Genomic DNA, 51567 nt, shown 5'->3' on the forward strand with positions numbered 1-51567 from the left:
GCTGCACCCTCGGCATCGCCGCCCATGTGCACTACGGCGTGACCATGGGCGACGGCTCGGTACTGGCGCCCGACGCCTTCCTCATGAAGGGCGAGGAAGTCCCCCCGAACGCCCAGTGGGGCGGCAATCCCGCGGTGGACATGCCGGAGATCGGCAGCCGGCCCGGCATCGGCCGGACCACGTCAGCAGCCAACGCCGCCACGGCGACCGTGAGTTGAGGAAGGCCATTCGATGGGAACGCGCGTGGAATCGGACCGGGAGTTCTGGAGCCGGACACTGACCGCAGGCGGTGCCACCGCCGTGCCCCGGTGGGCTCCGCAACCGGTCCACGATTCGGCCGAGCACGAGATACCCGTGCCGGACGACACGACCGGGGCGGTGCGGGCACTGGCCGGGCAACGGGGCATGCCGGTCGGCGTGCTGATGCTGGCCGCACACCTCAAGGTGCTGGCCGTGCTCTCCGGCGAACCCGAGGTGGTCACGGGGTACGCCACCGGCGCGGGCGGCGAGCCGCTGCCGTGCCGGGCGTCCGTCCCCGCCGGGTCCTGGCCGGCCCTGCTCACGGCCGCGCACGACGCCCAGGCGGAAGTGCTGGCCCACCGCGATTTCCCGGTGGCGGAGCTACGGCGCGAACTCGGCCTGACGGAGCCGCCGTACGAGGTCGTGTGCGGGCCGACGGAAGCCCACGAGGCCCACGCCGACGACGGTGTCCTGCACGTGCGCTGGTCCGACCGGGACGGACGCCTGACCCTGCACCTGCGGTACCGCACGGACGTACTCGACGCCCGGGCCGCCGCCCGTATCGGCGGCTACCACCTGACCGCGCTGCGGCTGATGACCGCGGAGCCCGACGCCGACCACACCCACCAGAGCCTGCTGTCCGCCGAGGAGGAACGCGAGCAGCTGGACGGCCTGGCCGGGCCCGACCGCCCGCTGCCGGACGCGCGGGCACACGAACTGTTCGAGCAGCGCGCCCGGACGCATCCGGAGGCGGTGGCCGCCGTACACGGCGAGCAGCAGTGGACGTACGGCGAACTCGACCGGCGGGCCAACCGGCTGGCGCGCGCCCTGCTGGCCAGGGGCCTCGGCCGGGAGGACGTCGTCGCGGTCGTCACCGAGCGCAACCTCGACTGGCTGGCGGCCGTGCTGGCGGTGTTCAAGGCGGGCGGCGCGTATCTGCCGATCGAACCGCACTTCCCGGCCGGCCGGATCGCCGCGACGCTGTCCCGGGCGGAATGCCGGCTGGTCCTGACCGAATCCGGCAGCACCCACACCCTCGACGAGGCCCTGGCCACCCTGCGGGGCGTCGAGAAGCTCCTGACGGAGACGGCGTACGCCGAATCGCACGCCGACGACGGACCCGGCATCCAAGTCGACCCCGACCAACTCGCCTACATCTACTTCACGTCCGGCTCCACCGGCGAGCCCAAGGGCGCGATGTGCGAGCACGCGGGCATGCTCAACCACCTCCACGCCAAGATCGACGACCTGGCGATCGGCGAGGGATCGGTGGTCGCGCAGACCGCCCCGCAGTGCTTCGACATCTCCCTGTGGCAGCTGCTGGCCCCGCTGCTGGCGGGCGGGCGGACCCTGCTCGTCGAGCAGGACGTGATCACCGACGTGGAGCGGTTCGTCGGCACCCTGGAACGCGGCCGGGTCGCCGTGGCGCAGCTCGTGCCGTCGTATCTGGAGGTCGTCGTCTCCTATCTGGAGCGGCACCCGCGCATGCTCCCGGACCTGCGTTGTGTGTCGGTGACCGGCGAGGCGCTCAAACGGGAGCTGGTCCAGCGCTGGTTCGCGGTCCAGCCGGGCATCGAACTGCTCAACGCCTACGGTCTGACGGAGACGTCGGACGACACCAACCACGAGGTCCTCCGGGAGGTGCCCGAACGGGTGCTGCTGGGGCGGCCCGTCGGCAACGTGCGCGTCCATGTCGTCGACGAGAACCTGTCGTTGGTACCGCTGGGCGCCCCCGGACTGATCGCGTTCTCCGGAGTCTGTGTGGGCCGTGGGTACGTCAACGATCCCGAACGCACCCGGGAGGCGTACCGGACGGACCCGTACCGGCCCGGCGAACGGCTCTACCTGGGCGGGGACTGGGGCCGCTGGCACCCCGGCGGCAAACTGGAGTTCCTCGGCCGCCGGGACAACCAGGTCAAGATCCGCGGCTTCCGGATCGAGATCGGCGAGATCGAGAACTCCCTGCTGCGCGTGGACGGGGTACGGGACGGCGCGGTGGTCGTCGCCGAACGGACCGGTGGCGGAAAGCAGTTGATCGCCTTCTACTCCGGCCAGGAGCAGGAACCGGAAGTGCTGCGCAAGGCACTCGGCGCGGCGCTGCCCGGCTACATGGTGCCGTCGGCCTTCCACTGGCAGGACAGCCTGCCGCTGACCGCCAACGGCAAGATCGACCGAAAGGCCCTGACCGCACGGGCCGAGCAGTCGCCACCGGACACGGAGACCGCGGACGCCGCCGCCCCGCTCAGCCCGACCGAGCGGCGGCTGGCCGCGGCCTGGGCCGAACTGCTGGGGGTGCCCGAGCGGCGGATCGGCCGCACGGACCACTTCTTCGACGCCGGCGGCACCTCCCTCACCGCGGTCAAACTCAGCCTCGCCCTCGACCGCGCGGTGTCCCTGAAGGACATCACCCGGCACCCGGTCCTGGCCGACCTGGCCGCCCTCCTCGACGGCACGGCCCGGCAGCGCCCGGAACTGCTGCTGCCGCTGTCGGGCGGGAGCCGCGCCCCGGAGTGCGCCCTGGTCTGCTTCCCGTACGCGGGCGGCAACGCCGTCAACTACCAGCCGATGGCGAGCGCGCTGGCGGGCAGCGGCCTGCCGGTCCTCGCCGTGGACCTGCCCGGCCACAACCTGGCCGCACCCCCCGAGCCGTTCGTGTCCATCGAGCAGGTGGCCGAGCGGGCCGTCGCCGAGATCACGGCCCGCGGCCTGACCCGGGTCGTGCTGTGGGGCCACTCCTCGGGCACCGCGGCGGCCGTCGAGACCGCCCTGAGGCTCCAGCAGCGCGGTGTGCGCGTGGCCCGGGTCTTCCTCGGCGCGCAACTGCTCGGCACCGCCGGCGACCGGTTCGCCGCCATCGTCGAACTGACCGGCAGCAGCGACGCCGAGATCGCCGAGCGGCTGACCGCGGACGGCGGCTACGCGGAACTCGTCGAACTCAACCCGCCGCACGCCGAACACATCGCCGCCGCCTACCGGTACGACTGCGTCGCCGCGCACCGCTACTTCCACCAGGTCCTGGAATCCCCGCCGCCGGTGAAACTGACCGCGCCGGTCTCGGTGGTCGTCGCAGCCGACGACCCGCACACCGCCGGCCACGCCCAGCGTCACCGGGACTGGCTGCTCCTGGCCGACCACGTCGACCTCCACGAACTCGCCGACGGGGGCCACCACTTCCTGCGCACCCGTCCGGCCGAGACGGCACAGGCCGTCCTGAACGCCGTCCTTCCCCTCGCCTCCTCCTGACCCCCGTCACACTCCAGGCGGTCGACCGAAAGGAACCCGAGATGCCGTTCTCCTCCCTGGCATCACCACTCGACGTGGAGCTGCGGCCGGACAAACCGGCACTGCTGTGCGTCGATCCCCCCGACGACGCCCCCAAGTGGACGGCCGAGCACCGCGACGCGCTGCGCGCCCAGGTCACCGAGCACGGGGCGCTGGTCGTCCGCGGTCTCGGACTGCGCGATGCGGGCCGGGCCGGTGCCGTCTTCGGCCGGCTGGCCGGTGACCTCATGACGGAGCGGGAGGCCTTCGCGCCCCGTGAGGCCCACGGCCGGGGGCTCTACTCCTCCACGCCCTGGCCCGACAACCAGCCGATGTGCATGCACCACGAGCTGAGCTACCAGCAGCAGGTGCCCGGCCTGCTGCTGTTCGCCTGTCTCACCGCGCCCGAGCAGGGCGGGGCGACGGCGGTGGCCGACGCCGAAGAGGTGCTGCGGGCACTGCCCACCGGACTCACCGAACGGTTCGAGCGCGAGGGCTGGATCCTGACCCGCAGCTACAACGACGAGATCGGGGCGAGCCTCGCGGAGTCGTTCGGCACCGCCGACCGCGCCGAGATCGAGCACTACTGCCGCATGAACGGCATCAGTTGCACCTGGCAGGCCGACGGCACCTTGCGCACCGAGCAGCGCCGCGCCGCCGTCGTCCGGCACCCGCTCACCGGCCGGCGCTGCTGGTTCAACCAGATCGCCTTCCTCAACGAGTGGACGCTGGACCCGGAGGTACGCGAGTACCTCCTCGACGTCTACGGCCCCGAGGGGCTCCCGTTCAACACCCGCCACGGCGACGGCACCCCGATCGACGAGGACGTCGTCCGGATCGTCAACAGCACCTACGAGGCGCACACCAGGCGCGAACCCTGGCAGGCCGGTGACCTGCTGCTCGTGGACAACATCGGCAGCGCGCACAGCAGGGAGGCGTTCACCGGAGAGCGCCAGGTGCTGGTCGGCCTGGGCGAGCCCCTGCGGCCCGCCGACGACTGCCCGGCCCTGGAGGCGAGCGAGCGATGACCGACACCCTGTCGAACGCCACCCGGTCCGCCGTGCCCGACGGGCCGGCCGTACCCACCTTCGCGGTGATCACCGGCGAACAGGTCAAGCAGGCACTGAGCGGACGTGAGAAACCGCTCGTGGAGCTGGTCGAGACCGTCTACCGGCTGCACGACGCGGGCGACTCGGTCAACCCGCCGTCGTACTTCCTGCGCTTCGCCGACCGCCCCACCTCGCGGATCATCGCGCTGCCGGCCTCCCTCGGCGGCCAGGTCCACGTGGACGGCCTGAAGTGGATCTCCAGCTTCCCGGAGAACGTGAGCACCGGGCTGCCGCGGGCCTCCGCGGTGCTCATCCTCAACGACCACGACACGGGCTACCCGTTCGCCTGCCTGGAGAGCTCGATCATCAGCGCCACCAGGACGGCCGCCTCCGCGGCGCTGGCCGCCGACTGGCTCAGCCGCAACCGGACCCGCCCCACCCGGGTCGGGTTCTTCGGCACGGGCCTGATCGCCCGTTACATCCACACCTTCCTGGCCGGCACGGGCTGGGACTTCGACGAGATCGGCGTGCACGACGTGTCCGCCGACAGCGCGGCCGGCTTCCGCGGCTACCTGCGGGAGACCGGCACGGCCGCGCACATCACCGTCCACGACACCGCCGAAGACCTGGTCCGCGCCAGCGACCTGGTGGTCTTCGCCACCATCGCAGGCCGGCCGCACGTCACCGACCAGGCCCTGTTCAGCCACAACCCGCTGGTCCTGCACGTCTCCCTGCGCGACCTCGCCCCGGAGATCCTGCTGGGCGCGGCCAACTTCGTCGACGACGTCGAGCACTGTCTCAAGGCCGACACGTCGCCCCACCTGGCCGAACAGCTCAGCGGCAACCGGGACTTCCTGAACGGAACCCTCGGCGACGTCATGGCCGGAAGGGCCGCGCCGCCGGCCGACCGACCGGTGATCTTCTCGCCCTTCGGACTCGGCGTCCTCGACCTCGCCGTCGGCAAGCACGTCTACGACGAGGTGTCCCGAGCGGGGAACCTGCGTCTCATCGATGACTTCTTCCACGAACTGCGTCGGTACGGCTGAGGCCGTGGTCCTCGGCCCGGCACCAGGAGGCCCGCCGTGCCTGTCATATCCGCTCCCCACGCCTTCAACGAGGGCGACCTCTTCGTCGATCTCGCGTCGATCTGCGGATACCCGCTCTACCTGAAGTGCGAGGCGTTCAACTTCGCCGGCTCCATCAAGCTGAAGGCCGCGAACGAGATGGTGGAGAGCGCCGAGCGGGACGGGATCCTGACTGCGGATTCCGTCCTCGTGGAGTCCTCCTCCGGAAACCTCGGCGTCGCGCTCAGCATGATCGCCGCAAGCAAGGGCTACCGGTTTCTGTGTGTGACGGACTCCCGGTGCAACCTGTCGACCAGGCTCCTCATGGAGGCGCTCGGCAGCGAGGTGCACATCGTGGCCGACCAGGACGCCAACGGCGGATTCCTGGGCAAGCGGATCGACTACGTCCGCTCGCTGTGCGCCTCCGACGACCGATACGTCTGGCTCAGCCAGTACACCAACGCCGGCAACTGGCTGGCCCACTACCGTACGACGGCCCCCGAGATCGCCCGCCGGTTCCCGCAACTGGACGTGCTGTTCGTCGGGGCCGGCACCACCGGAACCCTGATGGGCTGCGCGCGCTACTTCCGCGAGTGGCCCAGACCGGTGCGGATCGTCGCCGTGGACGCGGCCGGCTCGGTGGCGTTCGGCGGCGAGCCGGGCCGCCGGATGATCCCGGGCCTCGGCATGAGCATGCGGCCGCCGCTGCTCGACGAGTCCCTCGTCGACGAGGTGATCAAGGTCGAGGAGCCGGACACCATCCGGATGTGCCATCGCATGGCCAGACACGGCTTCCTGTTCGGCGGCTCCACCGGAACCGTGGTCAGCGGCGCGACGGACTGGCTGTCCCGGCACGACACCGATGACCTCACCGCGGTGGCGGTCGCCCCCGACCTCGGGGAGCGGTACCTCGACACCATCTACCAGACCAACTGGCTCCAGGACCTGTACGGCGATCAGGTGCTCGACACCGACGTCGCCGACGGCACCGTAGAGACGAAAACCCCGACCCGGGAACCCAAGTCCGCGTCACGCGCGCCGGCCCGTCGCCGCCGCACCTGACCGCCGGCACCCAGCAGGACAGTCCCCCGGACGCCACCCCACCGGCGGTGTCCGGGGGACCGCTGGTCCCGCCGGAAGGTGTTCACGTCAGGGCGGCAGGCCTTCGAACTCCTCGAGGGTCAGGGCCGGGCGAGGACGCAGAACTCGTGGCCCTCCGGGTCGGCCAGGCATACCCATGAGACGTCGCCCTGACCGAGGTCGAGGTCGGTGGCGCCGAGGGACCGCAGCCGGGTCACCTCCGCCTCCTGACCGTCACCGGGGTACGGCACCAGGTCGAGATGGACGCGGTCCGGCACGGTCTTCGCGCCGGGCTTGCGGAGGAACTCGAGATACGGGCCGGTCCCCTTGGCGGAGCGCAACACCGCGTGACCGTCGGAAACCTCGCGCAGGGTCCAGTCCGTCGCCTCGGCCCAGAACCGGGCCATGGCCCGTGGGTCCGCGCAGTCGACCACCACCGCGGCGATCGGCCCGGTGTCCCGGTAGACCTCCCGGGGCTCCAGGACGCAGAACTCGTTGCCCTCGGGGTCGGCGAGGACCGTCCACGGCACGTCGCCCTGGCCCACGTCGGCGGGCGTCGCGCCGAGGGTTTGGAGGCGCGCGACCAACTCCGCCTGATGGGCGGCAGAGGTGGTGGCAAGGTCGAGGTGGATACGGTTCTTGGTCGTCGTCTTTGGTTCCGGGACGGTGACGACGTCGATGCCGACGGTGATCGGGTCCAGCCAGTCGAATCCGGCGGGTTGAACGGCGGTCACACCGGATCCCGCACCGGAAAGACCCCAGCCGAGCGCCTCCGCCCAGAACCGGCCGACAGCCGAGTCGTCAAGAGCCTTCATGTTCACCTGAACAAGGCGCAGCGTCATGCCGACGATCATAAGTGCGCTGCAACGACGTCCACGGATACCTCTGCCAACCGCCGTTGCCGCGCACCGCGTTCGTGAACGCCGCCAGGACCCCGGCGCGGAAGGTTCGCCGGGCTTCGTCCGTACGGCCTTCCAGGACGTTCCGTCCGGACGTCCGACCCAGGGGCCACGGCGCCGGCACCCCGTCTATGCCGGGAACACCCGAAGGACGGCGTCGAAGTGGTCGACTGCCTCGGCGTGGCCGAAGAGTCCGGCCAGGCCGCCGGTGTGCCAGAAAACGGTCGTCCGGCCAGGGGTGATGGTGCCGTCCCTGACCGCGGCCACGAGTCCGGCCATGGCCCGCCCCGTGTAGACGGGATCGAGTGCGATGCCTTCGGTGCGGGCCACGAGTTGCAGCGCCGCGGCGGTGGACTCGGTGAGCCGGCCGTAGCCGGAACCGACCTGGTCCGACCGGATGCGGAGCCGGTCCCGCACCGCGGTACCGGTGAGTTCGCCGGCCATGGCGGCGACCGCCGCGCCCGGGTCGTCCATCGCGCCGGTGTCGACGCCCAGTACACGGTCGGCGCCCAGCGCGGCGACCAGGCCGGCCATGGTGCCTCCCGAGCCCAGCGCGACGACGGCCAGGTCCAGCGAGGGAACCTGGGAAAGCAGCTCTTTGCCGGCCTGCACAAAGCCCCGGGCACCCACGGCGCTGGACCCACCGAACGGGATCAGCTCCGGGCGCGCCCCTCTGCGACGCAGTACCTCGACGACTTCCTCCGCGGCTGCGACAAGCTGTCGCAGGTCGGCGTCGCCTGCCCAGTGGACCTGAGCCCCGAAGAGGGCGTCCAGGGTCAGGTTTCCCGACCGTGACCCGCCAGGCGTGCCCGGAAAGACCAGCACCACATCGAGGCCGAGCTTCGCTCCGGCCGCGGCGGTCAGCCTTGCGTGATTCGACTGTGGAGCCCCCACCGTGACCAGGGTGTCCGCGCCGGCGGCCAGGGCCGCGCCGACCGTGTGCTCGAGTTTGCGGACCTTGTTTCCGCCTGCCCCCAAACCGATCAGATCGTCTCGCTTGATCCACAGATCCGTCTCCCGCAGGCCGAGGGCGGCGGCCAGACGCGGAGCCCTCTCCAACGGCGTCGGCCAACTTGCGAGGGACGTGGGCGGGGCAGGGGTCACGCGAGTTCCTCCAAGGGGAGACTTCCACCGATCACTCATCGTCAGTCGTATTGCACCTCCTGGAGCTGTCCATGTCCTGCCCGGCCCCCCGGTAGGCGGCGCGCCGCCCTCCTGTGCGGTCCGTGTGAGATGCGAGGGCATTCGAGTACGCGCACCATGGCCGTGACACCGCATGGCGGATGAAGGCGTCGGCCGTGCCCGGGTGTTCCAGCCCTGCGCGAGCGCCGGTGCGAACGCGGGCCCGCACTCCCGGTGCCGCGTGACGCGGCTGTGCGAGACATCGTCCGTTCCCGCAGAAGGGGCACCTCCGTGGCCGTCCACCATCAGCTGATCCGGCGTCCCCCGCACGCGGTGTGGGCGGTGCTGGCCGATCCGACTCGTTACGAGGAGTGGGTGGTGGGCCCCAGCGGCTCCGTGCCACTCGACCGGACCTGGCCCGCTGTCGGATCCAGGCTCCGCTACACCGTGCGGCTGGGGCCGTGGTCGGCCGACGGGGTGACGACGGTTCGCCACCAGGAACCGGGAAGTGAACTGGAACTGGAAGCCTCGTTCAAGCCGCTGGGCACCGCGAGGATCTTCCTCCAGCTCAGGCCATGGGGCGAGGAGGAAACCCTCGTCATCTGTGACGAGCACCCCCTGCGCGGCCTGGGAGGCACCCTCCACAACACCGCGAGTGAAGCGCTGCTCGTGCTGCGGCACCGGGGCATGCTGAAACGCCTGGCCAAGCTCGTGGAACAGGATCCCGCCGAGAAGGATCATGCCGGGGCCCGCCATGCCTGACGCGGTGGTGATCGGCGCCGGTCCCAATGGGCTGGTGGCGGCCAATGTGCTCGCGGACGCCGGGTGGAGCGTGGAGGTCCTGGAGGCACAGCAGGAGCCCGGAGGTGCCGTACGCAGCGATCGCGGTGTCCATCCCGACTACGTCTCCGATCTCTTCAGCGCCTTCTACCCGCTGGCCGCCGTGTCCCCGGTCCTCGCCCGCCTGGATCTCGCCGCGGAGGGACTGCGATGGAGTCACGCCCCACGCGTGCTGGCCCACCCGCTGCGGGACGGGAGATGTGCCGTGCTGGAGCGCAGGGTGCAGGAGACCGCAGCGGGGCTGGACGCGTTCGCGCCGGGCGACGGCGATGCCTGGCGGGACCTGTACGACGCCTGGAGGCGTGTCGGGCAGGACCTGGTGCAGGCCCTGTTCACGCCGTTCCCTCCGGTCCGCTCCGGGCTCCGGCTGGCGGCGAGGCTGCGGACCGCGGACGGACTGCGGCTGGCCCGGAACCTGGCGCTGCCGGTACGCCGCCTGGGCGACGAGGAGTTCCGGGGCGAGGCGGGACGGCTCCTGCTGGCCGGGAACGCCTTGCACGCCGACCTGGCCCCCGAGGCGGTGGGCAGCGGCGGATTCGGCTGGCTGATGTCGATGCTCGGACAGAGCCACGGCTTCCCGGTGCCCGTCGGCGGGGCGGGGGCCCTGACCGCGGCGCTCGTGAGCCGCCTGCGGCACCGCGGCGGCGTGCTGCGGTGCGGGGAGCGCGCCGTGTCCGTCGTCGTACGGGGCGGCAGGGCGGTGGGCGTCCGGACGGCCGGCGGCGAGACCGTCGGCGCGCGCCGCGCGGTGCTCGCGGACACGTCGGCGCCGGCCCTGTACCGGGACTTGGTGGGGGAGGAGCACCTTCCCTCCCGCCTCCTGCGGGACCTGGAACGCTTCCAGTGGGACTTCGCGACCTTCAAGGTCGACTGGGCCCTGACCGGCCCGGTGCCGTGGACCGCCCCGCAGGCCTCCGGCGCCGGAACGGTCCACGTGGCCGACGGGATGGACAGCCTGACCCGGTTCGCCTCGCAGATCGCCATGGGACAGGTCCCCGACGAGCCGTTCGCCCTGGTCGGGCAGATGACCACGGCGGATCCCAGCCGCTCACCCGCCGGCACGGAGTCGGCGTGGGCCTACACCCATGTCCCGCAGCACATCGCCTCCGACGCCGGCCCCGACCGCATCACCGGCCGCTGGGACACCCGCGAACAGGAAGCCATGGCGGACCGTGTCGAGGCCCAGGTGGAGCGGTTCGCGCCCGGCTTCCGCACCCGGATCCTCGCCCGCCGGATCCTGGCCCCCACCACCCTCCAGGCCATGGACGAGAACCTCCACAACGGCGCCATCAACAACGGCACCACCGCCCTGCACCAACAGGCCGTCTTCCGTCCCGTCCCCGGCACCGGCCGGCCCGAGACCCCGGTCAGGGGCCTCTACCTCGCCTCCGCGGCCGCCCACCCCGGCGGCGGAGTCCACGGAGCCCCCGGAGCGAACGCCGCCCGGGCGGCGCTACGGCCCTACGGACTGCACACCCTCCTGCACCGCGCCCAACGGATCTGAACCCACCGGGGAGCGGAGCCCCGGGGCGGGTCGAGCCGAGGGGGATCGCCCGGCACAGGCCGCGTCAGCGCCCGTTCTCCTCGGCCTCCTCGTCGTACTCCTCCTCCGGTTCCTCCTCGTCGTACTCCTCTTCCTCTTCTCCCTCTTCTCCCTCTTCTCCCTCTTCTTCTCCTTCTTCTCCCTCGGGGGTCTCCTCGTCTTCTTCGTCGTACTCCTCCTGGTCCTGGCCCTCGGCCTCCCCTTCCGCTTCCTCCTCTTCCAGTGCCTCCTCGTGGCTGCGGACCACCTCGCCGTCGCGGATCTCTCCGCGCCAGCCCTCGACCTCCTCGTCGGCGAAGGTGACGTAGCGCTGGAAGTTCTTGAAGTCCAGCCGCAATCGGCGGCCTTGGGCGCGCCACAGGTTGCCGGTCTTCTCGAAGAAGCCCGAGGGGTAGTACTCGACGACGAGCACGATGCGCGTCAGGTCGGGCGTGATTTCGTGGAAGCTGACACAGCCGTGGGTGGTGCCTTTCGCGCCCTCGGAGCTCCACACGATGCGTTCGTCCGGCACCTGCTCCTCGACCGATGCCTTCCAGCCGCGGGTCGACGGACCGACCTTCACCTTCCAGGTGCTGGCGACCTCGTCGTTCTTGGACACACTGCGTACGCCCTTGGTGAAGCCGCTGAACTCGTCATACTGGCTCCAGTAGTTGTACGCCGTGCGGATCGGGACACCCACGTCGAGCACTTCGATGATGTTCATGACCTTGGTGCTGCCGGCCTTGCCGCCGCCCCCTCCGCCGAAGATGCTCTTGACCTTGCCCACCACGTTGTCCTTGAGCCCCTTGGCCTTCTGACCCACGAATGCCTTCAGCGGGGAGTCGCCCTTGAGCATTCGACCGCCGACACCGGCGAGCATTCCCCCGCCCCCGCCCTCGGCCGAGTCGAGGAGATGGTCGGTGACATCGCCCAACTTGTCCCCTGCCTTGTCGGCGAGATGTTCCACCTGAGCACCGAGGTAGTCGACGACCTGTTCGCGGAGCAGGTCCAGACCCGAACTCTCTCCGTGGTTGTTGTCACGCTCTTTGTCGGCCATGACCTACCTCCGCCGCGCGGTGGTCTTCTTGGCTGCGGTCTTCTTCGCCGGTGCCGTCTTCCTGGCCGGGGCTTTCTTCTCGGCCGCCTTCTTCGGCGCGGTCTTCTTGGCAGTGGGCCTCTTCGCAGGAGCCTTCTTGGCAGGAGGCGGAGACTTCTTCGCGGCCTTCTTCGCCGGTGCCGCCTTCTTGGCCGGGGGCCGGTGCGACGCGGTCTTCTTCGCCGGCGCCGCCTTCCTCTCAGGAGCGGCCTTCTTGGCGGCCGCCTTACGGGGAGCGGGTTCGTCGGCGCGCTTCCTCGCCGCGGTTCCCGTCCGCCGACGGCGACGCTGTGGCGGTTCCTCCTCTTCCTCCTCTTCCTCCTCCTCAGGTTCCTCCTCGGGTTCTTCCTCCTCCTCGGCTTCCTCCTCCCCGGGTTCCTCCTCCTCGGGTTCTTCCTCCAGTTCGTCCTCCGGCTCTTCCCCCTCCGGCTCTTCCTCCTCCGGTTCCTCCTCCTCTCCCTCTTCCGCTTCTTCCTCGTCCTCGTAACGCCCCTCGCCCTCTTCCGGCTCCTCCTCGTCCTCCTCGTACTCGTCCTCGTCCTCGTCCTCTTCCTCTTCGTCCTCGTCCTTCTCCTGGCCGATGCGTTGCGTGCGCTCGCGGAGCGAGTCGGCGAGGTCGGTGAGGCGCCGATCGGCAGCGGCCGCCAGGGCCTTGCGGCCGGCGCCCAGCAGTTCGCCGCGCACCTGCTCGTTCAGCTCGGAGACCGCTGGAACCTCACCGATCTTGCGGAGTCCGGTCGTCAGCAGCTGTTGAGGGTCGAGCCCAAAGCGGCGGCCGGCAAGGTAAGTTGCCATGGTGAAGGCAAGGCGGGCCTTCTTCGTGCGTCCGAGCACATAGCCCGCTGCGACGGCGGCGGCGAGGCCGACCTTGGTCGTGTCGTTCATGAGCCGGTTCCCTTCACAAAGGGCAGGTGGAAACGCCCGCGTCCGGACCAACGCCCCGGTCCCGAACCCGCGATGGAGAAAGCGGATCGCACGCGCACCGTGCCTCACTGCCCGCTGTGCCGCAGACACACCATGCGACCGGCGGGCAGATCCCCGCGAAGTCATCCACGCTAGGGCGATATGTGTCCCTATATGATGAAATTATAGGGTTCGTGGATGGAATATGGCGCACGCTCCGACCACCGGAGAGATCATGGCCGCACCAGAACCCCGGAGGCGATCCAGCGGTCGGAGCCGCGGCTCCGACGGGGACAGCACGAGTGGTTCCCGCCGCTCCGGCAAGGGCGCCGCTTGGGCCATACGTTCCGCCGTCGGACAGCTCCAGGAGTTGCTCGGCCGTGCTCCCGAGTCCGTCTCGGCACTGAAGCCGACCGAGACCGGTTGGGAAGCCGACGTCGAGGTACTCGAATTGGAGCGTGTCCCCGAAACCACCAGCGTGATGGCCACCTATCGAGTGACGCTCGACGAGGAAGGCGATCTGGTGGGATACGAACGCAAGCGCCGCTATACGCGCGGCCAGATCGACCGGCGGGGCTGAGAAAGCACAGCCGGTGAAGGGAGGCACCATGACAGTGGTGCCGCAAAGTGGAGGCGGTGTCGCTCGCGGTGGCGGTGGCGGGACCGGCAGCCTCTACGACGTCCTGGAACTCATTCTTGACCGCGGACTTGTCATCGACGTGTTCGTCCGCGTGTCGCTGGTGGGGATCGAAATTCTGAAGATCGACGCTCGCATCGTCGTGGCCAGCGTCGACACCTATCTGCGTTTCGCCGAGGCGTGCAACCGTCTCGACCTCGAATCCGGGAGGAAGGCGCCCGCCCAGCTGACGGACATCGTCGGAGACACGGTCGAGAGCGGAGCCAAAGGCAAATCCAAGGGCGCTCTCTCCGGCGCGGCGGAAGCGGTCACCGATTCCCTCAAGGGGATCACCGGCCGTGACGACGCCGAGGAGGCCGAAGAAGAGGAGCCCGAGGAAGAGGACGAGGGCAAGGAAAGGCAACCCGTGGAGAGGCGACGGCGGCCGGTTCGGCGTACCTCCCGACGCGAGCGCGAATAAGGCTCGCCGCGCGAGAAGGAATGAGCCATGGCCGTATACATCTACTCCATTACGGGCAAGCAGCACCCGCTCCGCCTCGACGGTCTCAACGGCGTCGGTGAACCCCCGGCGGCCTTGCGGACAGTGACGGCCGGGCCGCTGTGCGCCGTGGTCAGCGACGCGCCGGAGGATCTGCGCGCCAAGCGCCGCGACGTCCTGGCGCACCAGGAAGTCCAGGAGCGCCTCATGGCGGACGGCACGGTGCTCCCCATGCGGTTCGGCCTCGTCGCCGAGAACGACGAGGCGGTCCTGGCGGCCCTGGAACAGAATGCCGCGGACTACACGGACCGGCTCCAGGCACTGGAGGGGTGCAGCGAGTACCACCTCAAGGCGTCTCAGGACGAGGACGCGCTGCTGCGGCAGATCCTGCGGGAGTCGGACGTGGCACGAGAGCTCAACGACGAGATCCGCGGCGGCTCCGCCGCCCCCGACGCCTCGCTGCGACTGGGGGAGCTGGTCACCCAGGAGGTACAGGCACGGCAGGAGGCGCTGGCGACGGGCGTGGTCGAAGCTCTGCGCCCCTTCGCCCGCACGCTCGAATCGTCCCAGCCGACGGGTTCGGACTTCCTCAACGTGTCGTTCCTGGTGACCGGGGACCGCGAAGAGGCTTTCCTGACCACGGAGTTGAGTGTCGCCCATCAGATGGGCGACGACTTCGACTTCCGGCTCAACGGCCCCCTGCCCCCTTACAGCTTCGTCTGAAGGAGTTCCCATGGGCCTGTTCACCCAGCTCGTCACCCTCCCCCTGGCCCCCGTGCGCGGTGTCGTATGGGTCGTGGAGCGGGTCCGGGAGGAAGCCGAGAACCAGTACTACGACCCCGCACCGGTGCACCGCGAACTCGCCGAGCTCGAACGTCTCCTCGTCGCGGGAGACATCGACGAGGAGACGTTCGACCGGCGCGAGGACGAACTGCTCGACCGGCTGGAGGAGATCCGCGCCCATCGGCAGGGCTGACACTCCTGATCCGGCACGAGGGAATTCGAGGCCGCAACCGTGACTGAACCCCTGGCCAACAGGCTTGGTTCCTACCCGTCCCGAGCGGCGCAGCCCTACGGGCAGGGCTCCTCCGCCAATCTCGCCGACATCCTCGAACGGGTACTCGACAAGGGCATCGTCATCGCGGGCGACATTCAGATCAACCTTCTCGACATCGAGCTGTTGACCATAAAACTGCGCCTCCTGGTCGCCTCCGTCGACAAGGCGAAGGAGATGGGCATCGACTGGTGGGAGCACGACCCCGCGCTCTCCTCCCGGGCCAGGGGCGATCGGTCACTGGCCGAGGAGAACCGCCGGTTGCGGGCCGAGATCGATGCTCTGCGCCAGGGCAACGCCCTGCCCCTGGAGGAGGAAGCGCCCCGGCGCACCGGCGGCCGTCGCCGCGGAAGTGCTCGCGATGAGTGACCTGCTGACGTACGCGTACGCGGTGGTGCGCGACATCGAGGGACTGCGGGAGGCGGCCCCGCCGCTCCGGGGCGTCGCCGGCGCCCCGGTCGGCCTCGTCACCGGAGCCGGCGACGAACAGCTGGCGCTGGTGGTGAGCCGGGTGCCCGCACAGGACTTCCAGGAACACGCCCTCAAGCAGCATCTCGAGGACCTGGAATGGCTGGAGGCGGTGGCCCGCGCCCACCACGGCGTCATCGAGGCCCTGGCCGAGCGCACCACCGTCCTCCCCTTCCGCCTGGCGACCGTCTACCTCGACGACCAGCGCGCCCGGGAGGTACTGGAAGCAGGGCGGACCGTGTTCGCCGATCGCCTGGCCCGGCTCTCCGAACATGTCGAATGGGGGGTCAAGATCTATGCCGAGCCGTCCGCGGTCCCCGCGGCCCCGGCCCTTCCCGCGGAGGACCTGACCCCCGGGCGCGCCTATCTGCGGAACCGCCGGCAGCAGCAGAGTGTGCGCGACACCGTGTACCAGTCGGCGCAGAAGGCCGCCGAGCGGGTGGAGACGGCGGGCCGCAAGCACGCCTCCGACCGGGTCCGGCACCGCGTACAACAGGGATTTCTCGCCGAGGCGGCCGGCAGCGCCGACGTCGTCGGCGAGAACGTCGTCAATGACGCGTACCTGGTGCCCCTGAACCGTTGCGACGACTTCCTGGCCGACGTGACGCACGCCGCCGACGGGCTGGACGGGGTACGGGTCGAGGCCACCGGCCCCTGGGCTCCGTACTCCTTCGCCATGCCACCCGGTGAACCCGGCGGTACCGCGGAGGGAGCACCCCCGTGATCACGCCCGACCGGCAACCCGAGACGGAGCGCCTGCCCCAGCGGCAGGTCGCTCTCATCGACCTGCTCGACCGACTGCTGACCGGTGGCGTCGTCCTCACCGGTGACGTCGTGCTGTCCATCGCCGACATCGACCTGGTGCGGGTCTCTCTCCGTGCCCTGATCGTTTCCATCAGCGAGCAGAACCCCTCGCCGTGGCCGAGCACGGGCCCGCTGCAGGGTGGCGGCCATGACGGCTGAGGGTGAGAGCCGGCCGCCGTCCCGCGCCGACGAGGTCGCGGAGGCCGCCGCCCGCGCCTTCCGGCTGCTGCCCGCCGCCCCGCGCGACCTGGACCTTCCGGGCGGCGAGGGCTCCCGTTCCCCGGCCCGGCGGATCAGCTCCGACCGCGACACCGTCGAACGGGACCTCCTCAAGCTCGTCCTCACCCTCGTGGAACTGCTGCGTCAGCTGATGGAACGACAGGCCCTGCACCGCGTCGACCGAGGAGACCTCACCGAGGACCAGGAAGAACGCCTGGGCGCCACCCTCCTGCTCCTGCACGACCGCATGAGCGACCTGTGCGCCGAGCACGGACTGACCATGGAGGACCTCAACCTCGACCTCGGGCCCCTGGGCACGCTGCTTCCGCCCTCCGACTGAATCCCGGTGACCGCCGAGGGCCGAGCACGCGCCGGCGCCCGAGCCGGCCGAAGCCGGGTCGGGCGCTGCACAGCGGGTCAGAGGGGTAATCCCCGGCTACTCGCACCGTAGGCCGTGCCGGGCGGTCACCAGTAGTGGCGTCGACCCGCGACGGCGTGTCCCATGCCTCCGAGGAGCCACAGGATGGCTCCGATGACCAGCAGGATGATCCCGATGGTCCACAGGATGGATATCCCGGTGACGAAGCCGACGACGAGCAGGATGATACCCAGGATGATCATGGTCTCTCCATGGGGGAAAGGGTGCCGAGGCCCCGGCGAACGGCCAGCGACCGCAGGGGGTGGGCACAGGGGCGGGTGGTCTTCTCCTTACTCCGCGCGGTGCGGTCTGTGGCCGGCGACCTGCAGGCGGACCTCGGTGGGCAGGTGAGAGGACCCGGTGGACCGACGGGCGGTTCGGAGCGGGCCCTCCCACAGGGCGCCGAGGACGGCGCCGGGTGCCGCCTGAGAGGAGAGAGTGAGGCCGACGCGGGTGCGGGGATGCGCAGGACGGCCAGTGATGCGTACGGCCGTGTGTTCAACGCCCGGCAGGGCACCGGCTTCGGCGGCGATCGCGTCGCTGAGCGCGCGGTCGCGCACCTCGACGCCCTCCTGCGGGGGCGTGCCGCCGATGGGCAGTGTGCCGGGGCGGGGCCGGCGCAGTTGGGCGAGCAGCCACCACAGGGCGAGCAGGACGACGAGGACGAGGGCGGCGATGACCGCGGGCCACCACCACCAGCCCTGGCTGCTCCAGCGGGCCCGGTCGGCGGAGCCGAGCAGGACGTCGGCCGGGGTGGTCAGGGGCCAGCCGGCGGGCGGCACCAGATGGTGACTCCGGTAGATGTCGAGCCCGGCGAAGAGGATCAGCAGACCGCCGCCGAGCAGGACCAGCCCGGCGAGGGCCAGCAGACTGCGGTTGACTACAGGTTGCGGCGTCATGGTGCGGGCTCCGGTGCTGATGGTTTCTCGGTCAGTCGGTGCGCCGTCGTACCCGTACGACGACGCGGGGAGGACGGGCGAGGGCGAGCTGGTCGCGCTCGTCACCGAGGACGGCGGTGAGGTCGTCCTTCACCTTCCGGGGGTCGCGGAAACGGACGTCCGCGCTGGCTTTGACGCGGTGGCGGCGCACCCGGACGCGAGCCTTACCGACCCCGGGTACCCGCATGGCGGCGTCACGTATCAGATCGGCGGCACCGTCCCGGTCCAGGGCGGCCCGCAGCCCGGCCGCGGGGGAGCGCAGGGGCAGCCAGCGGCGTAGGCCGGGAGTGAGGGCCAGCACGAGCAGCCAGACGCCGAGGGCGGCCGCCACGGCGGCCCCCGTGAGCATCCACACGTCGTTCAGCGGGCGGGTCGCCAGTTCGTCGGCCAGGTGCCGGCGCCAGGCTGCCGCAGGGCGTCCCGCCCGTACGGCGACGACGTCGAGCAGTGCCGCGCCCGCCGCCACGAGAACCACCGAGGCGACCAGCGCGGCCGGAAGGCGGCGCGCGGACCATGGCCGATGGGTTCGGTGCCCTCTGCCGGGCTCACCGGCCGTCAGATTCGGTGGCGGCGCGTCGTGTCCGGGGAGACCGGGCTCCGCCGGTCGCTCCCGCGGCTCCTCGGTCTCCTTCGCCGGCGGCACCGCGGCGGGGCGCGCGGACGGCGCGGAGCCGCGGACGGGCGGGTCCGGGTCGGGTGTCATTCCGGTCCTCCTTGCCTACGCGGCGAGGCTTCTTGCGTGACGAGGCCGGCCGCACCGGCCGAGGGGCGGCTCACCGGACCCGTCCCCGGTCGGCGCCGGCGGCGGTCACCAGCCGCCGGACGGTGAGCGTGACCTCTCCTACCTCCAGACCGGTCAGTTGGGCCACCCGTTCGGCGACGTCCTGCCGTATCCGCTCGCACATCCCGGGGATGTCGGCGGGGTAGGGCAGGTCCATGGTCAGGTGCACCCGTACCGACCCGGTACGGGTGGCCGCGGAGGCGGCGGGCGCCGCCGGTGCGTCCCGGTCGGGCGGTACGGCGGCGCGCCGGGACTGGGCCGTGCGGGCGGCCTGCGCGGCGATCCGGGCGACCACCTTGTCCGGTATGACGGTGGCGCCCCGCTCGGCCGGGGGCGGCAGGCCGGCGGCCCGCGCCGGGGGGCCGGACCCTTCGCCGGGGGGCGGGGCACCGGGCCGGGTGTTCACCGCTGCCTCCGCGCACGGAGGTCGAGATCACCCTGCACGGCGAGGCCGACGATCAGCCCCGCCGCCCCCAGCACGAGAACGAGCAGGAAAGCCCAGAAGCCGCCGAAGTAACCGGCGAAACCCAGGGCCATACCGGCCGCGAGGCCCGTCGTCGCTGCGTTCATCATGTACTCACCCGTCTCGCGAACGTCCCTGTCGCCGTGATCGCCCGCGCAGGCCCGCGGACACGGCGCTGGTCACGGCTGCGGTCACCGCACGCGGCCCTCGTCCGGTTCGGTCCGCCCCTCCTCGTCCTCGTCGTCGGGGAGGTTGACGTCGTCGACGACGATGTTCACCTCGACGACCTCCAGCCCCGTCATCCGCTCCACGGCGCTGATCACGTTGGCGCGTACGCCGCCGGCGACGTCGACGATGGAGACGCCGTACTCGACGACGACGTCCAGGTCCACCGCGGCCTGCCGCTCGCCGACCTCGACCTTCACTCCCCGCGTGACGCCTCCGCCTCCGCCTCCGCCGGGGACGCGTTCCCGCATGGCGCCGAAGGCACGGGCCATCCCCGCTCCCAGGCTGTGGATGCCGGGTACCTCGCGGGCGGCCATGCCCGCGATCTTGGCCACTACGCCGTCCGCGATGGTGGTCTTCCCCCGTGTCTCGGCCGGAGTCCCGGCCCCGGTACGGCCCTTCAGCGCGCTCACGCCCGCATCGGCCCGGCCGCCCCCGCTGACGCTGGTGATGTTGTCCGTCATGGCGGTCGCCTCGATCGGTCAGTGGGAGACACCTGCGTGGTGCCGTCAAGAGGTTGGACACACGTGACGGCGTCCTTCTCACGCTCAACACATGTGATGTGCATCACATGGACATGTGTGGGTACTCGCACGTTCCAAGCCCTGTGCGGGAGTTGTCATGATCGAACGCACCGCTTCGCCACGGCTGGAATGCGACCTGCCGGACGGACTGCTGGCCGTACGGGCGGCCGAGGGAGACGAGGACTCCTTCGCCGTTCTTGTCCGACGGCACAGCCGGTCCCTGCTGACCCTGGCCCGCTGCATGCTCGGCAACCCCCAGGACGCCGAGGACGCGGTCCAGGACGCCTTCGTCAGCGCCTGGCGACGACTGCCGGAATACCGCCAGAGCGCGGAGTTCCGTACCTGGATGTACCGGATCACGGTCAACCGTTGCCTGACCATGCGCCGGCGCCGACTGCCGCCCCTCCCGCTGAACACCGTCCTCGAACCCGCGGCGGGCGACCCGTGGAGCCAGCCCGACCGGTCCGCCGAGCGGGACGCGACCGCCGCCGCCCTGACCCGCGCGCTCGCCGAACTGGACGCCGGGCAGCGGATCTGCTGGATCCTGCGGGAGGTGCAGGGCCTGCCCTACAAGGAGATAGCCCTCGAGACGCGGACCAGCGAGCCGACGGTGCGCGGCAGACTGTTCCGGGCACGCCGATCCCTGCAGGAGGCGATGGGCCCATGGCGCTAGACGACCCGCACCCGCAGCCGTCCGCACCGCCGGGAGCCGACGGGCCCCGCACCGGATCGGCCACCGCGGACGTGCCACCGTTCCCGGGGGACGAGACGCTGCCCTGCGGCCGCCTCCTCAGCCGGGTCTGGGAACAGGCCCAGGACGAGGCAGCGGCCCGGGACCCGCACACCGTCTCCTGTCCGCACTGCCGCGAGGCCGTCGAGGGGCTGGCCACGGTGAACGAGGCCACCCGGGCGCTGCGCGCCGTGGACCCTCCCGGCCTGTCCGCACTCGCCGACCGCGTCATGAACGCCGTCAGGGCGGAGGCCAGGCTGGGACGGCTGCTGCCCCTGGCCGACCCGGACCGCGACCTGCGGATCACCGAGAGTGCCGCGGCGAAGGTACTGCGGCAGGCCGCGGACACGGTCCCCGGTGCGAGGGCGGCGACCTGCCGGCTCACGTCCGCGGGCGAGGGCACCGACGTCCGGGTGACCATGACTCTCGTCGCCGGCCTCGACCGTCCGCTGCCCGAGCGCGTACACGAGGTGCGACGGTCGGTCCTTCACTCGGCCGGTCAGGATCTGGGGCTCGCGGTGACGGCCGTCGACATCGCCGTGGTCGACGTGGCCGAGCGGTGGCCGCCGTCCCTCGGCGCCGGCCTCCGGACCGGTGGTGGTGCGCGATGACCACCACCGGCCCGACCACGATCGTCGGCGTCGTGGCCGAGGCAGCCCTCGCGGTTCCCGGCGTCATCGGCCTGCAACCCCGACTCGCCCAACGCCTCGCGGCAGCCGCCGCGCCCACCCGGACGTCCACCGCGTCCCACCGCACGCCTCCCGAGGCGGGCGTCCGCGCCGAGCGGGCGCCGGACGACCCGGGATGGCACATCGAGGTGCGCTGCGCCCTCGCCGAGCGCGAGCGGCCCCTGGACGTCGCCCGCAACGTACACGACCGGGTGCGGACCGCCGTCGTCTCCCACCTCGCCACCCCGGAGCCGGTCACCGTCACGGTCACGGTGACCCGCATCGTCGCCCAGTGCGACGCGGCATGAGCGCCCTGCGGCGCGACCGGCGGGTGCGGACACCGTCGCCACCCGCCACCTCGTCGGCGAGGCCATGGGCATCGTCATGGGCGGCCACCACCTCACCGAGGAAGAAGCGTTCAACGTGCCGCGCCGCTACGCGCAGGCGAACAACACCAAGCTCCGCGTGGTCGCCCGCCGGGTCTGCGAAGAAGGCAGCCCGTCCTGACCCGAGAGGGGCCGCGCGGACCTGCATGCGGTCAGGGGGCGACGCCCCGGACGCCGCTGACAGTGGATTGGCTTATCGTCAGTTGCTCGGACTGGTCCGTCCGCCGCTGTCAGCGAGTCCTCGACCGAGTTCGCTGGTGTGGCTCCGGCGCCGGACATCGGCCCGGATGCCAGGGGAAGGCACGCTCGAACCGGTCGGCCGGTTCGAGGAAGAATTACATGAGTCGCGCCGGGCGGTCGCCGGTCGACAGGGGAACGAAGGTGACGAAGAGTGGAGCCTGCCGACAGCGACGGCGAAGGGCAGCCGAGTACCCGTCTCATAGCCACCGCCGTCTCGTTGGGAGGCGGCGATGCCTGTATCGCCGAAGCCCGGCACCACGCGGCAGAGTTCCTCGGCCGGGCACGGGCCGACCATGACGTGGCAGTCTCCGAGCGGGCCGTCGATCTCACGCGCCTGGTGGTCAGCGAACTGGTCACCAACGCCCGCAAATACGCGCCCGGGCCGCTGCACATGGAGCTGAGCATCGCGGACGGCGTGGTGGAGGTGACCGTTCGGGACAGCGCCCAGGTGCAGCCCGCGGCCCGGTCGGTCGATCCGGGGAGGGTGGGCCAGCACGGGCTGGAGATCGTCATGGCCGTCGTGCAGGCGTTCCAGGTCCGGCTTGAACCGACGGGCAAGAGCGTCATCGCCCGTATCGCCTTGGCCGACGGCCCGGTTGGCCCCCGCTGAGCTCCGCGGGCTCACCCGGTCAGGAGACCGCTGCGGAGCTTGGTCAGGATGCGGCTCAGCAGGCGGGAGACGTGCATCTGGGAGACGTGCAGTTCGCGGCCGATCTCGGCCTGGGTCATCTCCTGGCCGAAGCGCATCTCGATGATGGCCCGTTCGCGGTCGTCGAGCTGCTGGAGCAGGGGTCCGAGCGTGTGCAGGTTCTCGAACAGCTCCAGTGCCGGGTCGGTGTCTCCCAGCGTGTCCGCGTAGGTCGGCGTGCTGTCGGTGTCGTCGTCGCAGCCCGGGGTGTCGATGGAGCCGGCGACGTAGCCGTTGGCGGCGACGAGGCCCTCGATGATCTCGTCGTCGGTCAGGTCCAGGTGGGTGGCGAGTTCCTTCACGGTGGGGGTGCGGCCCAGCTCGGCCGCGAGCGCGTCTTTGCCCTTGGCGAGGCTGACGCGGAGTTCCTGCAGGCGTCGTGGGACGTGGACGGCCCAGGTGGTGTCGCGGAAGAAGCGTTTGATCTCGCCGACGATGTAGGGGATCGCGAACGAGGTGAACTCGACCTCGCGGGAGAGGTCGAAGCGGTCGATGGCCTTGATCAGGCCGATCGTGCCGACCTGGACGACGTCTTCCAGGTCGCCGCCGCCCCGGTTGCGGAACCGGCGGGCCGCGAACCTCACCAGGGACAGGTTCATCTCGATCAGGGTGTTGCGGGCGTACTGGTACTCGGGGGTGCCTTCCTCCAGGGTCTGGAGGCGATCGAGGAACAGCCGGGACAACTCGCGTGCGTCCTTGGGGGTTACCTTTCCGCCGTCCTCGATCCAGGGCAGGTCGTCCGCGGCGGCAGGTGTTTCCGTGATGGTGGCGGCGGTCTCGCGGGCATGCACGGAGAGGGTCACTGTGTCGCCTTCGGTGGAGAACGGGGTGAGCTTCTTCTGCCCCCGTCGGCCGGATGCATGTCCCGGCGGCGTGGTCGGGCTGGATCCGCGCGAACTCGGGCTTCCCGTGGACGAGTTCCGGCCGGATCCACCGTGGCCGGACGGTCCCCGCCCCGTCAACCTCCTGGCACCGGACCTCAGATCCCCGGACTCCGGCTCCGTGCGGTCGCCTGCCATGATTCCTACTCGACAGTAGCTTGATGTTTCCGGTGAGAGGCAGAGCAGTGACCCGGGTATTCACCGTGAGCGGCAGCATCGTCATCGACGTCCCACCGGCGGCCGCGTACCAAGCCGTCAGCCGACCCGGTGACATGGGTCGCTGGAGTCCGGAGAACCTCGGAACGACAGCCGACTGGACGGGCGAGGACGTCACGCCGGGCGCCACGTTCGTCGGACGCAACAAGCGGGGAAGGTTCCGGTGGGTCACGCGCTGCACGGTTACGGCGGCAGATCCGGACCGCCGCTTCGCCTTTCGCGTCCACGCCATCGGGCGAACCCGTCCGCGCCTGCGCGGTCCGATCGCCACCTGGGAGTACCGCTTCGAGCCGGCCGGCCGGGGCACCCGGGTGACGGAGACCTGGACGGACGACCGGCGCGCGTGGCCGGCGTTCGTGGCCGGCGCCTTCGACCGGCTCGTCACTTCGGGCAGTACGTTCGCCGACTTCCAGGTCCGCAACATCGACAAGACCCTGCGCAACCTCAAGCGGGAACTGGAACGGGACCACGCCGCATGAACGCCTCCCGCTCCGCCGAATGGTGAACCCGGTGTCCGGCCAGAGCGTCCCGACGAGTTCTGTTTCGAATTCATAGGCATGGACGGGGGACCGGCGGGCACACGGCGGTTCGGAGGTTGACAATTATGATTCCCCTGCTTCTCGTTCTTCTGCTGGCCCTGATTCTCTTCGGTGCGGGTTTCGCGCTGAAAATTCTGTGGTGGGTCGCGATCGTCGTGTTGGTCCTGTGGCTCGTCGGGTTCGTTGCCCGTCCGAAGGGTGGCAGTGGCCGCTGGTACCGCTGGTAGTTGACCGACAGAAACACTTCCCGTGCGAGGTCCGGAGGAAATTCCGGATTCTGGCCCGAATGCGGGGCGTGTGATCCTGGACGCGGGGCACCCGCGACCAAGGCGGTCGGACAAACCGCCGTGTACGACTGCTGAAAGGGAGGGACCGGCGGAGGTCTCCGCCGTCCCCCTTTTACCGGAGGAGTTGTTTTCGCGTGACTGAGAATGTGTGGAGTTACAAGTCGACCGCGGGCCGTCTTGCGGGCGCCGACCTCACTGGATACAAGGTCGAGGCCACGGACGGCAGCATCGGCAAGGTCGACAAGCACTCCGACGAGGTCGGTGACGCCTACCTGGTGGTCGACACCGGTGTGTGGATCTTCGGCAAGGAGGTCATGCTCCCGGCGAGCACGGTCGAGAGCATCGACCCGAACGAGAAGAAGGTCTTCATCGGCCTTGCCAAGCAGCAGATCAAGGATGCTCCTGAGTTCCACCGCGAGAAGCATCTCGGCGACCAGGGCTACCGCGACGAGCTGGGCACCTACTACGGCACGGGCGGCACCCCGTTCGGCGGCCCGCTCATCTGACCCGGGGCCCGCTCCGAGCACCACGGCCCCGGAACTCGCCAACGAGTTCCGGGGCTCTCGCGTGCCCGGGCGCGCCGGGGAGAGTCGTATCCGACCTACAGGGCGGGGACGTGGAGCGTGGCTGCCGGACTTCCCGTCGTGGCGTTGGCGAGCTCGGTCGGCGTGACCGGAGGGGCGGGTCGATCGGCGTCCTGCTTCGGCAGCAGCAGTTCCTCGTATCTGCCCAGGGCGAGCATCAGGCCGAGCATCAGGGGCGGGATGAGCACCGCTAGCACTGCCATGGCGAGTCCTTCTCCGAGAAGGTGCGCAGGGGGTGGATCGCGAGTGTCCTCGGAAGGCTGGGACAAACCTCCGCGTCGGCCTCCGGTCTTGAAGCGGGCCTCGCCGCTCGAACTGCCGACGGAGCGTCCGTCAATCGCCTTGGGTGATGAAGCCGACCAGAGCGGCGGCGACGGCGTCGGGTTGTTCGTCCGGGATGAAGTGTCCTGCGTCCGGCACGACCATCCCGGCGATGTCGTCGGCCCACAGGCTGAGGGAAGCCGCCATGTCGGGGATGGAGCCGTGGCTGCTGGAGATCCCGAGAACCGGCACCGCCAGGTGCTGTTGCTCAAGGGCCTCGTGGTTCTTCCGCGCCGATTCAGCGGCGTCTCGGTAGTAGGCCAGGGAGGCGCGGAGTCCGCCGTCAGCCGCGACGGCCGCGGCGTACTGCTCGATCTCGGCGTCGTCGAAGGTGTCGGGGGAGAGGGTTTTGACCTTCAGGAACCAGCCGACGTACTCGCGTTCGCGGCCTGAGAGCAGTGTCTCGGGCAGCTCGGGCACGAGATGGAATGCGAAGTGCCAGGTCTTCCAGGCCACCTCGGGGTCGGTCGGAATGGCGTCGGGGAGTGTGACACCCGGGATTCCGGCGTCGAGGAGTGCGACGCCGCGCAGCTCGCTCTCGTACTTCAACGCGAGGGAGAAGGCGACCCACGCGCCGATGTCGTGGGCGGCCAACCAGTATGCAGAGACTCCGAGCGCCTTCACCGCGGCGTGGACGTACGCGGCGACCGTGTGCGTGTCGTAACTGCCGTCCGGGCGTTCGGAGTGGCCCTGGCCCGGCAGGTCGATCGCGATGACGTGGAATCGGTCGGCCAGGTGGGGCATCACCTTTCGCCACGCCCACCAGGTCTGCGGGAATCCAGCGAGCAGCACGACGGCCGGGCCGTTCGGCCGGCCGCCCTCGACGGCATGAAGTCGGATACCGCCCGCGTCGACCCAGCGGTGGGTGAAACCGGCCAGGTCGTGCAACGGCAGGTCGCGGACAGGGTTGTCGGAGGCACGGGCGGAGCTCGCGGGGTCGGTCATCGGTTTCCTTCGTGGGTGTCGGGCGTGCTGGTTCGGTGTGCCGGGCGAGGGGTGAATGCCACGTTTATGTGCGGCCCTTCGAGTGCGAGAACCGGGACCCTCACGCTAGCCATCTTGGATCGATCGGTCAAAGATGACTCGACCGATCGATCCAAGATGCGAGTAGACTCACGGCGAAGGCGCGACGGGGGCGTGAAGGAGGAGGTGCGTGTCGTGTCCGGCAGAAAGCAGTTCGACATCGGCGCGGCCCTGGACCAGGCCATGCGGGTGTTCTGGCAGCGCGGGTACGCGGACGCCTCGCTCGATGCCCTCGGTTCGGCCACCGGCCTCGGCCGGGGCTCCCTCTACGGCGCCTTCGGCAACAAGGAGGCGCTCTTCGGCAAGTGCCTCGACCGCTACTCGTCGATCTACGGCGCGCAGTACGAGCAGGCGCTCGCGGCGCACCCCGGTAATCCGGTGCGGGCGATCGAGGCGTTCTTCGGCGTCGTCCTGGGCCGTATCGCCGACGCGTCGGTCCCCGTGGGGTGTCTCATCGCCCAGTCCGCCGCGCAGTCACCGACGCTGAAGGAGGAGAACAGCGCGCAGGTGCGTGGCCTGATCGACTTGCAGCGCCAACGGGTGCGCGCGGCGCTGGCGGACTCCTCTGCCGACAGCCGGACGCTCGACGAGCTCGCCACGTTCGTCGTCGCCGTCAACCAGTCGCTGGCCGTACTGAGCCGTGCCGGCACCACGGACGCCGAGCTGCGTTCCGTGGCCCGGCTCGCCTGCACCACGGTGGCGGACACCCTCGCCAGGACGGCATCCGCGAACGCGCCCGGCGCTTCCTGAAAACGAGAAAACGAGGGTGCGACTGCCGACGCCGTCAACGCCGGAATCGACGCGTTCCTCGCCGCCCTGCCCGCCGCCGCCCGAACAGGAGCCCACCACCATGACCGACACCGCACGCGCGACCGCCGTACCCGACTGGGTCCTGAAGTTCATGGAAGCCATCGACACCCTGGACTTCGATGAGGGCTTCGCACCGCTGACCGAGGACACCGACATGTATTTCGGCACCGCGCACATTCACGGAGCCGAGGCCATCAAGGCGTTCTTCGTCAAGATCGACGCACCGCTGGACATCACCCATGAGGTCCTGGAGTACTGGGCCGCCGGCGACGGCGTCCGGCTGCTTCGTGGCGAGGCGACCATGAACAAGAAGAGCGAGCCGGACCGGGTGGTGCGCGCCCCGTTCATGCACATCTTCTACCTCGACCAGGAAGAGCCGGTTCGCGTCCGGGCGCTCCGCATCACCGCGGGCCCGCTCCAGACCGACGCCGTGATGTGACCTCTCTCCGGGGGCGGGGCGGCCCCCGACGCCCGGAGGCGGGCGGCCAGGAGCAGCGCCTTCCGGCCTAGCCGCCCCACGTGATGCGCATGGCAGGCCCGCGTGAAGCTCGGCTGCACGGCCGAAACCGCGCACGACGCCGGTGACCACCGCGTCGGGGATGTCACCCGGCCGCCGCGTCGCGGGTGCGCTGGTAGTGGCGTCGTGCCTTCATCCGGTTGCCGCAGACGGCCATCGAGCACCAGCGGGCCCTGTTGGTCTTGCTGCGGTCTATGAGGAACAGGCGGCACTCCGGGTTGGCGCAGGCGCGCAGCCGGCCCGGCATGGCCTCCTGCAGTGTGCTCCAGGCCAGGACGGCGGTCACTGCCATGCGGCGTTCCGCGGGTGCGTCCAGCTCCCACGCCACCCCCGCGGGTGACAGCCGCGGGCGCGAGGTGACGTCCTCCAGCAGCGGGGTCAGCGAGGCGGCGGCCCGGTCGCCGCTCACCACGTCCCGCAGGAGATCACGCGCCTGGAGCAGATGCCGGTGTTCTTCCGCGCTGCCGGTACCCCCATGGGCCAGCTGCCAGGACCTGGCGGCCTCCGGGTCGGCCAGCAGGTCCTGGACGACGCCGTTGACCACGGGCGTGCTGTTGAGGAGTTCCAGCAGCGTGTCCTGCTGCTCCCGGCCGGTCACCATGGCAGCCAGCCTCCTAACCGCATCGACAGACTTGACAGGTTACATCAATGCGGGCTGATGGCCGTAGGCCGGGATATCGCCTGCGTACCGGTCTCCCCCTCCGTGTCCACACCTAACCATCTAACTCGCCTTGACAGGTTAGCTGGCCTGTGCTCGACTGAAGACATAACCAGTGAAGGATGACGGAAGGGTTAGACCCATGGTTCCCGCAGTCCACCACCGCACCGTCACCGTCGACGGCCTCGACGTCTTCTACCGGGAGGCCGGCGATCCGCAGGCGCCCGTCGTGGTGCTCCTCCACGGCTTCCCGACCAGCTCGCACATGTTCCGCAACCTGATTCCGGGACTCGCCGACCGCTACCGCGTCATCGCCCCCGACCACATCGGATTCGGGCAGTCCGCCATGCCGGATCTCGGCGACTTCCCGTACACCTTCGACGCCCTCACCGACGTCACCGCCGGCCTGCTCGAACAACTGGGGGTCGACCGGTTCGCGATGTACGTCCAGGACTACGGCGCCCCCATCGGCTGGCGCCTCGCCCTACGGAACCCGGACCGCATCACCGCGATCGTCACGCAGAACGGCAACGCCTACGAGGAGGGCTTCGTCAAGCCCTTCTGGGACGGCGTCTTCGCCTACGCCGAGGCCCCCGGACCGAAGACCGAAGGTCCCATGCGCGGCGCCCTCACCCCCGAGATCACCCGCTGGCAGTACGTGAACGGTGTCGCCGACCCCAGCCTGGTCAGCCCGGACAACTGGGTGCACGACCAGGCGCTGCTGGACCGCCCCGGCAACGACGAGATCCAGCTCAAGCTCTTCCGTGACTATCCCACCAACGTGGACCTCTACCCGCAGGTCCACCGGTACTTCAGCGACTCGCAGGTCCCGCTGCTGGCGGTGTGGGGCGCGAACGACGAGATCTTCGGCCCCGACGGCGCCCGGGCGTTCGCCCAGGACCTGCCCGACGCCGAGATCCACCTCCTGGACTCCGGGCACTTCGCCCTGGAGAGCCACCTGGAGGCCATCACCGAGCACATCCGCGACTTCCTCGCCCGCGCCCTCGCCTGACGGCTCCACCCGGCACCCCCACCCCGGCACCCGGAAGGAAAGCCCCATGGGACTCTCCTGGCAACAAGGCCCCCTCTCCACCGGCGCGATCGGACACTTCCTCACCCCCGAACCGCTGCCCGAGCGCCTGCTGTTCGCCGAGCGGCTGCGCCGCCGTATGCGCGTGAAGTTCAACGGGACCTGGATCGCCGACAGCGAGGACGTCGTCCTGCTGCACGAGCCCGGCCGTTACCCGGTCGCCTACTTCCCCCGCGAGGACGTCGAGGAGACGGCCCTCGTCGACAGCGGCAGGGTCACCCGCCACAAGGACCTGGGCGACACCGCCTGGTACTCGGTGAGCGCCGGCGACCGCACCACCGAACGCGCCGCCTGGGAAGTCACCGCACCGCCCAAGCACGCCGGCGATCTCGACGGTCGTATCGCCTTCGCCTGGCGCGCCATGGACGCCTTCTACGAAGAGGACGAACGCATCCTCGGGCACGCCGCCGACGCCTACCACCGCATCGACATCCGCACGACCTCACGCACGCTGGAGGTCCGCGCCGGCGGCACCGTGATCGCCCGCTCCGAACACCCCGTCGTGCTCTACGAGTCCGGGTTCGCCCCGCGCTGGTACGTCCCCCGCGCGGACATCGACGAGGCCTGGCTCCGGCCCGTCGAAGGCCAGACCTTCTGCCCCTACAAGGGCCTGTGCGACTACTACGACATCGGCGACGCGCACCGCGCCGCCTGGACGTACCGCGACGCCTACCGCGAGGTGGACCGGATCGGCGATCTGGTGTCCTTCGAGGCGGACAAGGTCGAGGTCCGTCTGGACGGCGAACGCCTGCGTCCCGAACCCGGGCAGAGCGTCGTCGCGCACGGCGCCGACCGCGGCCTGGACGCCGACGAGGTGAAAGCCCGCTGACATCACACCGGCAATCGACGAACGAGGAGTTCTCGTGTCCACGAACCTGAAGGACAAGACCGTTCTCGTGGTGGGCCGCGGCAGCGGGATCGCCCGAGCGGTGAGCGACGCGGCCCTGGCGGAGGGCGCCCGGGTGATCGCGGCCGGCCGCGACCGGGCGGCACTGCGGAAGAGTTACGGGGACACCGAGGTCACGGTCGCCACCGTCGACCTGACCGACGAGGGGTCCATCAAGGCCCTGGCGGCGGAGGTGGGCGCCGTGGACCATGTGGTCTCGACGGCTTCCGCCCGGGCCCGCGGGCTGGTCCCCGAACTCGAACCCGAGGCGATCCTGCTGTCGTTCCACACCAAGGTCGTCGGGCCGATCATGCTCGCCAAGCACTTCGCGCCCACCATGCCGGCAGGCGGCTCCCTCGTCCTGCTCTCCGGTGTGGCCGCGCTCGAACCCGACCCCGGCTTTCTCGGGGTCGCCGCGACCAACGGTGCCGTCAACACCGTCGTACGGTCCCTGGCCGTGGAACTGGCGCCTATCCGGGTCAACGCCGTCTCGCCCGGCACCATCGACACCGGCGCGTGGGACCCGCTGGGCGAGCAGAAGAAGGCCGAACTGTTCGCCAGGCTGTCCGCGGGCAACCCCACGGGTCGCATCGGCACACCCGAGGACGTGGCCCACGCCGTCCTCTTCGCCCTGACGAACACCTTCCTGACCGGCACCTGCCTGGCCGTCGACGGCGGTCAGCCCCTCAGGGTCGCCACGAGCACATGACCCGGAGGCCGTACACACAACGGCCTTACGCACAAGGGCCGTTCGCGCAACGGAGGTTCGCGCAACGGCCCTTCGTGCGAGTGGCTACTGCTGCTCCCACTGTTCCCTGGTGATCTCGTACCGCACGCCCCCCTGCTCGGAACCCTCGACCATCTCCATGTCGGGGGGAGTGGGGATGGTGTCCGCGAGCGTCATCGCGAGCTTCTCCATGACGTTGCGCGAACCCTGGTTCACGGTCATCGTCTCACCCCAGACCATGCGCACACCGAGGCCGGTGAACGCCTTGCCCAGCAAGGCCCGCGAGCCTTCGGTGGCAAAACCCCTGCCCCAAGCCGCCCGCCGCAGCCGGTAGCCGAGTTCGGCCTCGTCCAGCGGGCCCTGCGGCTCGGGACGCAGGCAGAACCAGCCGATGAACGCGCCGCCGTCCTTCTCGTGCGCGGCGAACAGCCCAAGATCGCCGCCCCACTTCTCGTAGCCGGCGATGATGCTGGGCAGGTGGCGCTCGCGGACGATCTCCGGGGCGGTCGGCCGGCCCCCGGTCAGATAGCGCATCACCGCGGCGTCGCTGTCCAACTCGATCAGCAGGTCCGCGTCGTCGGGAGTGAAACGGCGCAGGGTCAGGCGCTCGGTCTCGAGGTAGGTGTCCACAGTGTTGATCGTGCCCAGGGCAGGGCGGGCAGTCCAACGGGTTTTCCCGCTGCCGGGCAGCGGAAGGCCGACGGTCACGACCGTGCGGGGGGGCTAGGCACGTGTCTGAGGTGCCGAATTACAGGGCTGAATCGACGTTTGAGGGGTATCCGAAGCAGGTCAGGGCGCGGTGTCTTGAGAAGGGCGTGCCATGCCAGGCTCGACGGAACGCATCGAGCGGCTCGCCCGGAGCCCTCAGGGGCGCCGGGTGGCCGGACCGGCACGTCGAGCCGTTGCCGACCCGCGTCGCCGGGCCCAAGTCCGGCCTGCTGGCCACGCTTTGACACCGTCGCTGACGGCACTCGCCTCAACCGGGAAGGATCGCCGTGGAAGGTTCGTCGCTCCGGGCAGTGGGCTGGGCGCGCACGCTGCCCCTGAACAGCGAAGTGAAGGCAGCCCGTGACTGGGCGCGTGCGCATTTGGAGGCGCGGGGCTGGACCACAGCTGCCCCGCAGACGGTGGACGCGATCCTGCTCACCGTCTCCGAGCTGGTGACCAATGCGCACCGGCACGCCCACAGCAGCGCCCAGTTGGTGATGACGTGTGACGACCACTGTCTGCATGTCTCCGTGCACGACAGCTCGCGTGACCTGCCGGTGCCTCGCGAGGCCGGCACGGAGAGCCTCGGCGGGCGCGGCATGCTCCTGGTGGACGCCATGGCCGACGAATGGGAGTCGCACCCCTGTCCCCACGGGAAGTCGGTCAGCGCATGTTTCCACGTGCCCGACGCCACGACGGACGAGGCGGACGCGCCGGCGCCGCCACGACACCAGTAGCTTTGCCGCGGCTCGGGGTACCCGGCGGCGGACGTTGTTCGCCCGTCCGGGAGAGGTCATGACGGAGAAGACCGAAGACCTGCAGGTCCAGCGGTTCTGCAAGGTGTGCGGGACACCGGCCGGAGACGGGAGACTGTGCGAGCACTGCACGACCGTCCTGGACGTCCCGCAGGACACAGGGCTGGTTGAGGATCAAGGCGCGGCCGTACGAGGGGACTTCGAGGGACGCGGCGAGCGGCCCCGGAACACCGTCAGTGCAGAATGCTCACCGCGCGAGCGATGACGAGGAGCGAAGTCAGGAGGGCCGCGACGCTCTCCACGCTCATCAGGAACTTGGCGCGTGTGGAGAGGGGCATGGTGTCGGTGGGGCTGAAGGCGGTGGAGTTGGTCACCGATACGTAGAGGTAGTCCATCAGGGTGGGTACCCAGTCGGACGTCTTGCTGGCGCCGTCGGAGACCTCCTGGACGGCGTCGTCGTTCTCGTCCTGAGAGAATCGGAAGTCCGCCAACGGCAGTTCCTCGCGGGGCACCTGGGTCCGGCTGACCGGGCCGCCGCGGTCCAGTTCCCAGTAGGCCAGACCGAAGACGATGATGTTGGTGAGCCAGATCTGCAGCGAGGCCACCAACAGCGCCCGGCCGTTCTTCACTTCGGCCGACACCAGCTCGTGGACCAGGGTTCCCAGCGCGAGGAGGTTGCTCGCCGCGATCACGGCCACGAGCGTCAGCGACAGGACACGGAACGCCCGTGTCTGTCGAGTCAGCCGGCGCGGGTTGATCGCCACGAGGGGTACGAGCAGCACACACTCCAGGGCGGGCAGTACGTAGCGGGGGGTGATCAGGAGCTGCTGGGGCAGGAGAAGGTACAGCGCGATGGCGACGAGTGTCGCTGCCACGGCTGGTAGCCGAGCCTCTCCTCGGCGCTCGTGCCGAGGATGCCTGAAACGGGCTTCTTCACGCGGTCGCGGCATGTCTCCTCCACCACGTCGTCCTGCACACAGGGCATGAAAATCGATGGGTGGCCGACGCGTCGAAAAGATCGCCGCTCCGTCCCGTCGTGCGCCGTCGATGGTCACACATGTGTGCCGCTCGACGGACGGCGCCGTGCTTGTGGAGCACGCCCCGGAATCCGAGGACGGGGAGTGATCATGGACGGCGCTCCTTTTTCTCGGGCATCTCCTTCCCCGGATGTCCCCGCAGGCACATGACATGCGTGGGACGGCGGTGCATGTCCGCGGCTCGGGTCGATGGCGCTGACAATGATCCAGGACCGCACGGCCTTCCGCCGGATGAACCGGGCGTGGGGGACCGGGCCGCCTCGGTGACCGGCGGGGGTGAGCGGCAACCCGACCATGACCCCATTTTAATACCGGTACAATTATACCGGCTAGTTATTGGACGTATATGAGAGGCCCCCCATGATTGAGATCCTGAACTCCGCGCGGCTCGAGCGGGCGAGGGACACCGGCGCCCTGGTCGGAAACATCCTGCACACGCTGAAGCAGCGCAGCACGGTCGGGACGAACCTGCTGGACATCGACCAGTGGGCCAAGGAGATGATCACCGGGGCGGGAGCGCAGTCCTGCTACGTCGACTACGCGCCTTCCTTCGGGCGCGGCCCGTTCGGGCACTACATCTGCACGGCCGTCAACGACGGAGTGCTGCACGGGCGGCCTCACAACTACACGCTGGCAGACGGGGATCTGCTGACTCTCGACCTCGCCGTGGCCAGGGGCGGGGTGGCCGCGGACGCCGCGATCAGCTTTCTGGTGGGCACGGCCAGGCCGGCGGAGAGCGTCGCGATGATCGAGACGACCGAACGCGCACTCGCCGCCGGCATCGCCGCCGCCAAGCCAGGGGCGCGCATCGGCGACCTCTCCCACGCCATCGGGACGGTCCTCAGCGAGGCGGGCTACCCGATCAACACCGAGTTCGGAGGCCACGGCATCGGCTCGACCATGCACCAGGACCCACACGTCGCGAACACCGGGCGGCCCGGCCGCGGATACAAGCTGCGCCCCGGACTGCTGCTCGCCCTGGAGCCCTGGGTCATGGCCGACACTGCCACACTCGTCACCGACGCCGACGGTTGGACGCTGCGCAGCGCGACAGGCTGCCGGACCGCGCACAGCGAGCACACCATCGCCATCACCGACAGCGGAGCCGAAATTCTCACCCGACCGTGAGGGGGGTAGCGCCGAGGCGAGCCCCAAAGCCGCCAGTTGTCGGTCCATCGGTGGGACCGAGGGCGCCTTCCGTGCGCGTCCCAGCCCATACCCAGCCGTACATCTCGGCGGTGTCGGAGAAGGTGACGCCCAGGTCGTGGGCGCGGCGGAGGGCCGCGACGCCGGCCTCCTCGTCGGTGGGTCCGCAGGCCATCGTCAGGCCCATCGCGCCGTAGCCGATCGCCGAGACCTCAAGGCCCTGGCTTCCGAGCGTCCGGTACTGCATGGTGCACTCCTCTGAAAGAGGCTGAAGGGTGATTCTTGGCGGACCGTTGTGTCAGTGCGTCGCGGCGGTCAGTCCGGCGCGGTGGATGCGGGTGTGCTCGGCGACGCGTCGGCCGAGGTGGCGGGCGGTGTTCAGGTCTGCGTCGTGGACGGCGGGTGTGTCGTTGAAGCTCTGTGCGCCGGCGCCGAGGTAGAAGCCGAGGCGGTTGTCGTCCTGGGGGCTGGAGGTGGTGGTGTTCCAGCCCGGCAGGAGGTTCAGGCTCACCCAGAGCATCCCGTGCTGGGCCGCCAGGAGCGAGAGGTACTGCAGGGTGTGCAGCTTGTCGCCGCTCATGGAGCCGGAGTTGGTGAATCCCGCCGCGAGCTTGTCGCTCCAGGCGCGGGTCATCCACCGCTTGCTGCTGGCCTCGGCGAAGGCATGGAACGCCCCCGACGCGGTGCCCATGTAGGTGGGGGTACCGAAGATGATGGCGTCCGCGGCGTCCATCAGTTCCCAGTCGGCGTCGCTGAGGGAGGCGACGTCCACGCGGTGGACCTGCGCCCCGGCGATGGAGTGCGCGCCGTCCTCGACGGCCGCGGCGATCTGCGCGGTGTGGCCGTAGCCGGAATGCGACGCGATGACGATCGAGATATCGGACATGGATGTTCCTCTCCTGCCGCGATGGCGGCGTGTTCGATGGTGGTGCCGGCGGACGACGAGCCACCCGCCGAGGCGGGCAGCCGCACTGCTCCACGCGTGGGGGACCGACGGCCGGCCGAGGTACGGCGCATGCCCAGGTGGAGCGGCCCGGCACCGACCACCATCAGCATGGATCACCGATCCGCTTTCAACCGTAGCACTGGAAAGGCGGCGATACGCAAGATGGGATATCGTTGTTCCATGAACGAGGGACGACGTGCCGCGCGGCGCCAGGTGCTCCAGGTGGCCGCCAAGCTTTTGGAGGAGGGTGGCAGCGAGGCGGTCTCCACGCGCGCTGTCGCCGCAGCCGCGGGCATCACGGCCCCCGCGCTGTACCGGATGTTCGACGACAAGGACGGGCTCCTGGCCGAACTGGCCGCCTACGGGTTCGAGATGTATCTGGCCGAGAAGCGGGAGGCGCTGGCGCTGACCCCCGACGACCCGGTGGCCGATCTCTACCGCGGCTGGGACCTGCACGTCGACTTCGGAGTGCAGCACCCCGCGTTCTACATGCTCATGTACGGCACTGTGCAGCCCGGGCGGCGGCCCCCGGCCGCGGACGAGGCGCACGCTCTGCTGGTGAGACTGCTGGGCCGGGCGGCCGACGCCGGACGCCTTCGGGTTCCCGTGGAGCAGGCGACCCGCGTCATCCACGCGGCGACAACGGGCGCCACGCTGGCGCTGATCGGCGAAGAGTCCTCGGAGCGGGACCTGGCCACTTCGGCACGGCTGCGGGACACCGTCATCGCCTCCATCACCACCGACCCGCCCGCCTCATCCGGGTCGGACCTGGCCTCGCGCGCACTCGCCCTCGATGCCGCACTTCAGACCGCGCTCACCACCGAGCCCCCGGCCGCGGGCGCCGGGGTACCTCTGCGAGACACGGAGACGGCTCTGCTGCGCGAATGGCTCCAACAGCTGGCCGGCTGAACCGGCCGCGCGCGCCGCAGCGGATGCGCGCGGTCGGTTACGCCACCCGCGCGGTGGGCGTCCAGTCGCAGGGGCAGGCAGGGGCAGGCAGGGGCCTTGGGCGTGTTGGTGCCCCCTGGGACCACAGATGCGGACGCTTCCTGCTCATGAGGCATCGAGGCTCGCTCTCCGTGGAAGGCGCCGTTCATGAGGCGAGAGAGGAGGCCAGTGATGGACTGGACGCTTGGTGAGGTATTTGAGACGCCTGAAGGGGTGGTGCGATGGGGGACCTTGGGTCGCGGAGACCCGATCGTACTGGTGCACGGCACGCCGTATTCTTCCTTTCTTTGGCGGGACATCGCTCCGGCCCTCGCCCGCACCCGCAAGGTCTTCTTTTTCGACCATCTCGGCTTCGGCCAGTCGGACCAACGCGAGGGCCAGGACCTCAGCCTGGCGGCTCACGCGAGGAACTTTGCCCGGCTCCTCGACCACTGGGAGCTGTCCGACCCCAGCGTGGTCGCCCACGACATCGGCGGGGCGGTGGCGCTTCGGACATTGCTGCTGGAGAAGAGGAGCTACCAGGATCTGACCCTCTTCGACGCGGTGAGCGGTGGCGAGTGGGAGCGAGGGCTCTTCCAGCTCTTCCTGGAGCACGAGGAGGTCTTCCAAAAGCTTCCGGGTTACGCGCACGAAGCGCTGGTCGCCAGCCACCTGCGGCACGCCACGCACGTCGGCTTCCGGCCGGGAGTTCTCGATGCGTTCCTCGCGCCGTGGCGAGGGGACTCAGGGCAAGCGGCGTTCTACCGTCAGTACAGCCAGATCAGGCAGGCGGACACGGTCACGTACGAGCACTTGCTGGGCGCTATGTCGCTTCCGGTACGGCTCATCTGGGGCCGCGAGGACCGCATTCTTCCTCCGCGGTACGCCGAGTGGTTGCACGCACGCGTTCCGCACGCGGAGCTGCACTGGATCGAGGGCGCCGGCCACCTTCTCCAGGAAGACGCGCCGAGCCAGCTGTTGGCGTGCCTGACAGCCGGTTTCCCCTCGGCCTGAGCCGCGGCGCGCGAGGCGGTCCTCGGCTGAGCGCTCCGGCCTGAAGGTGTCGGAGCGCAGTGGGACGCCGAGCAGGAGGCGGGTCATGGCGTCGGTGACGCACCGGATCTCGGCGGCGTCCGCAGGGGAGTGGGCCGTCGTGGAGCCGGCGGCTTCGGCCACGGTGCTGATCACTGATGCCATGCGCGCCGTGACGGCCGTGGCATCGTGGCCGGAGTCGGCCGGGCCGGTCATGGCGTGGCCTGGCCGGGGGTGTGCCGGGAGTTCTCGTGCCGGCGGATCGTCTTCTCCAGGGTCTGGATGCGCAGGGCTTGCCGGCGGGCGATCGGCCCCGCGTTCAGGCCGTCCCCGAGTTCGTCCCGCAGCTGGTCCACCTCTCGTTGGGCGAGAGCTATACACCTTGTCACCGCTGACGTAACCAGGCCGGCGGGGTGCGGGGCTGCTCGCCCTGCGCGGGCGAATACTGCAACGCTCGAACACCGACACTCCACCAGTGGCACGCTTCTCGTTGGGTACGCCCACCACGCTCGTCGCGGCCTTCACCGCCTCGCTCATCTCCACCGTCCCACTGCGGCGCACCGTCCAAGACGTCCCCACCCAGACCTGCCGGGCCCTCTACGTCGCCACCGCGACAGGCAAGCAACCGAACGGCAACACACCCGTCGCTCCGCCATTCGTGCGGGTGCAGGCATGGGTCCAAGGTGATGGGGTAGTCGCGCGGCGGCGTCGGCCGTAAGGGCTGACGGTGACGGCTGGCTTCGCTAGTGGGAGGGACATGTCATGGCGCTGACGACTGCGACAGTTGCGGGCACGCAGGGGCTTGTGCTGCCGGAGGTTGCCGATCCGTCACGGGTGGCGCCGAAGGATGCCCGCGAGCTGTCCAAGGCCTTCTTCGACCAGCTGGCGGTGCTGGAGGAGGGCACGCCCGCCCACAGCTACGCACGGAACACGCTGATCGAGATGAACATGTCTCTGGTGCGCTTCGCGGCCGGCCGGTTCCGCAGCCGGGGGCCGGAGGAGATGGAGGACATCGTCCAGGTCGGCATGATCGGCCTGATCAAGGCGATCGACCGCTTCGACCTGTCGCGGGAGGCGGAGTTCACCTCCTTCGCCATCCCTTACATCGTGGGGGAGATCAAGCGGTTCTTCCGCGACACCACGTGGGCGGTGCACGTGCCGCGCCGCCTGCAGGAGGCCCGCGTGCAGCTCGCGCGGGCAACGGAGGAGCTGCGCAGTCGTCTGGGCCGTACTCCGACGGTCAAGGAGCTGTCGGAGCTGATGAGTCTGCCCGAGGACGAGGTCCGTGAGGCCCGGCTGGCCGCCAACGGCTACAACTCCTCCTCCCTGGACGCCACGCTCAGCGGCAATGAAGAGGGCGAATCCGCGCTGCAGGACTTCATCGGCGCCGAGGACGCCGCCTTGGAGTTGGTGGAGGACTTCCACGCGTTGGCTCCGCTGATCGCCGAACTCGACGAGCGTGAACGGCAGATCATCCACATGCGGTTCGTGGAGGAACTCACGCAGGCCCAGATCGGTGAACGCCTGGGGGTCTCCCAGATGCACGTCTCCCGACTGCTCTCGCGCTGCCTGGCCCGGCTGCGGGACGGCATGCTTACCGGTCACTGAGCTGCGCGCCGAGAGCGGTATGCCGTCGGTCCGGGGTCGGCGACTCGCAGGGGTGCGTCGGGATGCGCTGTTGTTGCAGACGCCGTCTAGTCGGCGGGCTTGGGAAGGCGGAGGTGAGCGACGATCTGCTTGCCGGTGTCCAGGGCGGTGATGTGCAGATCGTCGCAGAGCCGGTGGACCAGGTGCAGGCCGTGTCCGCCGATGCGCCGGGCGTCGTGTGCTCGCAGCTCGGGAAGGTGGGGAGAACTGTCCCTCACGCTGATACGGAGCAGGGCGGCGTCCGGGGTCACCTCGCATGCCAGTGCGCCGGGGCCGTGTGCGTGTCGCACCGCGTTGGTGACCAGCTCGCTGACGATGAGCTGAGCGTCCTGGCTTGACCGGTGATGGGGGTCGTGGCCTGCTCGGGCCAGTAGCGTGCGTACGGCAGCTCGGGCCTCAGCGATCGATATGCCCGTTGTGTCCCAGGAGGCGTTGTACCGCAGCGGCGCCGCAGGTCCCTGTTCGTCCGGTGTCCGGTTCTTCAGCGGGGTGACCATAGAACTCTTTCTGTGGGGTCCTTGCCGTCTTATCGCAGACTGTTGTTATCTCGGATTCGCCTACCCGCTGTCGAGTTGGTCATGGCGCCCACCGCTCTCAGCTGATCGGTGCGGGTCCGATGCTGGTGACCGTGACCACTTCGAGAATCCCGCTGACGGTGAGAGGGCGCGTGATGGCCGGCCGCAAGGAACAGCGTGATGGCCGGCCGCAAGGAACAGAGAGGAACGCCGTCCCGGCCGGAGACCGGCCATCTCCTTGAGCAGAGGGAGCGGACCGGATGACGTCGTCCCGCCCGGCGGCCGAGGCCGGCGGCGACGGGCTCAGCATCTGCCAACCGACCATCGGCCACGCACGGTGTGCTTCCCGCCCCGTCGGCACGGAAACGGTGCCCACGGAGATCGGTCGTCGCATGAGCTGCGTCACCGTTCATGCTGAGTGAGCGTTCCGAAATGCGGTGGTCCGGGAGAAGTTGGTCGGCGGTGTTTGTAGAGGCGGCGTGTAGGCCGGGGGAGTGAGCCCCCTGTCGTGACCTGCCGATAAGTGAGGGGCTGCAAGACTGACCGAATGGATATCGGCCGCAGGAACAACGTCAGTGTCGTCGGCAACCCGCAGGGGCGGACGGTGGTGCTGGCGCACGGCTTCGGCTGCGATCAGAACATGTGGCGGCTGACGGTGCCTGCTCTGGCGGAGGACTACAGGGTGGTGCTGTTCGACTACGTGGGTTCCGGACGCGCGGATCCGTCCGCCTTCTCGGAGGATCGTTACACCTCGCTGCACGGGTACGCCCGGGACGTGGTGGAGGTGTGTGAAGCGTTCGAGCTGGGCGATGCGGTGTTCGTGGGGCACTCGGTCAGCGCGATGATCGGGGTTCTGGCCGCGGAGATGGCGCCGGAGCGGATCGGGGCCATGGTGATGGTCGCCCCGTCGCCGCGGTACATCGATGACGACGGCTACCGGGGCGGGTTCAGCGCCGAGGACATCGACGAGCTGCTGGCCTCGCTCGAGTCGAATTATCTGGGCTGGTCGGCGGCGATGGCCCCGGTGATCATGGGAAATGGGGAACGGCCCGAGCTGGGGGAGGAGCTGACGAACAGCTTCTGCGCCACCGACCCGGACATGGCGCGCGTCTTCGCCCGCACCACCTTCCTGTCGGACTCCAGGGACTGTCTGAAGGGCGTGCGGGTGCCGACGCTGGTTCTGGACTGCACCCAGGACGTCATCGCCCCCCGGGAGGTCGGCGCTTTCGTCCACCAGGCGATTCCCGGCTCGACCCTGGTGACTCTCGATGCGACCGGGCACTGCCCGCATCTGTCCGCACCCGAGGCCACCAACGAAGCCATCCGCACCTTCCTGGCGGGCTTGCGATGATGTGCAGCACCGGGCATCCGCCCGATCCGCACGACGCCGATGACGGCGTAACGGAGGCGGCGGCCTTCGCCGCACTGCTGGAGGACAGCGCCGAGGACCTGTACGAGTCCGCGCCCTGCGGGTACCTGTCCACGCTGATGGACGGCACCATCGCGAAAATCAACACCACCCTGCTGGACTGGCTCGGCCTGCCGCGTGAGGCAGTGGTGGGCCGGACACGGTTCACCGATCTGCTGACCGTGGGCGGCAAGCTGTACCACGAGACGCACTTCGCCCCGCTGCTGCGCATGCAGAGCGAGATCAGCGGTATCGCCCTGGAGATCAAACAAGCCGACGGCGGACGCATGCCGGTGCTGGTCTCCTCCGTGGTCAAGCACGGCAGCAGCGGCGAGCCACTGCTCATCCGCACCACGGTGTTCGACGCCCGGGACCGCCGCGCCTACGAGGAGGAACTCCTGCGCGGCCGGAAGGCGGCCGAGGAAGCACGCAAGCAGGCAGAGGCCGACCGCGCCCGGCTGCAGGACGCCCTGGCCGCGCTCCAGCAGTCCCTGCTGCCCGACACTCTCCCGCCGGTCACCGGCATGGAGACGGCCGCCTACTACCACACCGCCCATCCCGACCGGCTCGGCGGCGACTTCTACGACGTCTTCCCCCTCGACGGCAAACGCTTCGCCTTCTTCCTCGGCGACGTCTGCGGCAAAGGCCCCCAGGCAGCAGCGCTCACCTCATTGACCCGCTACACCCTGCGCGCCGCCGCCCTGCACGACCCCGATCCCGTCGCCGCCCTGACGACCCTCAACACCGCACTCCACGAGCGCTACGCGGGCAGCGGCGACCCGCGCTACTGCACTGCCGTATTCGGCACCCTCGAACCCGACCCTGCAACGGGGAACGTCACGGTCCTGCTCGCCTCGGGCGGGCACCCACCGGTCCTCGTCGTCCGCAAGGACGGCACCGCCGACTTCCTGCCCACCCCGGGCGGACTCCTGGTCGGCATCCTGCCCTCCGCGCGCTTCGCCACCGCCACCACCGTGCTCGCCCCCGGTGACACGCTGCTGCTCTACACCGACGGCATCACCGAAGCCCGTACCGGCAAGGACCGCACCACCCTGTTCGGGGACGAGGCCCTGCTCGCCTTCGCCGCCGAGCACGCCGGCCGCCCGCCGCACGCCCTGATCAAGGCCCTGACCGGCCTGCTGCACGGCTTCGGAGACGGCCTCGACGACGACACCGCCCTCCTCGCCCTCGCTGCCACCGCCCCTTGATCCCCGGACGACTGATTCCCAGACGAAACCATGATGAGCCCGCTGAAGATCACTACCCGAGACGCCACCACCGGTCCCGTACTGGAGATTTCCGGCGACCTCGACCACACCACCGCACCCGAACTACGCGACCTGCTCACCAGCCTCACCCTCCAGCCGGGCCAGCGCCTCGTCCTGGACCTGGCCGGCATGGACTTCTGCGACTCCAGCGGCCTCACCGCCCTGATCGCAGCCCGCAACCACGCCCACGCCGCCCAGGCGGAGATCGCCCTCGCGGCAGTCCCCGCCCCTACCCTGCGTGTCCTGCGCATCGTCGGTCTGGACCAGATCTTCCCACTGCACCCCGACAGCTACGCCGCCACCCAGCCCTGAGTCCGGCCCTGCTCGGTAACAAGGCGAGGGCCTCCCCGGATGTGTTCCGGGAAGGCCCTCGACGAGTGCGGGACGTCAGTGCTTGAAGGCGTCCTTGGCCTTCTCCTTCGCCTCACGGGCATCGCCGACGCTCTTCTGCGTCTGGCCCTCGGCGACCATGCGGTCATTCCCGAGAGCGTTGCCCAGCGCCTCCTTGGCCTTGCCTTCGGCCTGCTCGATCTTCGCCTTGGCCTTCTCGCCGGCAGTCATGGAATGCGCCTCCTCGTAGCTCTGGTGCCGCAATCGCGGTAGACCCGCTGGTGCCCCGGCTTTCCCTTCACAAACAAGGCGGCTCCTGGGAATGGAGGCGCATGTGCAGGGCAGACGGTGGCGCAGGAGGTTGATAACTATGGTTCCTTTGCTTCTCGTTCTTCTTCTCGCGGTGATCCTTTTCGGCGCGGGTTTCGCCGTCAAGATTCTGTGGTGGGTGGCCCTGGCCGTGCTGGTGCTGTGGCTGCTGGGGTTTGTGATGCGTTCCACCTCCGCCGGCGGCGGCCGCGGCCGCTGGTATCGATGGTGACCTGAGTAGGTGCGGGTTGGGAGGGCGACGGGCTGCGGCGCGGGGTGTTCGCGTTGCGCGCGTCGGCGAGGCCGCGCGCACCGGACCGGGCAGACACGCAGCCCGGCGCTCCCCCGCTCACTTGTCCGGCCAGGTGTGCGCGGTGTTCGCCCTGCGTCGGTCTCTCGCGTGGGTGCGATCTTCACGGCATACTCACCGCCATGACTTCCGTGAGTGGCGGCGAGGAGAGGCCGTCGGATCCGACCACGACGCAGGCGGGCGCGCTGCCGCACGTCATGCAACGCGAACAGGGCGACGCGTGGGTGGTGACCGTCGTCGGCGCCTTGGACCTGAACTCGGCCCCGGTACTGTCGGCGGCGCTGGTGGCCGGAGCCCGGACCCACTCCAAGGTGGTGGTGGATGCCGCCGGCCTCACCTTCGCGGATTCCACGGTGCTGAACCTGCTGCTGCACGTTCATCGGATGGCCGTGCTGCGGGTGGCCAGGCCCGCGCCGGCGCTTGCGAGAGTGCTGGAGCTGACGGGAGCGGACGCCGTCTTGGACGTCCGGCCGACGGTGGAGGATGCGCTTGCCGGGTGACGGGCATGCCGGGCCGTGGGGCGGATCGTAGGCGGATCGTAGGCTGAGGGGGCTCGGGACCTCTCATGGAGGTCTGTGATGCCGCGGAGCATTTGGGCGGGTGCGATCCCGGGCTGGTCACGGTGCCGGTTCACGTGGTCAGTGCGACCGAGGATCATTCGGTGCGTCTTCACTCGGGCAGGTGGCCGTGGGGCCGTACGCGCTGCTGCGGCGGGCTTTGGAGCGGTCCTCGCGGGTCGCGGTGACCAAGTTGGCCTGGAGCGGCCGGGAACGCCTGGGAGTGCTGCGGATGAGTACCGACCGCCTGGAGGACCCCGACTTCGTGGACCTCGGAGAAAACGACGTCGACGAAGGCGGCAGCTGGGAAGGCGATGGCCAAGAAGGCCGCTCCCCGCGAACCGCGCCGCGGCGCGTAGTTCGGCGCGGCGAGTACAGCATGAGTCCGCGCGAGGCGCGAGCAGCGCGGCTTGCGGGGCGGCCAGCAGGTCAGCTGGCCTGCTTCACCGCGTGCAAGGAGCCGGTGAGGGTGCCCTCCTGCTGTTCGTAGTGGGAGAGCGCCAGGCCGAGGCCCATGAAGGTGGGCGCCCACTCACCAACGAAGATCCCCCATCGGTCGGCTCGCTCGATGCCTGCTTGTTCAGCTTTGAGGCTGGTGAGCCAGGACGCGGCGCTGAGGCCGATGGATGTGATGCCGGCGAGGTAGGCGTGTTCGCTGCGGATGCCCATGTCGTGCAGCTTTTTGATCACCATGAGGGCTCTCCGATCTATGGCGATGTTGGTGTACTAACTCGACTTCCAGCTATGCGCACTCTATGGATGCATTTGAGGACGAATCGGCCGCACGAGGCGCCGCACGAATCCCTGCCGCTTACCGGGCCGACCTGCTGTGAGGGCTGCCCGGCGCGTGTCCCGGCGCGGGCCTTCCTGTAGTAGTCAGGGCAACTACGCGGGAAGCGATCACGACCCGCTCGTAGACCGGGTTCGCCACCGAAGGGCCCCTTCCGTGGGGAGGCCGAACCCTGTCTGTCATCAAACCCTGATCGGATTCGAGCCGCCGCGACGACCCTGATTGCATGGGTTCATCGGACGCTTCGGCTGTCTGTCGTCAGGCGTACGTCTTCCGACCTGCGGGCGAGTTCAGTCGGTGAGTCAGCAGAGCTCCCGGCTTGCGCGCGGGATTCAGGCTGTGGAGTGGGCGCCGGGTCCGGTGTGCTCCTTACTCCCGGACTACCGGCACGCGTTCACCCTCGCCACGGACTGAGTCGGTGGGGTTCCAGGGTGCGGCGGCACTACCATCTGTGTCCGCGTTCATATCGACACCGACAAGGCGGAACCGCCCGATGGCTGACGAGGCTTACCTCTTTCTGCTCCCCGACCGTCACCCGAGCCTCGGCGCCGCCATGGCGGCCGTCGCGCCGCTGGAGTGCGACCAGACTCCGGCCGTGCGGGGCTGGATCTCCGCCCACGATGTGGCCCCCTCCTCCGAGCAGTTGAGGATCCTTCCCGCCGGATCGGAGATCCTCATCCCCGAGGAGGCCGAGCGGCTGCCGATCCCGCTGACCGCGGAGGAGGAGGTCCGGGTCCAGCAGGAGTGCGCACCCCAGACGGTCACCGACATGGAGCGCGAACTGCTGGACTACCGGGACACCACCCAGGGCTGGGAGACCCTGGTGCACCGAGCGCTGACCGCGGGCATCCCGGCCCCGCGCATCGCCCGGCTGACCGGACTCGACCCCCAGGAGATCGGCCGCATGACCGGCGTGTGACGACGGGCCGCCCTCAGCGGGAGGCGGAGTCCGGTTCGGGGCTCGGGCCGGTGAGTTCCGGCTCCAGCCCCTCACCGACCGGCGCGGGCCGCCGGCCCGCGTCGGCCCGCCACGCCTCGAAGGCACGGGCGGTCAGCACGACGACGGCGAGCCCGAGCAGCCATCCACCGAGCACGTCGCTGAACCAGTGCACGCCGAGCGCGACCCGGGTGAAGCCGACCCCGAGCACCGACAGGACCGCCACGACCCAGCACGCGGCACGAGCCCGGCGTGGCACCACGGGCAGCAGGACCAGCAGGAACACCGCGAACGAGGTGGTGGCGGTCATCGCGTGCCCGGACGGGAAGGAATAGCCCGGCGCGTGCGCCACGGGGTCCTCCAGCGCCGGCCGCGCCCGCTCGACCAGTGTCTTGACCCCGAGCCCGATCAGACCGCCGGCCACCGCGGTCACCGCCGCCCACGCGGCCAGCCGCCGGGCACCGCGCCACAGCAGCCAGCCGGTCAGCAGCGCCACGCCCACGCGCAGGGTGAGGGGATCCCAGACGTCGTCGGAGAGTACCTGCAGCGTGCGCGTCCAGGCCGGGTGGTCCAGCGCGATCCCGTGCAGACCGTTCGCCGCGTCGCGGTCGAGGTCGCGCAGCGGCCGCCACCGGCCCTCCACGAGGACCAGCACCAGGGCGAACGGCACCGCGGCCGCCGCGGCGACGGCGACCGCCGCCAGCAACCGGACACCGAACCGGCGGTCGGCGCCGCTTCGGCGGCCGGGAGAACGCGGCGTCTCGGTTTGCGTCGGCATCAGACCCCCGGGTCGGGTTGGATCGGTTCGGGCCTGCGCCCCCGCACCGCCTCCAGTTGCGCGGCGAAGGAGAGCCCGAGGAACAGGGCGATCGAGGTCAGGTAGGCCCACAGCAGCAGGGACATGAAGGCACTGAGGGGGCCGTAGACCGTGTCGAAGGAGCCGCTCAGATCGAGGTAGAGGGTGAGCAGCCAGGTCAGGGTCATCCAGAGCATCAGGTAAAGTGCCGCGCCGAACGCCAGCCAGGTGTAGCCCGGTTGGCTGCGGCGCGGTGAGCGCCGGAAGATGGCGCTGGCGGAGATCAGGGCGAGCAGCAGCCCGAACGGCCAGCGCACCACGTTCCACGTCGTCTGCGTGGTCGAGCCCAACCCGTAGACCGAGCCGGCGGCCGAGGCCAGGTCGTCGCCGGCGACCATGATCACGAAGCCCAGGCCGAGCGGGAACCCCGCGCACAGCGCCATGACCAGCCCGCGCGCGTACTTGAGGTGGAAGGGCCGGTCGCGTTCGTTGCCGTAGATGCGGTTGGCGCCGCGCTCGATCTGGCACATCGCCGTGGTGACGTTGACGATCGAGAAGATCGCGCCGAACCAGAGGGCGAGCTGGCCGTCGTCGCCCGCCTTGCGCCTGCTGCGGTCGAGCGCGTCATCGACGACCTCCGCACTGGGCCCCTCGGCGATCCGGTGGATCGTCATCTCGGCCATCCTGCCGATGTCCTCGGTGTGCAGGCTGGTGGACAGGCCGACGAAGGCCAGCGCCAGCGGGATCACCGCCAGCACCGTCTGGAGGGCGAGCGCGCGGGAGTGGCTGAACCCGTCGGCGTAGCGGAAGCGGAGGAACGCGTCGCGCAGCAGCGGCCAGCCGCCGTAGCGGCGCAGCGTCACCCACGCCTCGTCGGCGGAGAGCTCGTCCCCGCTCATGTCCCGGGTCTCCGGGACCTTGGTGGCGCTGCCCATGTCAGCCCTCCAGGTCCGGGACCAGCACGGTCAGCGCGCCCGGAACGACCTCGACGGACAGTCGGCGGCCGGAGCCGACCGGATCCCCGTCGATCTCGCGGGGCTGCGGGGACTCGAAGGTGAACTCGGCCCGTCGGAAGGTACGGAACTCCGGCTGTCCGCCGCCCTTCCGGCCGTCCCGCCTGCGGTGCGGCAGCAACGCGCCCACGGTGCGCAGCCAGCCGCCGGGGCCGCGCGGGTCGAGCATCAGCAGGTCCAGCAACCCGTCGTCCGGGCGGGCGTCGGGTATCAGGCGCAGGCCGCCCTGGAGGGCTCCGGTGTTGCCGACGAGCACCATGCGGGCCGTAGCGCGCAGGGGCTCGGCTCCGTCCAGCCGGACGCTCAGCCGCATCCGGGGGCCGCGCATCGCCTTCGGGGCGGCCAGGACGTACGCGGGCCAGCCCAGCACGGCCTTGGCCCGGTCGTGCTCCTGCGCGTACTGCATCATCGCGGCGTCCAGACCGACGCCGGACATGACCGCGAAATGGGTGGCGGGGATGCCGTCGCCCTCGACGCGGGCGAGGTCGATCGCGCGGGTCGTGCCGCCGAGGGCGGCGTCGAGCGCCTCGGCCGGAGCCAGCGGGAGGCCGAGGTTGCGGGCGAGGAGATTGCCGGTGCCGCACGGCACGACGGCGAGCGGGACGCCGCTGCCGGCCAGGCGGTCGGCGGCCGCGCGCACGGTGCCGTCGCCGCCGCAGACCACGACCAGCTCCGCCCCGTCGCCGAGGGCCTGGGCGGTCTGGCCACCGCCGGGGTCGGCGACCGTCGTCTCCAGGAACACCGGTTCCCGGTGACCGTGCCGGGTGAGGACCTCGCGCAGCTCGTCGCGCGTGCCCTCGTCGATCGCGGTGGGGTTGACGACCACGGCGACCCGGCCCGGTCGGCGTCCCGCGCGTCCCGCGCGGGCGGTTTCGGCGGCGACGGGACCGGCGACGGGCGCCGACACGCGGGCGTCGCGGAGCAGGGCCTGCCCCACCACCAGCAGGGACAGCCCGCCGTTGATCAGGCCGCCCAACACGTCGGTCGGGTGGTGCATGCCCCGGTACAGGCGAGACACCCCCACCATGAGCGGCAGCAGGAGCAGCGCCGCGGCCACCACGCGCCGCCACGGCCCCCGTAGGCGGTTCAGCGCGAGGACGGCGAGACCGCCATAGAGGGCGGTGGCCGCACCGGTGTGGCCGGAGGTGTAGCTGGAGGTCGGCAGGGAGCCGTCGAGCCGGTGCACCTCGGGCCGCTGCCGCTCCACCGAGATGGTCACGACCAGGAAGACCAGCGACTGCAGCGAGACCGCGAGTGCGAGGAACGACGCCTGGCGCCACAGGGGCAGACGGGGTGCCAGGATCAGCGCCAGGCACGCCGCCAGCGTCACGACGATGACGGTGAGCGTGTTGCCCATCTGGGACCCGATCGAGGAGAGCGTGTTCAGGGTGGACGTACGCAGCCGCTCCAGGCCCCGGTTGACGCCGTCCTCCGCCGTGATCGGCCAGATGTGCCGGGCGGGGCCGGTGATCAGCAGGCCGAGCCCGATCATCAGGGCGGCCTGGCAGGCGGCCGCCGCACCGATGAACGCGGCGGCCCGCGCCAGTCCGCGAGGCATCCGGCGGCCCCGCCCGGCGGCGGTCGCCCCGGCGGTCGCGGGGCGGGGGCTGTCCTCGGGCAGGCCCGCTGATCTCTCCGGTACGGCGGTCGGCATCGCTTCTCCCTGGGGCAGCGGTCGGCAGGTGGGGCCGCACCACACGAGGCCGCCCCACCGCACTGATGCCCCCGGAGGCGCGGAGCAGGCGGCGGCCCGCGCAGGAACGCCCCTTCGCCGTTCGCGGAGGGCAGCGCCGCGAGGCTCTGGGTGGGGAGCACTGTCAGAAACGGGAAGGCTCGTCGCCGGTGGTCGCGGACTTCGGCCGGTAGTCGTCCTGGCCAAGGGAGGCGGCCCAGCTGGCGAGGAGCTTGAGGCTGTCGTGGGGCGGGGTGCCTGGTTCCGCGCTGAGGGCGGTGAGGGTGAGGCCGGGGTCGGTGGGGATGGGCATGGCCTCGAAGGCGAGGGCGAGTTCACCGACCGCGGGATGGCGGAAGAGTTTGGTGCCCGTCTGGTGCAGGCGTACGTCGTGCGTGGCCCACAGGGTGCGGAACTCCTCGCTGCGGGTGGAGAGTTCGCCGATCAGGTCGGTCAGCTCCCGGTTGTAGGGATCGCGTCCTGCCTCGGTGCGCAGGAGGGCCACTGACTTGGCGATCTGGTCGTCCAGTTCGGGCATGAAGTCGGCCGCGGTGGGATTCAGAAACTGGTACCGGGCGAGGTTTACCGGCCGGGCGGGGTCGGCGAAGACCGGGTCGTACAGGGCGCGGCCGAGCCGGTTGGTGGCCAGGATGTCCAGGCGGCCGTTACGGATGAACGCCGGGGCCTCGGTCATCGCGTCGAGCAGGTGCTGCAGGCTGGGGCGGATCCGCTGCGCGGCCCGTCGCCGCGTGGGCCGACGGGTGGTGTTCGCGGTGCGCGCGAGGTCGTCCAGGTGGGCGCGCTCGGCCTCGTCGAGTTGGAGGGCGCGGGCGAGGGAGTCGAGGACGGTTTCGGAGACGCCGGAGAGGTTCCCGCGTTCCAGGCGGGCGTAGTACTCGGCGCTGACGCCGGCGAGCAGCGCGACTTCCTCCCTGCGCAGCCCCGTCACCCGCCGGTTGCCGCTGTAGGCGGGCAGCCCCGCCTGCTGGGGCGTGATCTTGGCACGGCGGCTGGTCAGGAACTCGCGTACCTCGCTCCGGTTGTCCATGCCTTCGAGGCTACGACGGCTCCCGCGACCGTGGGGTGTACTGCCAGTACACGTATCAACGAGTCCTTCCACGCACGCGTGACCTGCACTTTCATCGACCAGGACGGGGTTGCCGCGGGCACGGCGTTGCCACGCGTCGACTTGTGAGGCGGCCCTCCGGACGGATGGCGTGGGCCGTGACGGTCACGCCGGATGAAGACATCGCGCCAGTTCTCGCCGGGGTGCCCCGCGAGCGATCGGCCCCCGACAGATCAGAGCGGAAGGACGAACCGATGACGGACGAGAAGAACGAGAAGGACGTGCACCGTCCCGCAGGGCCGCGACAGCAGTTCGGGGACATCGCGCCGGCGCTGGCCGGCTACAGCGAGGACGTGCTGTTCGGACAGGTGTGGGAGAACCCGGACCTGGCCGCACGGGACCGGAGCCTGGTGACCGTGGCCAGTCTCGTCACCAGCGGGAGCACGGAACAGCTCGCCTTCCACCTGCGGCGCGCCCGGGACAACGGCGTGAGCGAGAAGGAACTGATCGAGACCATCACTCACCTTGCCTTTTATGCCGGATGGCCCAGGGCCATGTCCGCACTGACCGCGGCGCGGGACGCCTTCGCGGACTTCTGACGGTCTCGCGCCTCCGCCTCTTCCGATCGACGGCCGCCGTGGACGTACCGCGACGGTCCGCAAGGAGCACAGCATGGAGATTCTCAAGCAACCGCCGACCATGAAGCTGCCGGCCGAGATGTTCACCGGCGACGCCTGGGCGGACGTGATCCACCGGGGCGAGGACCCCTCCCGCGCCCGGACCAACATGGTGCGTTTCGCGCCTGGCGCCCGCACCGCCTGGCACAGCCACGGCCTGGGCCAGACGCTGTACATCGTCGAGGGCATCGCCCTGATCCAGTCCCGCGGTGGCGGGATCGTCGAGGCACGCCCCGGCGACGTGATCTTCACCGCGGCCGGCGAGGAGCACTGGCACGGTGCCGCCCCCGACCGCTTCATGGCCCACATCGCCCTGTGGGAGGGCGACGACGTCGACTGGCTGGAGCACGTCACCGACGCCGAGTACGACGGCCCACGCACCAGG

The 51567-nt window shown here is 70.3% G+C and carries 66 protein-coding genes and 1 pseudogene (2 of these 67 cut by a window edge); 41 read left to right on the forward strand and 26 right to left on the reverse strand.

What is annotated here, in order from left to right:
* The 5 genes in view from ACWDGI_RS12935 to sbnA are tightly spaced (at most 41 nt apart) and all read left to right on the forward strand, a layout consistent with a single transcriptional unit that may run on beyond the window.
* Positions 1–218, forward strand: partial view of a Pls/PosA family non-ribosomal peptide synthetase gene (locus tag ACWDGI_RS12935; protein WP_450758274.1) — the 3' portion only. Its footprint begins 2362 nt before the window's first position; 218 of the gene's 2580 nt are visible here — the last part of the coding sequence; the start codon falls outside the window, past its left edge; it ends in the stop codon at positions 216–218.
* A gap of 13 nt (positions 219–231) precedes the next feature.
* Positions 232–3483: a non-ribosomal peptide synthetase gene (locus ACWDGI_RS12940; RefSeq protein WP_450758276.1), complete on the forward strand. Its 3252-nt coding sequence runs from the start codon at positions 232–234 to the stop codon at positions 3481–3483.
* A 41-nt stretch (positions 3484–3524) separates the two neighbouring features.
* Entirely contained in the window at positions 3525–4529 is a 1005-nt protein-coding gene (locus ACWDGI_RS12945) for a TauD/TfdA family dioxygenase (RefSeq protein WP_450758278.1), read from the forward strand.
* A complete protein-coding gene (sbnB, locus tag ACWDGI_RS12950; protein ID WP_450758280.1) occupies positions 4526–5596 on the forward strand; it encodes a 2,3-diaminopropionate biosynthesis protein SbnB in 1071 nt (356 codons plus the stop codon). Before ACWDGI_RS12945 ends, sbnB begins: the two co-directional genes overlap by 4 nt.
* 36 nt (positions 5597–5632) lie before the next feature.
* Positions 5633–6676, forward strand: coding sequence for a 2,3-diaminopropionate biosynthesis protein SbnA (sbnA, locus tag ACWDGI_RS12955; protein WP_450758282.1), 1044 nt, complete (start codon positions 5633–5635; stop codon positions 6674–6676).
* Positions 6677–6795: 119 nt separating this feature from the next.
* On the opposite strand, the gene ACWDGI_RS12960 is transcribed toward sbnA, so the two are convergent.
* A complete protein-coding gene (locus ACWDGI_RS12960) occupies positions 6796–7536 on the reverse strand; it encodes a VOC family protein (RefSeq protein ID WP_450758284.1) in 741 nt (246 codons plus the stop codon).
* A gap of 186 nt (positions 7537–7722) precedes the next feature.
* Positions 7723–8697 (reverse strand): D-cysteine desulfhydrase family protein, encoded by a 975-nt coding sequence (locus ACWDGI_RS12965; RefSeq protein WP_450758286.1) that lies wholly within the window; start codon positions 8695–8697, stop codon positions 7723–7725.
* A gap of 309 nt (positions 8698–9006) precedes the next feature.
* Here ACWDGI_RS12965 and ACWDGI_RS12970 point away from each other — a divergent pair, with 309 nt between their 5' ends.
* Positions 9007–9477 carry an SRPBCC family protein gene (locus tag ACWDGI_RS12970; RefSeq protein ID WP_450758288.1) on the forward strand — a complete coding sequence of 157 codons (471 nt, stop codon included), beginning with the start codon at positions 9007–9009 and terminating at the stop codon, positions 9475–9477.
* Complete coding sequence (locus ACWDGI_RS12975) at positions 9470–11059, forward strand: phytoene desaturase family protein (RefSeq protein ID WP_450758290.1); 1590 nt, start codon at positions 9470–9472, stop codon at positions 11057–11059. Before ACWDGI_RS12970 ends, ACWDGI_RS12975 begins: the two co-directional genes overlap by 8 nt.
* 64 nt (positions 11060–11123) lie before the next feature.
* Here the strand turns inward: ACWDGI_RS12975 and ACWDGI_RS12980 are convergent, their stop codons facing one another.
* Together ACWDGI_RS12980 and ACWDGI_RS12985 are read right to left on the reverse strand one after the other, a co-directional pair.
* Positions 11124–12134 carry an SRPBCC family protein gene (locus ACWDGI_RS12980; RefSeq protein WP_450758292.1) on the reverse strand — a complete coding sequence of 337 codons (1011 nt, stop codon included), beginning with the start codon at positions 12132–12134 and terminating at the stop codon, positions 11124–11126.
* A 3-nt stretch (positions 12135–12137) separates the two neighbouring features.
* The gene (locus ACWDGI_RS12985) at positions 12138–13058 is read right to left on the reverse strand and encodes a histone protein (protein WP_450758294.1); all 921 of its coding nucleotides are present in this window, start codon (positions 13056–13058) and stop codon (positions 12138–12140) included.
* A 253-nt stretch (positions 13059–13311) separates the two neighbouring features.
* Between ACWDGI_RS12985 and ACWDGI_RS12990 the strand changes: the two genes are divergently transcribed.
* The 8 genes from ACWDGI_RS12990 to ACWDGI_RS13025 are packed head-to-tail and all read left to right on the forward strand — an operon-like array spanning position 13312 to position 17076.
* A complete protein-coding gene (locus ACWDGI_RS12990) occupies positions 13312–13656 on the forward strand; it encodes a gas vesicle protein GvpO (RefSeq protein ID WP_450758296.1) in 345 nt (114 codons plus the stop codon).
* A 28-nt stretch (positions 13657–13684) separates the two neighbouring features.
* Positions 13685–14173 carry a gas vesicle structural protein GvpA gene (locus ACWDGI_RS12995; protein WP_450758298.1) on the forward strand — a complete coding sequence of 163 codons (489 nt, stop codon included), beginning with the start codon at positions 13685–13687 and terminating at the stop codon, positions 14171–14173.
* Positions 14174–14200: 27 nt separating this feature from the next.
* Positions 14201–14914: a GvpL/GvpF family gas vesicle protein gene (locus ACWDGI_RS13000; protein ID WP_450758300.1), complete on the forward strand. Its 714-nt coding sequence runs from the start codon at positions 14201–14203 to the stop codon at positions 14912–14914.
* Between the two features lie 10 nt (positions 14915–14924).
* The gene (locus ACWDGI_RS13005; RefSeq protein ID WP_450758302.1) at positions 14925–15167 is read left to right on the forward strand and encodes a gas vesicle protein GvpG; all 243 of its coding nucleotides are present in this window, start codon (positions 14925–14927) and stop codon (positions 15165–15167) included.
* Between the two features lie 39 nt (positions 15168–15206).
* Positions 15207–15614: a gas vesicle protein gene (locus ACWDGI_RS13010; protein WP_450758304.1), complete on the forward strand. Its 408-nt coding sequence runs from the start codon at positions 15207–15209 to the stop codon at positions 15612–15614.
* Positions 15607–16437, forward strand: coding sequence for a GvpL/GvpF family gas vesicle protein (locus tag ACWDGI_RS13015; protein WP_450758306.1), 831 nt, complete (start codon positions 15607–15609; stop codon positions 16435–16437). The genes ACWDGI_RS13010 and ACWDGI_RS13015 overlap by 8 nt, the downstream gene beginning before the upstream one ends.
* Positions 16434–16676, forward strand: a complete 243-nt coding sequence (locus ACWDGI_RS13020) for a gas vesicle protein (RefSeq protein ID WP_450758308.1) — start codon at positions 16434–16436, stop codon at positions 16674–16676. Before ACWDGI_RS13015 ends, ACWDGI_RS13020 begins: the two co-directional genes overlap by 4 nt.
* Entirely contained in the window at positions 16666–17076 is a 411-nt protein-coding gene (locus tag ACWDGI_RS13025; protein WP_450758310.1) for a gas vesicle protein K, read from the forward strand. Before ACWDGI_RS13020 ends, ACWDGI_RS13025 begins: the two co-directional genes overlap by 11 nt.
* 125 nt (positions 17077–17201) lie before the next feature.
* Here ACWDGI_RS13025 and ACWDGI_RS13030 read toward each other — a convergent pair whose 3' ends face one another.
* The 6 genes from ACWDGI_RS13030 to ACWDGI_RS13055 form a co-directional block, all read right to left on the reverse strand.
* Positions 17202–17357 carry a DUF6131 family protein gene (locus ACWDGI_RS13030; RefSeq protein ID WP_450758312.1) on the reverse strand — a complete coding sequence of 52 codons (156 nt, stop codon included), beginning with the start codon at positions 17355–17357 and terminating at the stop codon, positions 17202–17204.
* A gap of 87 nt (positions 17358–17444) precedes the next feature.
* Complete coding sequence (locus ACWDGI_RS13035) at positions 17445–18053, reverse strand: alkaline shock response membrane anchor protein AmaP (RefSeq protein ID WP_450758314.1); 609 nt, start codon at positions 18051–18053, stop codon at positions 17445–17447.
* Positions 18054–18084: 31 nt separating this feature from the next.
* A complete protein-coding gene (locus ACWDGI_RS13040) occupies positions 18085–18795 on the reverse strand; it encodes a DUF6286 domain-containing protein (protein ID WP_450758316.1) in 711 nt (236 codons plus the stop codon).
* Between the two features lie 70 nt (positions 18796–18865).
* The gene (locus tag ACWDGI_RS13045; RefSeq protein WP_450758318.1) at positions 18866–19279 is read right to left on the reverse strand and encodes an Asp23/Gls24 family envelope stress response protein; all 414 of its coding nucleotides are present in this window, start codon (positions 19277–19279) and stop codon (positions 18866–18868) included.
* Positions 19276–19446, reverse strand: coding sequence for a hypothetical protein (locus ACWDGI_RS13050; RefSeq protein WP_450758511.1), 171 nt, complete (start codon positions 19444–19446; stop codon positions 19276–19278). Before ACWDGI_RS13050 ends, ACWDGI_RS13045 begins: the two co-directional genes overlap by 4 nt.
* Before the next feature lie 81 nt (positions 19447–19527).
* Positions 19528–20025 (reverse strand): Asp23/Gls24 family envelope stress response protein, encoded by a 498-nt coding sequence (locus tag ACWDGI_RS13055; RefSeq protein WP_450758320.1) that lies wholly within the window; start codon positions 20023–20025, stop codon positions 19528–19530.
* 157 nt (positions 20026–20182) lie between these two features.
* Between ACWDGI_RS13055 and ACWDGI_RS13060 the strand changes: the two genes are divergently transcribed.
* From ACWDGI_RS13060 to ACWDGI_RS13080, 5 genes and pseudogenes are all read left to right on the forward strand, one after another.
* Positions 20183–20758: an RNA polymerase sigma factor gene (locus ACWDGI_RS13060; RefSeq protein ID WP_450758321.1), complete on the forward strand. Its 576-nt coding sequence runs from the start codon at positions 20183–20185 to the stop codon at positions 20756–20758.
* Positions 20749–21426, forward strand: coding sequence for a hypothetical protein (locus tag ACWDGI_RS13065; protein WP_450758323.1), 678 nt, complete (start codon positions 20749–20751; stop codon positions 21424–21426). The genes ACWDGI_RS13060 and ACWDGI_RS13065 overlap by 10 nt, the downstream gene beginning before the upstream one ends.
* The gene (locus ACWDGI_RS13070; RefSeq protein ID WP_450758325.1) at positions 21423–21791 is read left to right on the forward strand and encodes a hypothetical protein; all 369 of its coding nucleotides are present in this window, start codon (positions 21423–21425) and stop codon (positions 21789–21791) included. The genes ACWDGI_RS13065 and ACWDGI_RS13070 overlap by 4 nt, the downstream gene beginning before the upstream one ends.
* Positions 21792–21834: 43 nt before the next feature.
* Positions 21835–21990 (forward strand): annotated as a pseudogene (locus ACWDGI_RS13075) (ANTAR domain-containing protein); the annotation flags it as partial.
* Between the two features lie 270 nt (positions 21991–22260).
* Positions 22261–22719 (forward strand): ATP-binding protein, encoded by a 459-nt coding sequence (locus ACWDGI_RS13080; RefSeq protein WP_450758327.1) that lies wholly within the window; start codon positions 22261–22263, stop codon positions 22717–22719.
* 11 nt (positions 22720–22730) lie between these two features.
* On the opposite strand, the gene ACWDGI_RS13085 is transcribed toward ACWDGI_RS13080, so the two are convergent.
* The gene (locus ACWDGI_RS13085) at positions 22731–23588 is read right to left on the reverse strand and encodes a SigB/SigF/SigG family RNA polymerase sigma factor (RefSeq protein WP_450758505.1); all 858 of its coding nucleotides are present in this window, start codon (positions 23586–23588) and stop codon (positions 22731–22733) included.
* Positions 23589–23863: 275 nt separating this feature from the next.
* On the opposite strand from ACWDGI_RS13085, the gene ACWDGI_RS13090 reads away from it, so the two are divergent.
* The 3 genes from ACWDGI_RS13090 (at position 23864) to ACWDGI_RS13100 (ending at position 25226) form a co-directional block, all read left to right on the forward strand.
* Positions 23864–24373: an SRPBCC family protein gene (locus tag ACWDGI_RS13090; RefSeq protein ID WP_450758329.1), complete on the forward strand. Its 510-nt coding sequence runs from the start codon at positions 23864–23866 to the stop codon at positions 24371–24373.
* Positions 24374–24498: 125 nt separating this feature from the next.
* Positions 24499–24660 carry a hydrophobic protein gene (locus ACWDGI_RS13095; protein WP_450758331.1) on the forward strand — a complete coding sequence of 54 codons (162 nt, stop codon included), beginning with the start codon at positions 24499–24501 and terminating at the stop codon, positions 24658–24660.
* Between the two features lie 194 nt (positions 24661–24854).
* Complete coding sequence (locus ACWDGI_RS13100; protein WP_450758333.1) at positions 24855–25226, forward strand: PRC-barrel domain containing protein; 372 nt, start codon at positions 24855–24857, stop codon at positions 25224–25226.
* A gap of 95 nt (positions 25227–25321) precedes the next feature.
* Here the strand turns inward: ACWDGI_RS13100 and ACWDGI_RS13105 are convergent, their stop codons facing one another.
* Both ACWDGI_RS13105 and ACWDGI_RS13110 read right to left on the reverse strand, forming a co-directional pair.
* Positions 25322–25507, reverse strand: coding sequence for a hypothetical protein (locus ACWDGI_RS13105; RefSeq protein ID WP_450758335.1), 186 nt, complete (start codon positions 25505–25507; stop codon positions 25322–25324).
* Between the two features lie 130 nt (positions 25508–25637).
* Positions 25638–26570 (reverse strand): alpha/beta fold hydrolase, encoded by a 933-nt coding sequence (locus ACWDGI_RS13110; RefSeq protein ID WP_450758337.1) that lies wholly within the window; start codon positions 26568–26570, stop codon positions 25638–25640.
* A 213-nt stretch (positions 26571–26783) separates the two neighbouring features.
* Here ACWDGI_RS13110 and ACWDGI_RS13115 point away from each other — a divergent pair, with 213 nt between their 5' ends.
* Together ACWDGI_RS13115 and ACWDGI_RS13120 are read left to right on the forward strand one after the other, a co-directional pair.
* A complete protein-coding gene (locus tag ACWDGI_RS13115; protein WP_450758339.1) occupies positions 26784–27398 on the forward strand; it encodes a TetR/AcrR family transcriptional regulator in 615 nt (204 codons plus the stop codon).
* A gap of 100 nt (positions 27399–27498) precedes the next feature.
* Positions 27499–27897 (forward strand): nuclear transport factor 2 family protein, encoded by a 399-nt coding sequence (locus ACWDGI_RS13120; protein WP_450758341.1) that lies wholly within the window; start codon positions 27499–27501, stop codon positions 27895–27897.
* Between the two features lie 163 nt (positions 27898–28060).
* Here the strand turns inward: ACWDGI_RS13120 and ACWDGI_RS13125 are convergent, their stop codons facing one another.
* Positions 28061–28576 carry a CGNR zinc finger domain-containing protein gene (locus ACWDGI_RS13125; protein ID WP_450758342.1) on the reverse strand — a complete coding sequence of 172 codons (516 nt, stop codon included), beginning with the start codon at positions 28574–28576 and terminating at the stop codon, positions 28061–28063.
* Between the two features lie 199 nt (positions 28577–28775).
* On the opposite strand from ACWDGI_RS13125, the gene ACWDGI_RS13130 reads away from it, so the two are divergent.
* The 3 genes from ACWDGI_RS13130 to ACWDGI_RS13140 are packed head-to-tail and all read left to right on the forward strand — an operon-like array spanning position 28776 to position 31318.
* Positions 28776–29645, forward strand: coding sequence for an alpha/beta fold hydrolase (locus tag ACWDGI_RS13130; RefSeq protein ID WP_450758346.1), 870 nt, complete (start codon positions 28776–28778; stop codon positions 29643–29645).
* Between the two features lie 46 nt (positions 29646–29691).
* Positions 29692–30552 carry a DUF427 domain-containing protein gene (locus tag ACWDGI_RS13135; RefSeq protein WP_450758348.1) on the forward strand — a complete coding sequence of 287 codons (861 nt, stop codon included), beginning with the start codon at positions 29692–29694 and terminating at the stop codon, positions 30550–30552.
* A 34-nt stretch (positions 30553–30586) separates the two neighbouring features.
* Positions 30587–31318, forward strand: a complete 732-nt coding sequence (locus tag ACWDGI_RS13140; RefSeq protein ID WP_450758350.1) for an SDR family oxidoreductase — start codon at positions 30587–30589, stop codon at positions 31316–31318.
* A gap of 84 nt (positions 31319–31402) precedes the next feature.
* Here the strand turns inward: ACWDGI_RS13140 and ACWDGI_RS13145 are convergent, their stop codons facing one another.
* Positions 31403–31966: a GNAT family N-acetyltransferase gene (locus ACWDGI_RS13145; RefSeq protein ID WP_450758352.1), complete on the reverse strand. Its 564-nt coding sequence runs from the start codon at positions 31964–31966 to the stop codon at positions 31403–31405.
* Positions 31967–32331: 365 nt separating this feature from the next.
* On the opposite strand from ACWDGI_RS13145, the gene ACWDGI_RS13150 reads away from it, so the two are divergent.
* Positions 32332–32781 carry an ATP-binding protein gene (locus ACWDGI_RS13150; RefSeq protein ID WP_450758354.1) on the forward strand — a complete coding sequence of 150 codons (450 nt, stop codon included), beginning with the start codon at positions 32332–32334 and terminating at the stop codon, positions 32779–32781.
* Between the two features lie 251 nt (positions 32782–33032).
* On the opposite strand, the gene ACWDGI_RS13155 is transcribed toward ACWDGI_RS13150, so the two are convergent.
* The gene (locus ACWDGI_RS13155; protein WP_450758356.1) at positions 33033–33674 is read right to left on the reverse strand and encodes a hypothetical protein; all 642 of its coding nucleotides are present in this window, start codon (positions 33672–33674) and stop codon (positions 33033–33035) included.
* A gap of 522 nt (positions 33675–34196) precedes the next feature.
* Between ACWDGI_RS13155 and map the strand changes: the two genes are divergently transcribed.
* Positions 34197–34964, forward strand: coding sequence for a type I methionyl aminopeptidase (map, locus tag ACWDGI_RS13160; RefSeq protein WP_450758358.1), 768 nt, complete (start codon positions 34197–34199; stop codon positions 34962–34964).
* On the opposite strand, the gene ACWDGI_RS13165 is transcribed toward map, so the two are convergent.
* Positions 34951–35229, reverse strand: coding sequence for an aldo/keto reductase (locus tag ACWDGI_RS13165; protein WP_450758360.1), 279 nt, complete (start codon positions 35227–35229; stop codon positions 34951–34953). The genes map and ACWDGI_RS13165 overlap by 14 nt on opposite strands.
* 51 nt (positions 35230–35280) lie before the next feature.
* The gene (locus tag ACWDGI_RS13170; RefSeq protein WP_450758362.1) at positions 35281–35868 is read right to left on the reverse strand and encodes a flavodoxin family protein; all 588 of its coding nucleotides are present in this window, start codon (positions 35866–35868) and stop codon (positions 35281–35283) included.
* A 240-nt stretch (positions 35869–36108) separates the two neighbouring features.
* Here ACWDGI_RS13170 and ACWDGI_RS13175 point away from each other — a divergent pair, with 240 nt between their 5' ends.
* Both ACWDGI_RS13175 and ACWDGI_RS13180 read left to right on the forward strand, forming a co-directional pair.
* Complete coding sequence (locus tag ACWDGI_RS13175) at positions 36109–36837, forward strand: TetR/AcrR family transcriptional regulator (RefSeq protein ID WP_450758364.1); 729 nt, start codon at positions 36109–36111, stop codon at positions 36835–36837.
* Positions 36838–37047: 210 nt separating this feature from the next.
* Complete coding sequence (locus tag ACWDGI_RS13180) at positions 37048–37869, forward strand: alpha/beta fold hydrolase (RefSeq protein ID WP_450758366.1); 822 nt, start codon at positions 37048–37050, stop codon at positions 37867–37869.
* A 230-nt stretch (positions 37870–38099) separates the two neighbouring features.
* Here the strand turns inward: ACWDGI_RS13180 and ACWDGI_RS13185 are convergent, their stop codons facing one another.
* Complete coding sequence (locus ACWDGI_RS13185) at positions 38100–38243, reverse strand: hypothetical protein (RefSeq protein ID WP_450758368.1); 144 nt, start codon at positions 38241–38243, stop codon at positions 38100–38102.
* 406 nt (positions 38244–38649) lie between these two features.
* Here ACWDGI_RS13185 and ACWDGI_RS13190 point away from each other — a divergent pair, with 406 nt between their 5' ends.
* On the forward strand, positions 38650–39495 hold the full coding sequence (locus tag ACWDGI_RS13190) for an RNA polymerase sigma factor SigF (RefSeq protein WP_450758370.1): 846 nt from the start codon (positions 38650–38652) through the stop codon (positions 39493–39495).
* 86 nt (positions 39496–39581) lie between these two features.
* Here the strand turns inward: ACWDGI_RS13190 and ACWDGI_RS13195 are convergent, their stop codons facing one another.
* Positions 39582–40031: an ATP-binding protein gene (locus ACWDGI_RS13195; RefSeq protein ID WP_450758372.1), complete on the reverse strand. Its 450-nt coding sequence runs from the start codon at positions 40029–40031 to the stop codon at positions 39582–39584.
* Between the two features lie 565 nt (positions 40032–40596).
* Here ACWDGI_RS13195 and ACWDGI_RS13200 point away from each other — a divergent pair.
* The 3 genes from ACWDGI_RS13200 to ACWDGI_RS13210 are packed head-to-tail and all read left to right on the forward strand — an operon-like array spanning position 40597 to position 43037.
* Complete coding sequence (locus ACWDGI_RS13200) at positions 40597–41400, forward strand: alpha/beta fold hydrolase (RefSeq protein WP_450758373.1); 804 nt, start codon at positions 40597–40599, stop codon at positions 41398–41400.
* Positions 41397–42665, forward strand: coding sequence for a PP2C family protein-serine/threonine phosphatase (locus tag ACWDGI_RS13205; RefSeq protein WP_450758375.1), 1269 nt, complete (start codon positions 41397–41399; stop codon positions 42663–42665). The genes ACWDGI_RS13200 and ACWDGI_RS13205 overlap by 4 nt, the downstream gene beginning before the upstream one ends.
* 33 nt (positions 42666–42698) lie before the next feature.
* Positions 42699–43037, forward strand: coding sequence for an STAS domain-containing protein (locus ACWDGI_RS13210; RefSeq protein WP_450758507.1), 339 nt, complete (start codon positions 42699–42701; stop codon positions 43035–43037).
* A 75-nt stretch (positions 43038–43112) separates the two neighbouring features.
* Here ACWDGI_RS13210 and ACWDGI_RS13215 read toward each other — a convergent pair whose 3' ends face one another.
* Complete coding sequence (locus ACWDGI_RS13215) at positions 43113–43286, reverse strand: CsbD family protein (RefSeq protein WP_450758377.1); 174 nt, start codon at positions 43284–43286, stop codon at positions 43113–43115.
* A gap of 139 nt (positions 43287–43425) precedes the next feature.
* Here ACWDGI_RS13215 and ACWDGI_RS13220 point away from each other — a divergent pair, with 139 nt between their 5' ends.
* A complete protein-coding gene (locus ACWDGI_RS13220) occupies positions 43426–43596 on the forward strand; it encodes a hydrophobic protein (RefSeq protein ID WP_345046227.1) in 171 nt (56 codons plus the stop codon).
* Between the two features lie 200 nt (positions 43597–43796).
* Positions 43797–44174 (forward strand): STAS domain-containing protein, encoded by a 378-nt coding sequence (locus ACWDGI_RS13225; protein ID WP_450758379.1) that lies wholly within the window; start codon positions 43797–43799, stop codon positions 44172–44174.
* A 486-nt stretch (positions 44175–44660) separates the two neighbouring features.
* Here the strand turns inward: ACWDGI_RS13225 and ACWDGI_RS13230 are convergent, their stop codons facing one another.
* Positions 44661–44924, reverse strand: coding sequence for a hypothetical protein (locus ACWDGI_RS13230; RefSeq protein WP_450758381.1), 264 nt, complete (start codon positions 44922–44924; stop codon positions 44661–44663).
* Positions 44925–45514: 590 nt separating this feature from the next.
* Here ACWDGI_RS13230 and ACWDGI_RS13235 point away from each other — a divergent pair.
* Positions 45515–45940, forward strand: a complete 426-nt coding sequence (locus ACWDGI_RS13235; protein ID WP_450758383.1) for a DUF6003 family protein — start codon at positions 45515–45517, stop codon at positions 45938–45940.
* A 13-nt stretch (positions 45941–45953) separates the two neighbouring features.
* On the opposite strand, the gene ACWDGI_RS13240 is transcribed toward ACWDGI_RS13235, so the two are convergent.
* The 4 genes from ACWDGI_RS13240 to ACWDGI_RS13255 all read right to left on the reverse strand — a co-directional run bounded on the left by ACWDGI_RS13240 (position 45954) and on the right by ACWDGI_RS13255 (position 50487).
* On the reverse strand, positions 45954–46736 hold the full coding sequence (locus tag ACWDGI_RS13240) for a phosphatase PAP2 family protein (RefSeq protein WP_450758385.1): 783 nt from the start codon (positions 46734–46736) through the stop codon (positions 45954–45956).
* Entirely contained in the window at positions 46736–47689 is a 954-nt protein-coding gene (locus ACWDGI_RS13245) for a YihY/virulence factor BrkB family protein (protein ID WP_450758387.1), read from the reverse strand. Before ACWDGI_RS13245 ends, ACWDGI_RS13240 begins: the two co-directional genes overlap by 1 nt.
* A gap of 1 nt (position 47690) precedes the next feature.
* The gene (locus ACWDGI_RS13250; RefSeq protein WP_450758388.1) at positions 47691–49421 is read right to left on the reverse strand and encodes a diacylglycerol kinase family protein; all 1731 of its coding nucleotides are present in this window, start codon (positions 49419–49421) and stop codon (positions 47691–47693) included.
* A 163-nt stretch (positions 49422–49584) separates the two neighbouring features.
* On the reverse strand, positions 49585–50487 hold the full coding sequence (locus tag ACWDGI_RS13255) for a helix-turn-helix transcriptional regulator (RefSeq protein WP_450758390.1): 903 nt from the start codon (positions 50485–50487) through the stop codon (positions 49585–49587).
* A 272-nt stretch (positions 50488–50759) separates the two neighbouring features.
* Between ACWDGI_RS13255 and ACWDGI_RS13260 the strand changes: the two genes are divergently transcribed.
* Both ACWDGI_RS13260 and ACWDGI_RS13265 read left to right on the forward strand, forming a co-directional pair.
* Positions 50760–51104, forward strand: coding sequence for a carboxymuconolactone decarboxylase family protein (locus ACWDGI_RS13260; protein ID WP_450758392.1), 345 nt, complete (start codon positions 50760–50762; stop codon positions 51102–51104).
* Positions 51105–51177: 73 nt separating this feature from the next.
* Positions 51178–51567, forward strand: the 5' portion of a protein-coding gene (locus ACWDGI_RS13265; protein ID WP_450758394.1) for a (R)-mandelonitrile lyase. Its footprint extends 21 nt past the window's final position; the window shows 390 of its 411 coding nt (coding positions 1–390); the start codon lies at positions 51178–51180; its stop codon lies beyond the right edge, outside the window.

Source organism: Streptomyces sp. NPDC001220, assembly GCF_053597895.1.

What these genes read in the sequence shown, in the direction of transcription:
- ACWDGI_RS12940 (WP_450758276.1), top strand. Translation starts at nt 232, where the DNA reads ATGGGAACGCGCGTGGAATCGGACCGGGAGTTCTGGAGCCGGACACTG.
- ACWDGI_RS12945 (WP_450758278.1), top strand. Translation starts at nt 3,525, where the DNA reads ATGCCGTTCTCCTCCCTGGCATCACCACTCGACGTGGAGCTGCGGCCG.
- sbnB (WP_450758280.1), top strand. Translation starts at nt 4,526, where the DNA reads ATGACCGACACCCTGTCGAACGCCACCCGGTCCGCCGTGCCCGACGGG.
- ACWDGI_RS12960 (WP_450758284.1), bottom strand. Translation starts at nt 7,536, where the DNA reads ATGACGCTGCGCCTTGTTCAGGTGAACATGAAGGCTCTTGACGACTCG.
- ACWDGI_RS12975 (WP_450758290.1), top strand. Translation starts at nt 9,470, where the DNA reads ATGCCTGACGCGGTGGTGATCGGCGCCGGTCCCAATGGGCTGGTGGCG.
- ACWDGI_RS12980 (WP_450758292.1), bottom strand. Translation starts at nt 12,134, where the DNA reads ATGGCCGACAAAGAGCGTGACAACAACCACGGAGAGAGTTCGGGTCTG.
- ACWDGI_RS12985 (WP_450758294.1), bottom strand. Translation starts at nt 13,058, where the DNA reads ATGAACGACACGACCAAGGTCGGCCTCGCCGCCGCCGTCGCAGCGGGC.
- ACWDGI_RS12990 (WP_450758296.1), top strand. Translation starts at nt 13,312, where the DNA reads ATGGCCGCACCAGAACCCCGGAGGCGATCCAGCGGTCGGAGCCGCGGC.
- ACWDGI_RS12995 (WP_450758298.1), top strand. Translation starts at nt 13,685, where the DNA reads ATGACAGTGGTGCCGCAAAGTGGAGGCGGTGTCGCTCGCGGTGGCGGT.
- ACWDGI_RS13000 (WP_450758300.1), top strand. Translation starts at nt 14,201, where the DNA reads ATGGCCGTATACATCTACTCCATTACGGGCAAGCAGCACCCGCTCCGC.
- ACWDGI_RS13005 (WP_450758302.1), top strand. Translation starts at nt 14,925, where the DNA reads ATGGGCCTGTTCACCCAGCTCGTCACCCTCCCCCTGGCCCCCGTGCGC.
- ACWDGI_RS13015 (WP_450758306.1), top strand. Translation starts at nt 15,607, where the DNA reads ATGAGTGACCTGCTGACGTACGCGTACGCGGTGGTGCGCGACATCGAG.
- ACWDGI_RS13025 (WP_450758310.1), top strand. Translation starts at nt 16,666, where the DNA reads ATGACGGCTGAGGGTGAGAGCCGGCCGCCGTCCCGCGCCGACGAGGTC.
- ACWDGI_RS13030 (WP_450758312.1), bottom strand. Translation starts at nt 17,357, where the DNA reads ATGATCATCCTGGGTATCATCCTGCTCGTCGTCGGCTTCGTCACCGGG.
- ACWDGI_RS13035 (WP_450758314.1), bottom strand. Translation starts at nt 18,053, where the DNA reads ATGACGCCGCAACCTGTAGTCAACCGCAGTCTGCTGGCCCTCGCCGGG.
- ACWDGI_RS13040 (WP_450758316.1), bottom strand. Translation starts at nt 18,795, where the DNA reads ATGACACCCGACCCGGACCCGCCCGTCCGCGGCTCCGCGCCGTCCGCG.
- ACWDGI_RS13050 (WP_450758511.1), bottom strand. Translation starts at nt 19,446, where the DNA reads ATGATGAACGCAGCGACGACGGGCCTCGCGGCCGGTATGGCCCTGGGT.
- ACWDGI_RS13055 (WP_450758320.1), bottom strand. Translation starts at nt 20,025, where the DNA reads ATGACGGACAACATCACCAGCGTCAGCGGGGGCGGCCGGGCCGATGCG.
- ACWDGI_RS13060 (WP_450758321.1), top strand. Translation starts at nt 20,183, where the DNA reads ATGATCGAACGCACCGCTTCGCCACGGCTGGAATGCGACCTGCCGGAC.
- ACWDGI_RS13065 (WP_450758323.1), top strand. Translation starts at nt 20,749, where the DNA reads ATGGCGCTAGACGACCCGCACCCGCAGCCGTCCGCACCGCCGGGAGCC.
- ACWDGI_RS13070 (WP_450758325.1), top strand. Translation starts at nt 21,423, where the DNA reads ATGACCACCACCGGCCCGACCACGATCGTCGGCGTCGTGGCCGAGGCA.
- ACWDGI_RS13095 (WP_450758331.1), top strand. Translation starts at nt 24,499, where the DNA reads ATGATTCCCCTGCTTCTCGTTCTTCTGCTGGCCCTGATTCTCTTCGGT.
- ACWDGI_RS13105 (WP_450758335.1), bottom strand. Translation starts at nt 25,507, where the DNA reads ATGGCAGTGCTAGCGGTGCTCATCCCGCCCCTGATGCTCGGCCTGATG.
- ACWDGI_RS13110 (WP_450758337.1), bottom strand. Translation starts at nt 26,570, where the DNA reads ATGACCGACCCCGCGAGCTCCGCCCGTGCCTCCGACAACCCTGTCCGC.
- ACWDGI_RS13120 (WP_450758341.1), top strand. Translation starts at nt 27,499, where the DNA reads ATGACCGACACCGCACGCGCGACCGCCGTACCCGACTGGGTCCTGAAG.
- ACWDGI_RS13125 (WP_450758342.1), bottom strand. Translation starts at nt 28,576, where the DNA reads ATGGTGACCGGCCGGGAGCAGCAGGACACGCTGCTGGAACTCCTCAAC.
- ACWDGI_RS13130 (WP_450758346.1), top strand. Translation starts at nt 28,776, where the DNA reads ATGGTTCCCGCAGTCCACCACCGCACCGTCACCGTCGACGGCCTCGAC.
- ACWDGI_RS13135 (WP_450758348.1), top strand. Translation starts at nt 29,692, where the DNA reads ATGGGACTCTCCTGGCAACAAGGCCCCCTCTCCACCGGCGCGATCGGA.
- map (WP_450758358.1), top strand. Translation starts at nt 34,197, where the DNA reads ATGATTGAGATCCTGAACTCCGCGCGGCTCGAGCGGGCGAGGGACACC.
- ACWDGI_RS13165 (WP_450758360.1), bottom strand. Translation starts at nt 35,229, where the DNA reads ATGCAGTACCGGACGCTCGGAAGCCAGGGCCTTGAGGTCTCGGCGATC.
- ACWDGI_RS13170 (WP_450758362.1), bottom strand. Translation starts at nt 35,868, where the DNA reads ATGTCCGATATCTCGATCGTCATCGCGTCGCATTCCGGCTACGGCCAC.
- ACWDGI_RS13175 (WP_450758364.1), top strand. Translation starts at nt 36,109, where the DNA reads ATGAACGAGGGACGACGTGCCGCGCGGCGCCAGGTGCTCCAGGTGGCC.
- ACWDGI_RS13180 (WP_450758366.1), top strand. Translation starts at nt 37,048, where the DNA reads ATGGACTGGACGCTTGGTGAGGTATTTGAGACGCCTGAAGGGGTGGTG.
- ACWDGI_RS13190 (WP_450758370.1), top strand. Translation starts at nt 38,650, where the DNA reads ATGGCGCTGACGACTGCGACAGTTGCGGGCACGCAGGGGCTTGTGCTG.
- ACWDGI_RS13195 (WP_450758372.1), bottom strand. Translation starts at nt 40,031, where the DNA reads ATGGTCACCCCGCTGAAGAACCGGACACCGGACGAACAGGGACCTGCG.
- ACWDGI_RS13200 (WP_450758373.1), top strand. Translation starts at nt 40,597, where the DNA reads ATGGATATCGGCCGCAGGAACAACGTCAGTGTCGTCGGCAACCCGCAG.
- ACWDGI_RS13205 (WP_450758375.1), top strand. Translation starts at nt 41,397, where the DNA reads ATGATGTGCAGCACCGGGCATCCGCCCGATCCGCACGACGCCGATGAC.
- ACWDGI_RS13210 (WP_450758507.1), top strand. Translation starts at nt 42,699, where the DNA reads ATGAGCCCGCTGAAGATCACTACCCGAGACGCCACCACCGGTCCCGTA.
- ACWDGI_RS13215 (WP_450758377.1), bottom strand. Translation starts at nt 43,286, where the DNA reads ATGACTGCCGGCGAGAAGGCCAAGGCGAAGATCGAGCAGGCCGAAGGC.
- ACWDGI_RS13220 (WP_345046227.1), top strand. Translation starts at nt 43,426, where the DNA reads ATGGTTCCTTTGCTTCTCGTTCTTCTTCTCGCGGTGATCCTTTTCGGC.
- ACWDGI_RS13225 (WP_450758379.1), top strand. Translation starts at nt 43,797, where the DNA reads ATGACTTCCGTGAGTGGCGGCGAGGAGAGGCCGTCGGATCCGACCACG.
- ACWDGI_RS13230 (WP_450758381.1), bottom strand. Translation starts at nt 44,924, where the DNA reads ATGGTGATCAAAAAGCTGCACGACATGGGCATCCGCAGCGAACACGCC.
- ACWDGI_RS13235 (WP_450758383.1), top strand. Translation starts at nt 45,515, where the DNA reads ATGGCTGACGAGGCTTACCTCTTTCTGCTCCCCGACCGTCACCCGAGC.
- ACWDGI_RS13240 (WP_450758385.1), bottom strand. Translation starts at nt 46,736, where the DNA reads ATGCCGACGCAAACCGAGACGCCGCGTTCTCCCGGCCGCCGAAGCGGC.
- ACWDGI_RS13245 (WP_450758387.1), bottom strand. Translation starts at nt 47,689, where the DNA reads ATGGGCAGCGCCACCAAGGTCCCGGAGACCCGGGACATGAGCGGGGAC.
- ACWDGI_RS13250 (WP_450758388.1), bottom strand. Translation starts at nt 49,421, where the DNA reads ATGCCGACCGCCGTACCGGAGAGATCAGCGGGCCTGCCCGAGGACAGC.
- ACWDGI_RS13255 (WP_450758390.1), bottom strand. Translation starts at nt 50,487, where the DNA reads ATGGACAACCGGAGCGAGGTACGCGAGTTCCTGACCAGCCGCCGTGCC.
- ACWDGI_RS13260 (WP_450758392.1), top strand. Translation starts at nt 50,760, where the DNA reads ATGACGGACGAGAAGAACGAGAAGGACGTGCACCGTCCCGCAGGGCCG.